Here is a 56596-nt window from a genome sequence, read left to right on the forward strand (position 1 = left end):
CGGCCTGAACATCATGCTGGTGACCGAGTTCGCGCGAACCACCCAGGCCTTCGCCGTCGAGAGCGTGGAAGAGATCGTGCGCCTGGACTGGAGCCAGGTGATGACCGCCGAGCACAGCGCCGGCAGCGGCATGGTGACCAGCATCGCGCGCCTGCCCGAGCAGGACGGCCAGCCGGCGCGCCTGGCCCAGGTGCTGGACGTCGAAACCATCCTGCGCAACCTGAACCCGACCCATGAGCGCGAAAACATGGTGCAGGCAGTGGGCGCCAAGATCGCGATCAAGCCGGGCGCCGTGATCCTGGCGGCGGACGACTCGGTGGTGGCGCGCTCGCTGATCGAGCAGGGCCTGGACGCGATGGGCCTGCCTTACATCATGACCAAAAGCGGCAAGGAAGCCTGGGACCAGCTGGGCACGATCGCCGCCGCGGCCGAAGCCGAAGGCCGCACCGTCTACGACCGCGTGGCCATGGTGCTGACCGACCTCGAGATGCCCGAGATGGACGGCTTTACGCTCACCCGCAACATCAAGTCGAGCAATCGCTTCGGCAACCTGCCGGTCGTGATCCACTCTTCGCTGTCCGGCAGCACCAACGAAGAACACGTCAAGAACGTGCGCGCCGACGCCTACGTCGCCAAGTTCTCGGCCGAGGACCTGTCGCGCACCCTGCGCAAGGTGCTGGGCGGCTGACCACCCCCGGGGGGATCACACGCTAGTTGCCGCAATGTTATGATGCGGCGGTGATCCCCGACCTCTCTCAATTACTGATCCTCGATAGCCTCCTGCGCGAGGGCAGCCTTACCCGCACCGCCGAACTGCTCGGCATGACCCAGCCCACCGTCAGCCGCGCGCTGGCGAAACTGCGGCGTCACTTCGGCGACCCACTGTTCGTGCGCTCGGGCCAGCGCATGCAGCCCACCGCGCGCGCCCTCGAGCTGGCCGGCCCGGTGGCGGCGGTGCTGGACGCCGCGCGCCAGCTCGAAGGCGGCCCGGCTGCGTTCGATCCGCTCAGCGCCACCCGTTCCTTCGGCCTCTACATGGTCGACGGCGCGGTGGTGAACATCCTGCCGCAGCTGCTGGACGGACTGGCGAAGCTGGAAAACGGCGCCGCCGGGCTGCAGCTGCGCAGCGTGCACATCGATCCCGGCTCGCTCGAGGCCCAGCTCGAGCGCGGCCACATCGACCTGGCCATCGGGCGCTTTCCGCACCTGCTCAACAATATCCGCCAGCGCAAGCTGTGGGACGACGAATACGCCTGCCTGATGCGGCGCGGCCATCCCTGGGCCGGGCAGCTGGACCGCGAGGCATGGCTGACCCACCGCCATGTGCTGATCGAGATGGAACACACCAGCCATCACAACGTGGCCGTGACCCGCAAGCTCGAGACGCTGCTGGAACCCACGCGCATCCTGTGCCATGTGCCGAGTTTTACCTCGGCCGCCCACATCGCGCTGCATACCGACGCCATCGCCACCATCCCGCTGCGCCTGGCGCGGCCGCTGGCGCGCGACCTCGGCCTGGCGCTGGCGCCCATGCCGGTCGAACTGCCGCCGCTGCAGCTGGCGCTGTACTGGCACGAGCGCAGCCATCGCGACCCTGCCAACCGCTGGCTGCGCGAATTCGTGCTGACGACCTTGACCAATACGCTGGGCGCGGAGACCGGTTATGCCGAATCTGCATAGTTCCCATGCCGCTTCTGGCATGGCCTAAATAACTCACAGCAACTATGCTTCGGCTATTCCTGTATTTTTGCCGAGGCGCTTCATGCTTCCATCTCTTCCCGCGCCAGGCCGGTTATCGACCCGCCTGGCGCTTGTTTCTGCGATGCTCCTTCTTGGTGGCTGCGTGTCGATGGGCGCGCAGCCGCAATTGGCCCGCCTGAACGGGGACGCGGCCCAGAATTCATCGCGCGCTATTGGGTCGTTGGCGACCGAGAGCGCCGCCTGGCCGGCGCAGGATTGGTGGCGCGTCTATGGCGATCCCCAGCTCGACCGGCTGGTGGACGGGGCACGCGACGCCAGCCCGACGATCGCCGGCGCGCTCGCGCGGGTGCGCCAGGCGGCGGCCCTCGAAGGCATGGCCGCAGCCAGCCTGGCGCCTCAGGCCAATGCGTCGGTGCGCTCCGCGCGCCAGCGCTACAGCGAGAACGGCAGCGTGCCCAAGCCGCTGGCCGGGAGCTGGCAATGGGTCAACGACGCCAGCGTCAACCTGGGCTATGAACTCGATTTCTGGGGCAAGAACGCAGCGAGCGTGACCGCCGCCGCCGGCCGCGTCAATGCGCGCGAGGCCGAAGCCCAGGCCGCGCGCCTGGCCGTGTCGACCACCGTCGTGCAGGCCTACCTGCGCCTGGATCACCTGTACGCCCAGCGCGACCTGGCCGAGCGCGAGCTGCGCCAGAGAAGCCGCATCCTCGAGCTGGTGCAGCAGCGCGTCTCCGCCCAGCTCGACAGCCAGGCGGAGCTGAAGCAGGCCGAGATCGGCGTGCCGGCCGCGCGCGGCCAGATCGCGGCGCTGGACGAGGCGATCGCGCTGACGCGCGGCCAGATCGCGGCCCTGGGCGGCCAGGGCCAGGACGCGGCCGAGGCGATCGCCCGTCCGCAGCTGCGCCTGGAGCATCCGGCGGCTGCGCCGGCCGACGTGCCGGCCGCGCTGCTGGGCCGGCGGCCGGAACTGGTGGCGCTGCGCTGGCAGGTCGAAGCGGCCAGTGGAGAGATCGACGTCGCGAAGGCGCAGTTCTATCCAACCGTGAACCTGAGCGTGTCCGGCGGCCTGGCCAGCCTGGGCTTCGACCGCCTGCTACAGGGCGGCAGCCGCAGCTTTGCCGCCGGCCCGCTGGTGACGCTGCCGCTGCTCGACGGCGGACGCCTGCGCAGCAACCTCGCGGCGCGCAATGCCGAGTTCGACGTCGCGGTCGAGAACTACAACGCCGCCGTGATCGAGGCGCTGCGCGACGTGACGGCGCAACTGACGTCGCTGCGCTGGCTGGGCGAGCGGGTGCGCGAGCAGGACCAGGCCCTGGCGGCCGCCGAGCAAGCCTATGACCTGGCCGAGCAGCGCTACCGCGCGGGCCTCGGCAACTTCGTGCAGGTGCTGATCGCCGAGACCCAGGTCGTGGCCCAGCGCCGCGCCCAGGCCGACCTGGATGCCCGAGCCTATGAACTGGACGTGAACCTGGTGCGCGCGCTGGGTGGCGGCTACCAGGCCGCAGCCGCGCATTGAACAATCGAGAGAACCCTATGGACACCAAGAATACGAACAACGCTCCCCAGGGCCGCCGCAAGATTGCGATCGGCCTGACCGCCGCCGTGCTGGCCGCCGCCGGCGGCATCGCCTGGTCTTCGCCCGAGGTGCTGGGCATCGGCTGGAACAGCCAGCACACCGAAGACGCCTACGTCGAGGGCAACCTGGTGCAGGTGACGCCGCAGGTGGGCGGCACCGTGACCCGCATCGCGGCCGACAACACCGATTTCGTGCGGCCCGGCGAGGTGCTGGTGCAACTGAACGAAGTCGACGCGCGCCTGGCCCAGGACCGCGCCGAGGCGGCGCTGGCCAAGTCGGCGCGCCAGGTGCGGGCCCAGTTCGCCGGCGTCGAGCAGCTGCGCGCCACGGTCGCCCAGCGCGAGGCGGATCTGGGCAAGGCCAACAGCGACCTGGAACGCCGGCGCAAGCTGGCCGACACCGGCGCCGTCTCGGGCGAGGACATCCGCCACGCCGAGGATGCGGTGGCCGCCGCCCGCGCGGCGCTCACGGCCGCGCGCCAGCAGGTCGGCTCGGCGCTGGCGATGGTCGACGGCACCACGGTCGAAAGCCACCCCGACGTGCTGGCCGCGATCGCCCAGCTGCGCGACGCCTCGCTGGGCCTGGCGCGCACCACGCTGGCCGCGCCTGTGGGCGGCATCGTGGCCCGCCGCAACGTCCAGATCGGCCAGCGCGTGGCGCAGGGCACGCCCCTGATGGCGATCGTGCCGCTGGACCAGATGTGGGTTACCGCCAACCTGAAGGAAACCCAGCTCAGGGACGTGCGCATCGGCCAGCCGGTGGCGGTGACGGCCGACGTGTACGGCAAGGACGTCGTCTTCCATGGCCGCGTGGTCGGCCAGGAAGCCGGCACCGGCAGCGCCTTCGCCGCCGTCCCGGCCCAGAACGCGACCGGCAACTGGATCAAGGTGGTGCAGCGGGTGCCGGTGCGCATCGCGCTCGACCCGGCGGACCTGGCGCGCCATCCGCTGCGCCTGGGCCTGTCGATGAAGGTGGCGATCGACACCAGCAGCAAGCAGGGCCTGAGCCTGATGCAGGCCGGCGCCGTGCGCCAGCAATACAAGACCGTCGTGTTCGAGACCGAGTCGCATGGCGCCGAGGAGGCGATCCGGCGCGCGCTCGGCCACCCGGGCGCGGTGGCGTCGCGTTGATGGAAAGGGCAGGCGATGAACGCCCCCACTAGTGTGACCATTCCGCGTCCGGCCCTGCTGGCCGCGATCTTCGTCTTCAACTTCATCGAGTTCCTCTCGACCGGGATGACGGTGTTCGCGGCGCCGGCGATCATGGGCCACGTCGGCGCTTCGCCCGAGGAATACGCGACCGTGTCGGCGCTGTACGCGGCGGTGGCGGTGCTGTCGATCTCGCAGCTGACGGTGCTGGTGCAGCGCCTCGGCTGGCGCAACTACCTGCTCGGAGGCGTGGTGTTCTACATGATCGGCGCCTGGATCTGCGCGGGCAGCGGCAGCGTCGCGGCCTTCGCCGGTGGACGCCTGTTGATGGCGATGGGCGGCGGCGTGTTCATGACGGCCTCGCGCATGATGGTGAACCTGATCCCGCCGTCACCCCAGCGCCTGCAGGGCATCGCGGCATTCGGCAGCGCGCTGTCGCTCGGCCTGGCGCTCGGCCCCCTGGCCGCGGCCAAGTTCGTCGGGCACGAAGCGTGGGGCGGCATGTTCCTGCTGCTGGCGGCGCTGGCCGCGATCGGCGCCGGGATCGCGGCGCGCTGGCTGCCTCTCGGCGCCGACACGCTGGACGGCACCCCGACGCGTCTCCATGTGCCGGATGCGATCCTGCTCGGCGGCGGCGCCGCGATCACGCTGTACGCCCTGCAGCACCTGACTTACGACTGGCACGGCGGCGAGCGCGCCGCGCTGCTCGGCCACCTGGCGCTGGGCCTCGCCTTGCTGCTGGCCTTCGGCCTGCTCAAGGGGCGCCGGCGCGAACCCTTCCTGCACCTGAACATCCTGGCCAGTGCGCGCTACCGCCTGGGCCTGCTCATCTTCGCGGTCTGCTACGCGTTGCTCGGCATGGTCAATACCCTGTTGCCGCAAGCGGTACAGAAGGGCCTGGGCATGGGACTGGAACAGGCGGGCGTGCTGCAGGGCGTGGGCCTGCTGTCGACCTTCGTCGTGTTCACCGTGATGCTGCAGATGGTCAAGCGCAATCCGCATCCGACGAAGTTCTTCGTGACCGGCTTCCTGATGCTGGCGGCGCTGGGCTGGCGCTTCGCGACCCTCGATCCGCGCGCCGATGCCTGGGACACGGTGATGCTGTGGCTTGGCCTGTTCGGCGGCTTCCTGACGCTCGGCATGGCGACCGCCGCGATCCATTCGTTCAAGGACCTGCAGGCCGACAACGTGGTCTTCGCGCACGCCCAGCAACTCAAGAACATGCTCGGCCAGGTCGGCCTGGCGCTGGGCGTCGGCGTGACCAATATCGCGCTGCAGGAGCGCACGGCGCTGCATGTCTCGCGCCTGGGCGAGCACGCGCAGCCAATGGCCGATCACCGGGGCGAGCTCTTGCGCCAGGCGGGATTCCTGGCCGGCCAGGATCTGTTCTGGATCGTGATGTGGGTCGGCCTGGTGGGCGCCGTGCTGCTTGGCTTGCAAAAGCGACTGCAGTAGAGGGCGCTAACGTGCGCTGCGGTAAGCTGGCGATCCGTGATCAGGCGCGCCGGCGGCGCATCGCCAGTGCGCCCAACCCGGCCAGCATCAACAGGCCGGTCGCCGGCTCCGGCACTGCGGCGCCAGCGCTGCCCAGCGTCACCTGCAACGGCGCACTGACGTAGTCGAACATCGCCTCGTCGTAGTGGTAAAGGTAGAGACTGAGCGTGGCATCGACGAAACGGTTGTAACCATCCGGCACGCGGCCATCCTTGAAGGCGCCGCTGTCTGCCGGCGTCATGCGCAAAATGAGCGACAGGGTGTGCTCGCCGTCGAGGTACATGCCGCTCATGGCAATCAGCTCATCGAAATTCCCTTGCATATCGGCGCTGGTGGAGTGGAAGACCTGGACCTCTCCGGCACTCCAGGACGTGGCCGCGGCGTCGAACGCGGAGCCCGCCTGGAGCTGGAAGGATTGCGCCTGGTACTGCGCAAAACCCGGATTGCCGGTTTCCTGGTAGAGCGGAACGGCACGATTGTCGAAGCTGAAGCTGCCCGAGAACAGGCCGCCAGCCTGGATCAGGTCGCGGAAAATCGGTTCGGCCGATGGCGTGCTGCCGAACGAAAAGCGCGACGGCTCACTGAAGTTGCCGGTAAACGAATAGGTGAGCTGCGAGGCATTGGCCAGCGTGGCGGCGAAGGTCAGGACCAGTGCGAGGACGATGTTCATTGTTATAGTGTTTTAAAAGAAAGACAACACTATAGGCGGCGTATTTATCCTTGGTCAACTTTATTTTGATGATCATCCTCGGCGCATAGAACACCCGGAAAAGAAGCCGCCCGGGACCGGTCTGCAGAGCAGCGCCGGGCGGCGTCATGTTACCGAACTGGTCTGGTAGCTGATCAGTCTTCCAGAAACGCCTCGTCGCGCTTCTTGCGCAGCGACGGCAGCAGCACGGCGATCCAGGGCTTTGCCGGCCTGGCCGTTGCGGGCCATCTGGTAGCCATCCAACGCAGTCACGTCCGACGGCGATTCACCCGCTTGCTGGCGGCCTTCGGCTGGCCAACGTCGACCTGCTGCGGGCCAGGACCTGTTCTGGATCGTCATGTGAGCGGGCCTGCCCGGAGCCGCGCCGCTGGCGATGCAGCGCAGGTTCGAACAAGGCTCAGCCGTGCGCCCCAGTGCAAAACGATCGTTTTACACTGCGGTCATGAACCGGACCCTCACGCTCGGCGTCACCGGCTTCGGCCTGATCGCGGTCTGCTACGGCTTCGCGCGCTTCGCCTTCGGCCTGTTCCTGCCGGCGATCGCAGACGATTTCGAACTCTCGTCAACCCTGGCCGGAATCATCTCGGCCGGCTCCTTCCTCGGCTTCTGCCTGGCGATCGTGCTGGCGGCATGGCTGACCGAGCGGGTCGGCCCGCGCCGCGTGGCCGTCGCCGCGGGAGCGGCTGGCGCCGCCGGCATGGTCGGGATCGCCGCCAGCGCGTCGCCAGCCTGGCTCGCCGCCTTCGTGATCCTGGCCGGGTCTAGCACCGGGCTCGCCTCGCCGGCGCTGGCGGCGGCCGTGACCTCGATGGTGCCTGCGGCGCGCCAGGATGCGACCAATACCTTCATCAATGCTGGCACCAGCGCCGGCGTCGCGCTGTCCGGCGCCGTCGCGGCGCTGATGGGCGCGGAGTGGCGGCTGGCCTTCGCCGGCTTTGCCGGCGCGGCCATCCTGATGGCCCTGGCCACGCTGAAGGTGCTGGCCGGCGCGGCGGCGCAGCCGGCCGTACGCGCGGCAGCGCTACTCCCACTGTCGCCCGACCTCGTGCGACTGGCCGCGGCCGCGGGCTTGAGCGGGGCGGCGAGCACGGTGGTCTGGAGTTTCGGCGCCGACCTGCTGGCCGCCAATCTCGACTGGCGCGGCGGCCAGGTCGGCATGCTGTGGACCGTCATGGGGTGTGCGGGTGTGGTAGGCGCCACGGCGGGTTCCCTGATTGCCCGCTTCGGCATGCGCGTCGTGCATCTGGTCTTCCACATCGCGTTGGCATTGGCGATCGCCGCCGTCGGGCTGGGCGGTGCGCCGCCGTGGCTGGTGTTCACGGGCGGCGGCCTGTTCGGCGCCGCCTACCTGATGCTGACAGGCGTCTATCTGGTGTGGGGCATTGTGGCGCTGCCCGACCGCCCGGCGACCGGGGTAACCGTGGGCTTCCTGGCGCTCGCGGTGGGTCAGACCCTGGGAGCGATGGCGTTCGGATTCGTGATGGACCGCGTTTCGGCGAACGCTGCGGTGGCATCGTTCGCGACCCTGGCCCTCGTCGCCGGCTCGATGCGCCGCCGCGCCGACTGAGCAAAAAAAACGCCGGCCTGTGAGGGCCGGCGCCGGGCAGTGCTTGCGCACCCGTCCGATCAGTCTTCCTGGAACGCCTCGTCGCGCTTCTTGCGCAGCGACGGCAGCAGCACGACGATCATCGCCGCCGCGGCCAGGCCCAGCATCACGCCCGAGATCGGACGCTCGATGAACACCATCGGGTCGCTGCGCGACAGCAGCAGGGCGCGGCGCAGGTACTCCTCCATCATCGGGCCGATGATGAAGCCGAGCAGCATCGGCGCCGGCTCAAGTTCCAGCTTGGCGCACAGGTAGCCGAGCAGGCCGAACAGCGCCATCAGGTAGACGTCGAACTGGCTGTTGTTCAGGCTGAACACGCCGATCGCGCAGAACAACAGGATTGCCGGATACAGCATCTGGTACGGGACCATGATCATGCGCACCCAGATGCCGATCATCGGCAGGTTCAGCACGACCAGGAACAGGTTACCGATCCACATCGAGACGATCAGGCCCCAGAACAGGCCTGGCTGCTCGGTCATCACGGCCGGACCCGGCTGGATGCCCTGGATGATCATCGCGCCGATCATCAGCGCCATCACCGGGTTCGACGGAATGCCGAGGGTCAGCATCGGGATGAAGGAGGTCTGGGCGCCGGCGTTGTTGGCCGATTCCGGCGCTGCCACGCCTTCGATCGCGCCCTTGCCGAACTGGGCTGCATTCTTGGAGACTTTCTTCTCCAGCGAGTACGAGGCGAACGATGCCAGCATGGCGCCGCCGCCCGGCAGGATGCCGAGGATCGAGCCGAGGCCGGTGCCGCGGATGACGGGCCAGAAGATGCGCTTGAAGTCGTCCTTGTTGAGCATCAGGCCTTTCACCTTCTTCATCACCAGGTCGCGCGACTCGTCGTGCTCCAGGTTGCGGATGATTTCGCCGATGCCGAACATGCCCATCGCGACGATCACGAAGTTGATGCCGTCGGCGAGTTCAGGCAGGTCGAAGGTATAGCGCGCCGAGCCCGAATTGACGTCGGTGCCGACCACGCCCAGCAGCAGGCCGAGCAGCACCATGCCGATCGCCTTGAGCAGCGAGCCGCTGGCCAGGACCACCGAGGCGACCAGGCCGAGCACCATCAGCGAGAAGTATTCGGCCGGGCCGAATTCGAGCGCCATGTCGGCCAGCGGCGGCGCGGCCACGGCCAGCAGGATGGTGGCGATGCTGCCGGCGATGAAGGAACCTATGGCGGCGGTCGCCAGCGCCTTGCCGGCCTGGCCGTTGCGGGCCATCTGGTAGCCGTCGAGGGCGGTCACCACCGAGGAAGACTCACCGGGCAGATTGACCAGGATCGCGGTGGTCGAGCCGCCGTATTGGGCGCCGTAGTAGATACCGGCCAGCATGATCAGGGCCGATTCCGGCGGCAGGCCGAAGGTGGCCGGCAGCAGCATGGCGATGGTGGCGATCGGACCGAGGCCCGGCAGCACGCCGACCGCGGTGCCGACGAAGACGCCGACCAGGCAGTAGAACAGGTTCTGGAGGGTGAAGGCCGTTTCGAGGCCGAGTGCGAGATTGCTGAAGAGTTCCATATTTTTTTAATTCCCACCGAACCAGGGGCCGAAGATAGGCATCGGCAAGCCGAGCAGCTTGACGAACAGGCCGACCGCGAACAGCGTTGCGCCGATCGCCAGCGCGATCGACTTGGCCAGGTTGAATTTCTGGCCGGCGTAGCTGCTGATCAGGATCAGCAGGATAGTGGCCGGGACCAGGCCCGCGTCGCGCATCAGGAAGCCGAACAGCAGCACGGCGACCAGCACCAGCGCCAGCTCCTTCCAGTACAGGCGGCCGATCGGCTCGCCCTGGCGAAAGAAGGAGCGCACCAGCGAGGCGGCCCCGACCAGCGACAGCAGTCCGCCGAGCACGGAGGGGAAGTAGGCCGGGCCCATGCGTCCGGCCGTGCCCATTTCATAGTCCTGGCCGATGACGATGGCGCTCAGGCCGAAGAAGAGAAAGACGATGCCACTCCAAAAATCCTTTGGGTGGCGTATGAATGCTGGCACGTGATGGTCCCCTTTTTTTGATGCAAACGCGGTGTTACGGATGCAGTGGTTCGAAGTTTCAGCTACGGTACGACAGGTACAACGGGTACGACAGATACGACGACACGTACCGTCCCGGCGAGGCCGGGACGGTACGCGATCTCAATTACTCATGCTCAGTCGGCGAAAGCGCCGGCCTTCTTGATGATCGGACCCCACAGGTCGATCTGCTGCTTGAGGTGGGTGCGCAGGGCTTCCGGCGTGGCCTGGTTGGTCGGCACCGGCTCGGTGCCCAGGTCGTTGAAGCGCTTGATCACGTTCGGATCGCGCAGCGAGGCGCGCAGGGCGTTGGCCAGCGCGTCCACGACCGGCTTCGGCGTGCCCTTCGGCGCGTACAGGCCGTGCCAGACGCCGACTTCGAAGCCCGGCAGGGCGCCCGACGCCAGGGTCGGCAGGTTCGGCAGCGACGGCACGACGGTCTTGGTGGTCACGCCATAGGCCTTGATCTTGCCGCTCTTGATCTGGCTGGTGGTGTTGGTGGTCTGGTCGCACATGAAGTCCACCTGGCCGCCCAGCAGGTCGTTCATCGCCGGGCCGGTGCCTTTGTAGGGCACGGTGGTCAGCTCGACGCCCATCGCGGTCTGCAGCAGCATGCCGCACAGGTGCGAGGCCGAACCCAGGCCGGCGTGGGCGTAGGTGACCTTGTCCTTGTTGGCCTTGACGTAGGTGATCAGCTCTTTCATGTCCTTGGCCGGGAAGTTGCCGCGGGCGACGACGGTCATCGGCACGTCGGTGATCAGGCCGATCGGCTCGAAGCTGTCGATCGCGTTGTACGGCAGCTTGCGGTACAGGGCGGGAGCGGTCGACTGGCCGATGTGGTGCAGGAACAGGGTGTAGCCGTCGGGAGCGGCCTTGGCCGCGCGCGCCGCACCGATCGTGCCGCCGGCGCCGCCGACGTTCTCGATGATGATCTGCTGCTTGAGGGTGTTGCCCATCGACTGCGCCACCAGGCGCGCGACCGTATCGGTCGGGCCGCCGGCCGCGAACGGCACGATCATGGTGATGGTCTTGGTGGGGTAGTTCTGGGCCTGGGCCAGGCCGCTGCCGAAAGCGGTCAGGCACGCGACAGCGCACAGCATCTTGAGCTTCATGTTTGTCGTCCTCGTCTATCTCGTTCTTGGTATGGGGTCGGCGGCCCGCACCTTTGTGGTGCGTTGCTGCGCTCTAGCGTTGTCTTACGCAGCTAGGGTTGTACCAGTAAACATATTGATATGCAACTACGTGGAAATACGTATGTCGCACGGGTGGGACGAAGGTCGGAAAAAGCTGTACGGCAGAAGGTGAAAATTCGAAAATGACAACGCCGACGGCGGTGGCCGTCGGCGCTCTGATCGTGTCGATATTAAGGATTTATACCGGGGCCTGCACCGGCAGTTCGCGATCGCCCATCAGCAGCTTGGCCGGGGTCATCGGCGTGGTCCGCAGGCGCTTGCCGGTCGCGTGGAAGATGGCGTTCGACACCGCCGCCGCCACGCCCACGATCCCGATCTCGCCGACGCCCTTGGCGCCGAGCTGCTTGCTCACGATGCGGTCGTCCTCTTCCACGAAGATCACGTCGATGTCGTGGATGTCGGCGTTCGCCGCCACGTGGTATTCGGCATAGTTGTGGTTCATGAAGCGCCCGTACCTCTCATCGGTATGGGTTTCTTCGTACAGGGCCTGGCTGATGCCCCACACCACCGCGCCGCTGATCTGGCTGGCCGCGGTCTTGGCGCTGATGATGCGCCCGGCCGCGACCGCGCTCACCACGCGGGTCACGCGCACCATGCCCAGCTTCTCGTTGACGCGCACTTCGCAGAACACGGCCGAGTGCACCGCACGCGTGTATTTGCGCTGCTTGAGCATCTGTGGCGTCATGAAGAATTTCTCCTCCAGGCGGTCCAGGTTGGCGTCACGCAGCACGGCGGAGAGTTCGACCCGCTGCGCCGGATCCTTCTTCAGGAATACCGCGCCGTCGCCGAACTCCACGTCACGCATGCGCGCCTTCGCCAGCGGCGAATCCTGCATCGCCGCCGCCATCTTGAGCAGCTGCTTCTTGAGCTTCTCGCAGGCGCCATGCACACCCGAGCCAACCGTGGCCATGTGCGACGAACCGCCTTCGATCGGCGCCATCGGCAGGGTCGAGTCGCCCAGCTGGAAGGTCACCTGCTCGAGCGGCAGGCCAAGCTGTTCGGCGGCGACGATCGACATCGCGGTATAGGTCCCGGTGCCGATGTCGGTCGCCGCGCTGCTCACCACCAGGCGGCCGTCCACGTGCAGCACGGCCGAGACGCGCGCCACCATCACCAGCGAATCCCAGATCCCGGTCGCCATGCCCCAGCCCACCAGTTCATCGCCGTCTACCATCGTGCGCGGCTCGATCGGACGCTTGTCCCAGCCGAAGCGCTCGGCGCCCTGGCGGTAGCATTCGCGCAGCTCCTTGGTCGAGAAGGGCTTGTCTTCGATCGGGGCGACGTCGGTGTAATTCTTCAGGCGCAGCGCCAGCGGATCCATCTTGAGCTCATACGCCAGCTCGTCCATCGCCACTTCGAGCGCATGCACGCCGTGGGCGGCGCCGGGCGCGCGCATGTCCAATGGGGTGAACCGGTCGTGCGCCACCACCTGGTAGCCCAGCTTGATGTCCGGGCAGGCGTACAGCTGGCCGGACCAGTTGACGATCACTTCCACGTAGTCTTCGAGCCGCGAGGTTTCCTGGATCGCTTCGTGCCAGATCGCCTTCAGCGTGCCGTCACGGTCGGCGCCGAGGCGGATGCGGTGCCAGGTCTCGGGGCGGTGGCCGAAGCTGAACATCTGCTGGCGCGTGAGCACCACGCGCACCGAGCGTTTCAGCTGCAGCGCGCCCATCACGGCCAGCGGCAGCTGGTACTGCGGACGCAGGCCGGAACCGAAGGCGCCGCCCACGTAGGGATTGCGCACCGTGACCTTGTCCTTCGAGATGCCGAAGCCGTGCGAGACGTACCAGCGGCTGTTCTGCGAGCTTTGCGTCTTGTCGTAGATGGTCAGGTGACCATCTTCTCCATAGATCACGGTGGAGGCGAACATCTCCATCGGATTGTGGTGCTCGACCCCGTTGTAGTACTGCGAGTCGATCTTGACCGGTGCATTGGCGAACGCCTTTTCGCCGTCGCCGGTGGAGCTGGGCGGGGTGAAGCCGGCCTTCATCTTCTTTGGCTCATAGGCTTCGTCGAGACGCTCCAGGTGGTTGGTCTCGTGTTCCTCGACGTCGTAGTGCACCCGCACCAGCTGGGCCGCATGGCGCGCCGCCTCGAAGGTGTCGGCGATCACCAGCGCGACCGGCTGGCCGCTGTAGAAGATCTGGTCCGAGAACAGGGGACGGAAAGGCGAGCCGGCCGGCGCCGTCATGTCCTTCCAGGCGATGTCGAACGAGCGCATCTTGGGGCGGTTCTCGTGGGTCATCACGGAGATCACGCCATGCGCGGTAAGGGCGTCGACGGTGTCGATGCGGGTGATGCGGCCCTTGGCCACGGTGCTGCTGACGACCACGCCGTAGCACAGGTCGGGGGCGAAGACTTCGGCCGCGTACTGGGCCTGGCCGGTGACCTTGGCGCGGCCGTCGACGCGCGAGACGGCCATGCCGCTCTTGACGCGGCCGGTGCCGGCCGGCGCGCTCGGCGCGCGCAGTTCTGGAATCAGGTCGGTCATGCGTGGTCTCCCTCTGGATCTCGTTTGCTTCCGCTGGCGATCTCGGTGCCGCGGGCGGCGCTGTTCAAGGCCTGGACGATGGCGTTCTTCGCCAGGACCAGCTTGAAGTCGTTCTGCCCATAGCCGCGCGCGCCCTGCAGGATGGCGTCGGCCGCGGCGGCGAAGGCTTCCTCGCCGACCGCCTTGCCCACCAGCTCCGCTTCGGCCGCTTCGACGCGCCAAGGCTTGTGGGCGACGCCGCCGAGCGCGATGCGCGCGGCCTTGATCGTGCCGCCGGCCTCGAGGTCCAGGGCCGCCGCCACCGACACCAGCGCGAACGCATAGGACAGGCGGTCGCGCACCTTGATGTAGGCGCTGTGGGCGATGAAGCGGTCGGCCTGCGGAACGGTGATGTGGGTGATCAGTTCGCCGGGTTGCAGGGTATTGTCGATCTCGGGATGGTCTTCCGGCAGGCGGTGGAAGTCGGCGAAGGGGATTTGCCGCTTGCCGCCGCTGGACTGGACGTGCACGGTCGCGTCAAGCGCGCGCAGCGCCACGCACATATCGGACGGATGGGTCGCGATGCAGGCCTCGCTCGTGCCCAGGATCGCGTGCTGGCGGTTGACGCCATCCCTGGCCGGGCAACCGGTGCCGGGCTCGCGCTTGTTGCAGGCGGTGCCGACGTCGTAGAAATAGACGCAGCGGGTGCGCTGCATCAGGTTGCCGCCATTGCTCGCCATATTGCGCAGCTGGGGCGAGGCGCCGGCCAGGATCGCGCTCGACAGCAGCGGATAGCGCTCGCGCACCAGCGGATCGTAGGCCGTGTCGGCGTTGCGGGCGAGGGCGCCGAGCAGCAGGCCGCCGTCGTCGTCAAGTGCGACCTGGTCCAGGTCGAGGCCATTGATGTCGACCAGCTGCGAAGGGCGCATCACGCCTTCCTTCATCAGGTCGAGCAGGTTGGTGCCGCCAGCGATCGGGCGCGCTTCGCCGGCGCTCAATGCCGCCAGCACGCCATCGAGGTCCTTCGATTGGGTAAAGGTGAATGGATTCATGCGAGCACCGCCCCGGTCGTGAAGGCGGGCTTGTCGCCACTTTGGTTCTTGCGCAGGTCCATCACCTGGACCACGGCGTCCGCGATCTGCGGATAGGCGCCGCAGCGGCAGATATTGCCGCTCATGAGTTCGCGCACGTCGTCGCGCGATGTGGCCTGGCCCTCGTTCATCAGGCCCACGGCCGAACACAGCTGTCCGGGGGTACAGTAACCGCACTGGAAGGCATCGCAGTCGATGAAGGCTTGCTGGATCGGATGCAGGTCTTCACCGTTGGCGAGGCCCTCGACCGTGGTGATCTCCTTCCCATCCTGCATCACCGCAAGGGTCAGGCAGGAATTGATGCGCTTGCCATCGACCAGCACCGTGCATGCGCCGCATTGCCCCTGGTCGCAACCCTTCTTGGTGCCGGTCATGCCTGCGCGCTCGCGCAACAGGTCAAGCAAGGTCACCCAGGACTCGACGTTGAATTCGCGGTCTTGCCCGTTGATACGCAGGCGGACCGGATACTGCTGGTGAAGTTCCATGGTCATTTCCCCTCTATGAGAAGCCATGACCTTACCTGTGGAGCATGGGCGTCACGGTTAGGTGACGCACCTACTCTCGAGGTTACTTGTAATTCTGCTCAGGGACCGCGGAATACCACCGTTTTGTTGCCGTCGACAAAGACACGGCGCTCGATGTGGAACTTGACCGCCGCCGCCAGCGCCAGACACTCGTTGTCGCGGCCGACGCGGGTCAGCTGGTCGACCCGGTAGTTGTGGTCGACCCGGGTCAACACCTGCTCGATGATCGGGCCCTCGTCGAGGTCGGGCGTGGCGTAGTGGGCGGTCGCGCCGATCAGCTTGACCCCGCGGTCGAAGGCTTGCTGGTAGGGCTTGGCGCCCTTGAAGCCGGGCAGGAAGGAGTGGTGGATATTGATGCACTTGCCGGCCAGGCGCCGCGCCAGCTCGTCCGACAGGATCTGCATATAGCGCGCCAGGATCACCAGCTCGGAACCGGTCTCCTCGAAAATCTCGAACAGGCGCGCCTCTTGCTGGGCCTTGTTGTCCCTGGTGACCGGCAGGAACACGAAGCGGATGCCTTCGCGCTCGACCATCGGGCGCAGGTCGAGGTGGTTCGACACCACCGCCGTGATCTGCATGTTCAGCTCGCCATTGCGGCGACGGTACAGCAGGTCGTCCAGGCAATGGTCGGTCTTCGAGACCATGATCACGGTGCGCACCGGATCGAGCGGGTCGAACATTTTCCACTGCATGTCGAGGCGGCCGGCCACCAGCTCGGCGAATTCGCTGCGGACGCGCTCGATCGGCGGCGAGTGTTCTTGTTGGCGAAACACGGCGCGCATGAAGAAGCGCGCGGTCGAATCGTCGTCGAACTGTTCCAGCGCGCAGATATAGCAGTCGCGCTCGGCGAGGAAGGTCGCCACGGCGGCGACGATGCCGGTGCCGGCCGGGCAGCTGGCGTTGAGGATGTATTCGATGCGGCCGGCGGGCGCCGGGGCGATGCTGCTCATGAGTGATTCCTGTCGGTTAGGGGCTGGATGCAATGTGCTCGTCCGTCACGCGACACCGGCCAGGTGGGCCGGCGGCAGCTCTGGTTTCCGGCGCCGCCCGGTCGGTGGCGCTGGCAAGGCGATGTTGTCAGAATATATAGAATGAGGGATGCGGCCGGCGCCGTCAAGCGTGTGCATCAGACGTGCTACCATGCGCGCTTTTTCCAGAGCCGCCATGCCGTCGCCAGTGACCATTCGTCCAATGCTGCCCGCCGATCTCGATGCCGTCCTGCGCGTGCAGGCGGCCTGCTATCCGCCGGCGATGCAGGAAGCGGCGGCGGTGGTGAAGGCGCGGCTGGATGCGGCAGCCGCCACCTGCCTGGCCGCCTGCGATGCCGACGGTGTCTGCGGCTACCTGTTCGCCTACCCGTCGCGCCTGGAGCGGGTGACCGACCTGGGCGCGCCGTTCGACATCGCGCCGGATGCCGACACCCTGTACCTGCACGACCTGGCGGTCGACCCGCGCGCACTCGGACGGGGCCTTGCGCGCGCGCTGGTGGAACATTTGCTGGACCTGGGCCGCGGCCTGGATCTGCGCCATGCCGCACTGGTCTCGGTGCAGGACAGCACGCGCTTCTGGACCGGCTTCGGCTTCGAGGCCCGGGCGACGAGCGATGCGGGCGTGTTCACCTATCCGCCGGGCGCGGTCTATATGGCGCGCCCACTGGATTGAATTCACTCGACGCGGCGCACCTTGGCCGATGAGTTGGTGCCGTCGACACGCATGAAGATGGTGCCGAACATATTGCGTTCGATGCTGACCTTGGTGTCGGTGCGCGGCGCCAGGATCGCCTCGCTGCCGTCGACGACGCGCCACACCTGGCCGTTGGCCAGCCGGATGCGCGAATTCGGCCCCCAGCCCTCGAAGCTGCCCACGATGGTGCTCTGCACCGACTTGGGCTGCGACTCGCGCTGCTTCACGGCTTCCATGCCGAAATTTTCCTCGGCGGTGGCCGCTGCGACCGCCGGCGCGGCTTGCGCTGCCGCGGCTGGACCGGCCACGCCGACGGGGATCGCGTCATAGCAGGCAACGCGCGCCGCGACGTCGCTCACGGCGCGGCATTTCAGGATGGCAGCGTCATTGGCGAGCGCGGAACCGGAGGCGAGGAGCAGTACGGCAAGAGGCAGGGCTTTCATCGGAATCCTAGGTAGTGGTGGAAGCTCGCCCGCGGGCGGGGCCGGGGCGGCTACGATTATAGGGGATGCCGATGATGGAGTGGAAATCGTGGGACTGCTGGCAGGAGTCCGCGGGACGTCCTATACTGCTGGGCGGCGCCAGGCAGTTTCGGACCGTGGCGCCTCCAATACGAAGGAAGACCATGAAGCCACAAGTGACCATCATCGCCACCCTGTACGCCAGGGCAGGCCAGGAAGCCGCGCTCGCGGCGCGCATGCACGAGATGTCGATTGAAACCCGCAAGGAAGCCGGCTGCATCCTGTACGAGCTGCAGCGCTCGAACGAAGACCCGCGCGAGTTCATCATGGTGGAATACTGGCGCGATGCCGAGGCAGTGGCCTTGCACGACGCCAGCGCGCACATGGCGGCGCTGGTGGCCGACCTTCCGGCGCTGGTCGACCGTCCGGTGGCGGTGCGCAAGTACACGCCCGCCGGCTGAGGGCGCAACGGGCCTCAGGCGACCCGGCCGAACAGCCCGATCTGCAGGCCGCGCGCCATGCCGCGCGCCGTGTCGACCAGGGCGGCGGCGTCGGCGGGCGCGAACAACCTGCCGGCCGTCTCCTCGAACAGGGCCAGCCAGCGCGCGAAGTGCGCCGGCGTGAGCTGGGGCATGGCCTGGTGCTTGCCGAAGACGTTGCCGCGAAACTCGCGCGTCTTCAACATCGCGGTGCTCCAGAACGACACCATGCGCTCCTTGTGGCGAACCCACTCGCCGTCGGCGATCACGCCGGCGAATACGGGACCGAGCAGCGGATCGCGCCTGACCTGGTCGTAGAAGACGTCGACCAGCACGGCCAGGGCCGGGCGATCCAGGGGAAGGGCATCGCGTGCGCTCATCGCCGTCATCCCGGTTTGCCGTCGAGGCGCGGACTGGCCAGCCAGGGCCCGTAGCGCAGCAGGTAGATGACCAAGGCCAGCGACCACAGTGCGGCCGACAGGGCCAGCGTGTGGCCGCGTGCCGGGCCGTCGAACAGGTTGGCGGCCAGGCGCGCCGCGACCGCCAGCGGCAGCAGCGCGAACATCGCCACCTCGGGTCGCTCCGCCTGCAGGGTGCGGCCCGTATGTCCGCGCGCGGTGCGGGTGATCATGGCCCCGATCATGCCCGTCATGGCGCCGGCCGCCAGCAGGTGCAGGGCGGCGCTGCCCGAGACCACGCCGATGCCGGCCAGGCCAAGTGCCAGCAGGCCGGCCACCAGCATCGCATACGACAGGTGGAACGACCACAGGAGCGGCGTGCGCAGCGTCGACAGCGGATCCCACAGGATCAGGCGCGCGCCGTTGAGTAGCGCTGCCATGACACCCACCACCAGCAGCGCCCACCCGGGCGCCCCGGCCAGCCAGCACAGGGCCAGCGCGGCGATCGAGACGATGCTGGCCAGGTCGAGCCGCGGCAGGCTGCGCGCGCGGCTGCCCGGCGCGCCATTGCGGGTGAACATGGGGCCGACCCGGCCGCCGATGACCGCCACCAGCAGCACCAACAGCAGGATCGCGCCATGCACGGGTGTCAGCGGCGAGACCGCCGCCACGCCCTGCATCGCCAGGTGGAAGACCAGGTTGCACACACCAAGCAGGGCGATCACGAGGCAGATCGGCAGGTTGCGGCGGTTGTCGGCGCGCAGCAGCAGGCGCAGGATCACGCCCGCCAGCGCGAACAGGAAGGCGACGTCGACCACGGCATACAGCAGCGGCGGGGCGCCGAGGGCGGCGCAGCGCCCGGCGATCCACAGCAGCACCAGGGCCTGCAGGCTGCGGCCGCGCGGCGTCGGCAGGCCGGTCCAGTTCTGCACCGCCGTCAACATGAAGCCGGCGACGACCGCAACTGCGAATCCGAACACCATCTCGTGGACATGCCACAGCAGGTTCACCGGCCCCGGGGGCAGCAGGCCCAGATAGGCCAGCAGCCAGGCCGGCACCGCCGCCGCGGCGAAGGCGGCGGCCAGCAGGTAGAAGGGGCGAAAGCCCAGGCGCCACAGCGGGGCGTCGCCGGATGCCAGGCCGGGCTGGCCGTCGCGAGGCAGATCGGTAGCGGGGTTGGCGCGCATGCGGACCTCCTGTCTAAGATGTATTCACGATACATCAAAACCAGCCCGACGGGGACCGTCTTCCGGCCTAGTCCGAAAGGATGAGTTGTCGAGAAATTTAACACTCGGCACCAGCGTATTTACAATCCTCGGAAAATCTTTCATAAAATCAAGGAGTTGCCGCCGCGGACGCCACAGGCCCGGTTCTTGCTCATCCATGGTGAGTAACCATGAGGAGCAAGTCGATGTTGCGTATTACCCCGTTGTTGTTCGCGGCCGCGCTGCTGGCCCAACCGGCGCAGGCCGCCGTGACGTATTCCTGGCAGCAGGTCGAGGCCGGTGATTCGATGCCGCCCGGACTGAACCTGGAGCTGGTGTTTTCCGATGCGGCGGTTGCGCAGGGCAGCCTCTACCTCGATTTCACGAATATGTGCGACCTGGACGGGCCGTGCCTGAATCCCCAGGACAGCCTGCTGTCGCTGCGCTACTGGTACGAAGAGCCGTTCTCGGGAGACTACCGGCACAACTACATCGACTACGGCTACCGCCAGCTGCCGCAGCACTACTATGACAAGATCAAGCTGGACGTGACCTTCCTGCCGGGCGGCCTGCTCAGCGGCGATATCTTCGCCACCGACGGCAATTCGCACTTCACGCTGGGGAGCAGCGGCAGCCTGTTCACGGTCCTGAACGCCCACAGCGACGAGCCGTTCGGCTGCGCCTACGACGGGCCGGCCTGCTCGGGCTCCACCGGCCTGCTGGTCGGCGAGCCGCTCAAGGGCGAAGTGCCCGAGCCGTCCAGCGTGCTGCTCGCCGGCCTCGGCCTGGCCGCGGCCTGGCTCACCTCGCGCCGGCGCCCAGGGCGCTGACTCAGGCGGTCGGCGCCAGCAGCGCCGCGGTATCGGCCGCGCCCATGCGCTGCGCCGCGTCGAAGGCGCTGACGCCGTCGGCATCGCGCCGTGACGGATCGGCGCCGCGTTCGATCAAGAGGCGGGCGATCTCGACCCGGTTGAACATGGCGGCGAACATCAGTGCGGTCTTGCCCGCAGGTCCCGCATGGTCGGCGATGGCGCCGTGGTCCAGCAGCAGCCTGGTCACCGCCAGGTCGCCCTTGAAGGCGGCGCCGTGCAGCGGCGTCTGGGATGCATCGTTCATCAGTTGCGGATCGGCGCCGTGCTCCAGCAGCACGCGCGCGGCGTCGTGGTGGCCGTGGTAGCAGGCCAGCATCAGGAGACTGTCGCCGCGCTCGTTGCGCAGATTGGGCGGCAAGCCCTGGGTCAGCAGCGCGCCGAGCGGTTCGGCCTCGCCGGCGCGGGCATGCTGGAATACCTTGCGCACCCATTCGAGGGTGGCTTCGTCGAGTTCCGCCGGCGCGGCCGGCGGGGTGGTTTCATTGGCTTGCATGCGGGTTCCCTGATGTCGTTGCGATGATCGATTAGATCACATCCGGCACCGCCACGCAGGCGCGCTTCAGGCTTGCTGGCGGCTGGCCGTGTGCTCGGCCGCTTCCCACAACCAGGCCGGCAGGGCCAGCGCCGGCAGCAGCATCCCGGTCACCAGCGCCGCATGCCAGCCATACTGGGCATAGATCCAGCCGCCGAGGGCCGAGCCGAGCGCGCCGCCGGCGAAGAACAGGGCGAAGTACAGGCCGTTCAGGCGGCTGCGGATCTCGGCGCCGAGGGCGAACAGCGCGCGCTGGCCCAGCACCAGGTTGGCGGCGACGGCGGCGTCGAGCACGATGGCGGCCAGGGCCAGCAGGCCGAGCGCCATGGGCTTCGAGTGCGGTGCGAACAGCGGCAGCATGAAGCTCAGCGCGCCGACCGCCAGCGCGATCGCGGTGGCGCCCAGCGTATGGCCGGCATCGGCCAGGCGGCCGGCGATCGGCGAGGCCACCGCGCCGGCCATGCCCACCAGGGCGAACAGCGCGATCCCGTTCTGGCTCAGGCCGAAGTCCGGGCCGGCCAGGGCTTGCGGCACGACGGTCCAGAACAGGCTGAAGGCGCCGAACAGGCCGGCGTGGTACAGCGCGCGACGGCGCAGCACGACGGTATTGGCCAGCACCGGCCACAACGAAGCGATCAGCGCGCGGTAGCGCTGGGTAGCGGCCGGCCGGCGCTGCGGCAGCTTGAAGTGCAGCACCACGGCCAGCAACAGCACCAGCGCGGCGGCGATCCCGAACACGGCCTGCCAGCCACCGAAGCCGGCCAGCACGCTGGCCACCGGCCGCGCCACCATGATCCCCAGCAGCAGGCCGCTGACCACCTTGCCCACGGTCTGGCCGCGCGTCGCTTCCGGCGCCAGGTGGGCCGCGAACGGCACCAGCACCTGGGCCACCACGGCGCCCAGGCCGATGGCCAGGGCGGCCAGCAGGAACTGCCAGGCCGCGCTCGCATTCGCGGCCAACGCCAGCGCGGCGCCGGTGGCGACCAGGCCGCTCACGATCAGGCGCCGGTTCTCGACCAGGTCGCCCAGCGGGACGATGAACAGCAGGCCGAGGCAATAGCCGATCTGGGTGAGGGTGACGACCAGGCCGGTGGCGCTCGCGGGCATGCCGAGGGCGGCGCCGATCGGGCCGACCAGCGGCTGGGCGTAATACAGGTTGGCGACGATGATGCCGGCCGCGGCGGCCAGCAGCATGGTCATGCCGCCCGATATCTGTGTTTGTGTGTTTGTTTTCATGGCGTGTTCCTCGATGGGGTAGGTGAACGGTTCCATTCTAGGCAAGGATGAGGCAAAGATAATTAGGGCATAATGCCCACATACAATTCATTTAATGTGAACAATCATGGACAAGGTGAAGGCGATGCAGACCTTCGTGCGGATCGTCGAGGCGGGCAGCTTCACGAAGGCCGCCGAATCGCTCAACCTGCCGCGCGCCTCGCTGACGGCGACGATGCAGAACCTCGAGCGTCACCTGGGCGCCCAGCTCCTGCAGCGCACCACGCGCCGGCTGTCCCTCACGCGGGACGGTGAGCGCTACTATGAACAATGCGCCGCGATCCTGGCCGCGATCGAGGTGGCCGAAGCCGACTTCCTCGGCGCCGACGGGCGCCGCATGCAGGGACGGCTGCGGATCGACCTGCCTGGCGCCCTGGGCCGCGCCATCGTGCTGCCGCGACTCGCCGAATTCCGTCACGCCTGGCCCGGCATCGACCTCTCCATCGGCATGGGCGACCGCCTGGTGGACCTGACCGGCGAGGGCATCGACTGCGCGCTGCGGGTGGGCGAGCTGCAGGATTCCAGCCTGGTGGCGCGCCCCATCGGCCTGATGCAATTCACGATCGCGGCCACGCCGGATTACCTGGCGCGGCGCGGCGTGCCGGCTTCGCTGGACGAGCTGGCAGGGCACGACGGCATCGTCCATTTCTCGGGCCGCACCGGGCGCGCCTTCGATTGGGAATTGCAGGAGGCGGATGGGGTGCGCAAGGTCGCCGTGAAAGGCGGTATCTCCGTCAACGACGCCGACGCCAACCTGATTCTCGCGCTGCAGGGCCTGGGACTGACCCAGTTGGCGCGCTACCAGCTGCGCGGCCAGGAGGACCGGCTGGTCGAGGTGTTGCCGGGCGTGCGCCCGACGCCGATGCCGGTGTCGCTGCTGTATCCGCAGGGACGCATCGCCAATCCGCGCCTGCGCGCCTTCGCCGACTGGCTGGCGGGGGTGTTCGAGGCCGACCCGGACCTGCGGCTGGCGCACGATTGAGGGTCCGCAAGCGGCGGCGATGGACGCCACCGCAACATGGGGCGCCGAATGTCATGACAGGAGATCCCCATGAAAGCCGGCGCCTGGATAGCGCTCGCGGCCTGCATGCCTGCCTGCGCGCTGGCGGCGATTCCCTATGTGTATCCGTTCAATGCGATGACCGGCCAGGAGGTAGTCGAGCATCGGCTCAAGGAGCGGAACTCCAGTCACAATTCTAGTGTCTGAACCTACGTAAGTGTACATGAGAGAACACTATGGAAATGATGCTGAAGACCGGAGCGGCAGCGCGCAGGCTTGGTGTGACATCCAAGACGTTGCAACGCTGGGATCGCTGTGGCACGTTTTCTCCACTAGCGCGTAGCCCAACCGGTCTGCGCCTCTATAGTGAAACGCAGATCGCTGAGCGGATCGGATTGCAGTCACGCCCGGCTCCATACCGGATCATCGCTTACTGCAGGGTGTCCAGCGCTGCGCAAAAGCCTGATTTGCGCAATCAACGCCGGGTTCTCGAAGAATTTTGCACAGCGCGTGGACTGGCGGATGTCGAGTTCATCGAAGAGATCGGCGGCGGGCTCAATTTCAGGCGTCCGCGCTTGCTGGAGCTGACCGACGCGATCGGGCGAGGCGAGGTGCGCACCCTGGTACTGGCGCACCGGGATCGCCTGACGCGCTTCGGGTACGAATGGTTCGAACACATAGCGCACGAACATGGCTGCGAGCTGCTCGTACTGAACCAGGAGCGCTTGTCCCCTGAACAGGAAATGGTGCAAGACATGATGACCATCGTGGATTGTTTCTCAAGTCGTTTATATGGGCTGCGCAACTATCGCCGCCAGTTGGATGCTGCATTGAACAAGGACGCGCGCAATGCTGCTGTCACATCGCATCCGGATTGAAGCCACGCCTGAGCAGCGCGACTATTTCGCGCGAGCGGCGGGGACGGCGCGCAAAGTCTGGAACTGGGCGCTGGCCGAATGGCAGCGGCAAACCACGCTGGGGCAGCGCCCAGACGCCATGAAATTGAAAAACAGTTCAATGGGATCAAGTATGCTCACCCGGACTGGCTCGATGCCGAAGGCAGACCTTGGTTGCGAACGATTCACCGCGATGCGCATGCGCAGCCTTTCGCGCACCTAGAGCGGGCGTGGCGCCGCTACTACGAGCAACGGCAAGCCGGCAAGAAAGCCTATTCACCGACATTTAAAAGGAAAGGCCGCTGCCGCGACTCGTTCTATATTGCCAACGACAAGATTCGTTTTGAGGGCAAGTGCGCCGTGCTGCCAAGGATCGGGAAGGTCGTGCTGGCCGAGCTCCTGCGGTTTCCCGGAAAGATCATGGGCGCATGCGTATCGCGCGAAGCCGACCACTGGTATGTGGCCGTGCAGGTCAAGCTACCTGAACAGCTGGCCCGCCTGCAGCGCCAGGGTGATGGCGTGGTTGGGGTCGATCTCGGCATAAGCGCTGCGGCCGTCCTGCCCACGCCGAGAAGATACCGGCCCCACGGCCGCTACGTGCTAGCCAGCGGCGCCTGCGCATCCGCTCGCGCCGCCATGCACGCAAGCTGAAAGCCGCGAAGGCCACTGTCGGGATCACGGGCACGATCCCGAAAGGTGTGCGCCTGCCGGTGTCGCGCAACCGGAAAAAGGATGCGCGTGCGCTGGCGCGCCTGCATGCGCACATCACCCATGTACGCAACGATTTCGTCCATAAGCTCACGACTCGACTGTGCCGCGAAAACCAAGCGATAGCGATCGAGGACCTGAACGTGAGCGGCATGCTGGCCAACCATCGACTGGCGCGTGCGATCGCTGACGTTGGATTCTACGAGATCCGGCGTCAGCTCCAGTACAAGGCGCAACGTTACGACACCATCTTGGTGCTGGCGGATCGCTGGTATCCGTCCAGCAAACTGTGTTCGGCATGCGGCGCGCATTACACCGCATTGAAACTCAGTGAGCGTCATTGGACTTGCGCTTGCGGTATCTCTCACGACCGGGATGTGAACGCCGCGATCAATCTGCAACGGCTCGCCACCGACGCCCTCGTGGCGAGAACGGCGCTACCCGAGGCGAGTCATGCGGCAACGTATGGCACTGCCGCTGGAGAGGTTCCGGCGGCAGGCGGGAAAGTCACGCCTGTCAGGTACGAGTACGGTCAACAGGACGGCTCGGGGCAGGAAGAGAGCGGTGTGCACGTGTGTGCACCTTTTCGATAGCAGCCGAAGACCCAGCTCGACTACATCAACCGCGAGAAGGTCGAGGCCTACCTGAATGGCATCAAGGACGGCGCCCACGGCCGCGAGTGGTGCCTGGCGCGGCCGGTGCTGCCCGACGAACTCAACCTGGCCGTGGTGCGCCGCCTGAAGGCGACGCGCAAGCCGGCCGAACTCAAAAAAAACGCGGCGCCGCTGGTGCTGGCCGAGCTGCGCCGGCGCTTTCCCTGCTTGACGCCAGGCAAGAAAAAGCGCTGACCCGACTACGCCTGGATCAGAAGTCGACGTTCATCGACAGCCACAGGCGGCGGCCGTCCATATTGTTGACGTACACGCTGGTGTAGACCGGCGTCGCCGTCGGCGTTTCGCGGTAAGGACGGTAGTCGATGAAGTCCTTGTTCAGCAGGTTGTAGACCGCGGCATTGAGCGTGACCGCCGGCGTGATCTGGTAGCTAGTGCCCAGGTGCAGCATGGTGTAGGCCTTGTAGTCGCCCAGCTGCGCCTTGGTCGCGCGCGAAGACGCCGAGGTGCCCGGATCGCGGAAGCGCTCGCTGCGGTACTCGGCGCGCAGCCACGAATTCCATTGCGCCGAGATGTCCCAGGTGAGGCGCGCATTGACCGCATGTTCCGGCGTGTCGGACAGCGGCTTGCCCTCGTTAGGGCCGCTCTTCTGTTCGCTGTCGGTATACGTGTAGTTCGCGCTCGCGGCCCAGCCGGCGGCGATCGGGAAGCGCGTCGCCAGTTCCAGGCCGCGGGTCACCGCCTCGTCGACGTTGGTCGACTGGCCGAAGGCGTCGACGTTCGGCCAGTTGCCGAAGCTGACGCAACCCGGACGGTTCGGCGCATTGCGAAAGTCGCAGTTGAGCAGGCCCGTGCCGCTGGTGATCTTGTCCTTGAAGTCGTTATTGAATACGGTGGCGTTGGCGGTCCAGCCGGCCCCATTGTCGAAGTAGGCGCCCAGCTCGGTCGTCACGCTGGTCTCGGGTTTCAGGCCCGGACTGCCGACCAGGGGAATCGTGCCCTGGCCGCCGAAGCCGTTGATGCCCGGCGAGAGTTGCTCGACGCGCGGGGTTTTATAGCCCTTGCTGACGCCGCCCTTGACGGTCCAGCGCGGCGAGGCCGTCCACACCAGGTAGCCGCGCGGGCTGGTCTGGCCGCCGAAGATGCTGTGGTCGTCGTAGCGCGCTCCCAGGGTCAGGGCCAGCCCTTCATGGAAGCGCCATTCGTCTTCCAGGAACAGGGCCTTCTGGGTGAAGGCGAAGGTTTCCGGCGCCACGCCGTCGACCATCTCGGCGTCCCAGTGCTGGGCGCCGATCGTGGTCAGGTGGTTGCCCCATGGGACCAGCAGCTTGGTATCGAACACCTTGCTCTCGACTTCCAGCGTGCGCGGCGAGCCGACCACCGCGCCCGGCGTGCCCGGCGGGATGGTGCGGCCATTGGTCTCGGTCTTGTTGACCATATAGCTGCTGTCCCAGGTGCCGAATGGCAGGCGCGCTTTATAGGCGGCGGTGTACTGGTCGCGGTTGTATTTCTGTTCCGGACCGTAGCCGCCCTGCACGCCGAGGGTGCCGAGCAGGCCGGCCGAATTGTCGTACTTCTGGCGCGTGGCCTCGGCGTCGAGCGTGACCTCGTGGTAGCGGTTGGGCGTGAAGGCCACGCGCGCGCCGAGGTTGCGCACGGTCGATTCGACCGGGTTGGCGCCCATGTTCAGGCCCCGGGTCTGGCCTTCGTAGGTGATGTCGGCGGCGTCGCGGCGCTGGGCGCTGCCGCGCAGGGCCAGGCCCAGCACCTCGCTGGCGATCGGGCCGCTCAGGTAGAACTTGCCCGCCTTGACGTCGCCGAAGGCCGATTCTTCCTGCACCGTGTAATCGGCCGAGACCGAACCGTTCCACTGCTTGCCAACCTTGCGCGTGATGATGTTGATCACGCCGCCCATCGCGTCCGAACCGTACAGGGTCGACATCGGGCCGCGGATGATCTCAATGCGCTCGATGGCGCCGACCGGCGGCATGAAGCTGGTCGAGGTGCCGCCGAAGCCGTTCGGGGTCACGTTGCCGGCCGCGTTCTGGCGCCGGCCGTCGATCAGGATCAGGGTGTAGTCGCTCGGCATGCCGCGCACGCTGATGTTCATGCCGCCGGTCTTGTCGCCGGCGGCGGCGACGTCGATGCCTTCCACGCTTTCCAGCGCCTGGGCCAGGTTGCCGAAGCGTTCCTTCTCGAGCTGTTCGCGGGTCAGCACGGTGATCGAGGCCGGCGCTTCGCGGATGGTCTGCTCGAAGCCCGAGGCCGAGATGACGACGGTCGCCATGTCGGCCGGTGCGGCATCGGCGCCGACGTTGGCGTGAGCAGCGAAGGGCAGGGCGCCGATGGCGAGGCTGAGCAGGGAGCGGCGCAGCAGCGTCGCTTGGGGAATAGGTGTGGGCATCTCGGTTCCGTTGTTCTAGTTAAGGACGTGTAATTACAGCTGTAAAGTTATGTAAAGAGGTCGAACCGGCAACATTCTAAACACAAATACGAATCATTCCCATTCTTATTTATTAACCGGTGTCAAGAATGAGACGAAACGGCCCCGGCGCAGCGGCTGGGGAGCGGAGCGAGGAAGGGATCTGGCCGCGCGAACGGCGGCCTCGAAGTGGTAGCGCTGCATCAGTTTGGCCGATCTGGCCGGCGGTCTGCTTGTTCATCAGGCCGCTCGCGGCCAGGCCCATGATCTCGCAGTCGAGCGCGCCAGCCTTGATCGCGCGCACCGTCATCGGTATGTCGCCGTGGCCGGTCATGAACGCGATCGGCAGCAGGATCCGGCGCCGGCCCAGCTCGGCCTGGGAATCTAGCCCGCTGACGCCCTTCAGGCGCACGTCGAGCAGCACGCAGCATGGGCCGTCGGGCGGCATGCGGGCGAGGAATTCGGCGCCCGTTGGGCATGCCACGGCCTGGAAACCGCAGGAGCCGGGGAGGCTCGCAAGCGCGGCGTACAGCGAGGCGTCGTCGTCGATGAAGACCACCGGCGCGCTCATGTCTGCACTCATGCCGGCGCTCCCGTCACGGCGCTCGACGCATCCTCCACTTTCGGCGCGGCGCTTGGCAGCGTGAACGCCAGGGTCGCCCCCGGGCCGGTATGCGCCACGGCGCGGATGTTCCCGCCGTGGGCCTCGGCGATCATGCGCAGGTTGGCTGCGCCTCAACCGGCGTGACGTCGCCGCACCCACCTTGGCTGGAGGTGGCCATGCGTCTGAATGGATACCTGCGCATCGCGCTGATGGCCACCGCGGTCACCCTGCTAGCGGTCGGCACGGCCGCGATCATCGTCCATACGCCCTTGCCGCAACTGGCGATCCTCGCTTGATGGGGTCGCAATCGCCCGGCATTGTCGGCTATCATGCCGGGAGCGTCAGGGACGAGGCTGTCGGTCCCTGGGCACAGCGCCCCATTGTCATTACAGCCCATACAGGAGCACCTATGAAGAACACCATGATCCTGGCCGCGACCTTCGCCGCCGCAGCCGCGATGCCCGCAGCCCACGCCAGCGCCGACCTGGCCAAGGCCAAGGCCTGCATGGCCTGCCACACCGTCGCTTCCAAGCTGGTTGGTCCGTCGTACAAGGACGTCGCCGCCAAGTACGCGAAGGACGCCGGCGCCGAGGCGCGCCTGGCGCTGAAGATCCAGAAGGGCAGCAGCGGCACCTGGGGCCCAATCCCGATGCCGGCCAATCCGCAGGTCAGCGATGCCGAGGCGCAGACACTGGCCAAGTGGATCCTGGCGCAGAAATGATTCATCGGCGGCGCCGTCCAGCGCCGCCACCGCAAGGACCGCGCCACTGGCGCGGTCCTTGCATACGGGCCGGGCACCTGAACGACAGGACCCGCCCATGTTCCTCCCGAACGACGTCATCGAATATCTGGACGCTCCCGGCCGTCCGCTCCGCATCCTGTGGATCGACCCGGCCGGCGCCCAGGCCTATGTCTATGCGCTGGGCATTCCAGGGGCCGTGCCCCGGCCCGCATCCCTGCGCGCGCTGTACGCCGCAGTGCGGGAGCGGCGCGCGCGCCTGCTGCGGCCCGATCCCTGGCGCGCCGTCAGCCCCGCGGCAACGCCATCCGACAGCCAGCGCCGCCGTCAGCTGAAGGCCTGGAACGTGGTGAGCGCGCTGCACCATCATCTACCGGCGCTGTACCTGCCGCGCGAGCGCGCCGCCATGGTGGCGGCATGCAGCGAAGTGCACGGCATCGCGCCCGCCAGCATCATGCGCTGCCTGCGCCGCTACTGGGAACGGGGCCAGACCCTCGATGCGCTGCTGCCGGATTACGCCAACTCCGGTGCTCGAGGCGCGTCCCTTCGCCGGCGGGCGCTGCCAGACGGCGCGCCGCGGTTTCACCTTGCGCGAGCTCGGCGGCGAGGAACAATTGTGCCGCTTCGACCGCGGCCATTACATCAACCACGGACCGTGGCGCATCCCGCTCGACCACCAGTCCACCCTGCACTACGCCCGTGAATTCGCGGTGCCGCTCGAGGTGATGGTGAACGAGAACGACCACGCCTGGGTCTACCTGGAAGACGGCGGGCCGTTGTCGAAGCGGCGCCTGCGCGGGGCGCAGATCAAGGCCGATATGCGTGGCCATGTCGCCGAATTGCTGGCCAAGTCGGTCCAGTCGCGCCAGCTCGACGTCCGCCTGAGCAGCGAGGACCAGATTCTGCTACTCGACTACCTGGCGCGCGAGGGCGCCCTCGGTGCGGGCGACCTGGCCTACAAGGGCCGCAGCGGGCGCGGCTTCGCGACCAATCCGGGCGCGGGCCTGGTGCCGGGCGCCGGCACGCCATCCGACCCGCTGGCCTTCGGCGACCTGCTGGCGGCCAGGGTGGGCAAGGTGTACAGCGCCGTGCAGGAGTTTCCGATGCACGCGACCATGTTCCAGCCGGTGGGCGGCATGGACCGCATTCCGCAGGCCTTCGCCAAACGCCTGGGCGACGCGATCCGCTACGGAGCCGAAGTGCGGCGCATCCGCCAGGACGCCGCCGGCGTCACCATCGACCTGCACGATACCGCCAGCGGCCAGGCCTCGAGCGTGAAGGCCGATTACTGCCTGTGCACCTTGCCGCTGTCGGTGCTGCGCATGATCGACACCGATTTCTCGGACGGCTTCAAGGCGGCGCTCAAGGCCGTGCCCTATGCGCCGGTCGGCAAGATCGGTCTGCAGATGGGACGCCGCTTCTGGGAAGAGGACGATCACATCTACGGCGGCCACGTTCTCACCGATCTCAAGGGCATCAACACGATCTCGCTGCCGTCGAGCGGCTGGCAGCAGCGCAAGGGCGTAGTGCTCGGCTATTACAACTATGCGCTCGACGCCATCGAGGTCAGTGCGCTGTCGCCGGCGCAGCGGGCCGAGTTCGCGCTGGCCGCCGGCGAGAAAATCTTTCCGGCCTATCGCAGCGCCTACGAGAACGCGTTCTCGGTGGCCTGGCACCGCGTTCAGTACAGCCTGGGCGGCTGGGCCGAGTGGAACGAGGGGGCGCGGCGGAGCGCCTATCCGCTGCTGCTCGAGGGAGAGGGCAGGGTGCAGCTCGCCGGCGAGCACCTGAGCTACCTGACCGGCTGGCAGGCCGGGGCCATCGAATCGGCCTGGCAGCAGATCGAACGGCTGCACCGGAGGGCGAGCGCATGAAAGCCATTCTAAAAGGCTGGGCGCTTGCTGCCTGGCTGTGCACGGGCGCTGCCCTCGCCCAGACCGCGCCAGCTTCCGCCGACGGCGAGACCCTGTTCGCGAAGAACTGCGCGGCCTGCCACCAGGCCGACGGGCGCGGCATCCCCGGCGCCTTCCCCGCGCTGGCGGGCAGCGCGCTGGCGCTGGGCGCACCGGCCGAGGGGGCCGAGGTGCTGCTCAAGGGCCGCGGGGGCATGCCCGACTTCAGCGGCAGCCTCGACGACGCCGACATCGCGGCGGTGCTGAGCTATGTCCGCGCCAGCTGGGGCAACCGCGCCGCGCCGGTCGCGGACGCCGAGGTCGGCGCGCTGCGCATGGCCCTGCAATTGCCGCCGGCCAGCCGCAACCGTTTCGGCAACAAGCATTGAACCGTTTTCTTCCAACCACCATGAAAGGCCTGCTGATGAAGAATGTCGACCGCCGTCCCGCCTCACGACTCGCCGCCTCGCTACTCCTCCTGCCCCTGCTGCTGCCGGTCGGCGCCGGCGCCCAGGACATCGTGCGCCACAAGATCCCGAATTCCGATTTCCCGATTGCCCAGGCAGTGAGCGTGCCGCCCAACGCCACCATCCACTTCATCAGCGGCCAGGTGCCGCCGGTCGTGCACAAGGAGCGCGACCCGAACACCATCGCGGCCTTCGGCGACACCCGGACCCAGACCGTCGGGGTCCTGCAGCGCATCCGCGACATCCTGCAGGGGATGGGCCTGGGCATCGGCGACGTGGTCAAGATGCAGGTGTTCCTGGTGGGCGATCCGGAGCACGGCGGCCGCGCCGACGTCGCCGGCTTCATGGCCGGCTATACCCAGTTCTTCGGCGGCGCCCAGCCCAATCTGCCGGCGCGCGCGGTGATGCAGGTGGCGGCCCTGAGCAACCCGGGGTGGCTGGTGGAGATCGAAGTCGTCGCCGCGAAGAAGTAGGCAAGCAGGTACGCAAGAAGCAAGCAAGGCTGTTCTCGTCCAACAATTCCAACTAGGGGGAACACATGGTCAAAGGCTTTCTTCATACCGGCATCGCCGGCCTGCTCACCTGCGGCATCTGCGCCCACGCCGCCGCCGAACCCGGCCCGGATGCCGGGCGCGACGAGGACAATGCGCCCGCCAGTGCGGCCGCGCCTGATGCCGCCGCGCAGGGCGTCTCGAACAGCGGCGTGGTGATCGTCACCGGCACCCGCGCCGCCGGCCTCACGGTCGAGACCAGCGCCTCGCCGATCCAGGTGCTGGACGCGGCCTCGCTGGGACGCACCGGCCAGCCCGACCTGATCCAGGCGCTGTCGCAGAACCTGCCTTCGCTCAACGCCCAGGCCTTCGGCAGCGATATGGCGAACATGACGCTGTCGGCGCGCCTGCGCGGCCTGAGCCCGAACAATACGCTGGTCCTCGTCAACGGCAAGCGGCGCCACGGCACCGCCAACCTGGCGGTGCTGGGCGGCCCTTACCAGGGTGGCGCGGCGGCCGACCTGAACTACATTCCGGTGGCGGCGATCGACCGCATCGAGGTGCTGCAGGACGGCGCCGCCGCGCAATACGGCACCGACGCCATCGCCGGCGTGATCAACATCATCCTCAAGTCGAACAACCGCGGCGGCAGCGCCAACGTCAACGGCGGCGGCTATATGGACGGGGGCGGCCATACCGGCGACGGCATGGCCAATATCGGCCTGACCCCGTTCGCCGACGCCTTCCTGAGCCTGACCGCCGAGACCAAGTACCACGGCTTCTCGGACCGCGGCGGCATCGATCCGCGCGTGGTGGACCCGGCCACCGTGGCCGAGATGCCGTCCCTGGTCGACGCGCCAGGCTACCCCTACCTGAACAAGATCCAGGGCGACGCCCAGTATCGCCAGCACATTGCCGCCGCCAATTTCGGGGTCGACTTCGGCGCCGACACCTCGCTGTACAGCTTCGCGACCTATGGCAAGAAGGAAGCGCGCGCCTGGGAGAACTACCGCATGCCGAACCGGCTGCCGCAGATCTATCCCTTCGGCTTCAGCCCGCAAGAGACCTTCGACGAGGAAGACTATGCCTTCACCCTCGGCATCAAGGGCCGGATGTTCGGGGCCTGGAACTGGGACCTGTCGAGCACCTACGGCAAGGACGTGGCCAAGCTCGGGGTGGCCAATTCGGCCAACATCTCGCTGTACACGGGTACCGGCGCCACGCCGCTCGAGTTCGATGCCGGCGAGTTCCGCGCCAGCCAGTGGGCCAATAACTTCGACCTGAGCCGCGAGTTCGACGTCGGCTGGGCCACGCCGCTGACGCTGGCCCTGGGCCTCGAGCACCGCCGCGACACCTACGAGATCGTGGCCGGCGACGCGGCCTCGCGTTACAAGGAAGGCTCGCAGTCGTATCCGGGCTTTTCGCTTACCGACGCCGGCAGCCATAGCCGCAACAACAAGGCCGCCTACGTCAACCTGGCGGTCCAGCCGCTGCCCGGCTGGACGGTCGACATCGCCGGCCGCTACGAGCGCTTCAGCGACTTCGGCAACGCCAAGGTCGGCAAGCTGACCAGCCGCTACGACTTCTCGCCGGCGGTGGCGCTGCGCGCGACCTACAGCAACGGCTTCCGCGCGCCGACGCTGGCCGAATCGTATTATTCGGCCACCAACGTTTCGCCGCGCAGCGCCTTCGTGCAGCTGGCGCCGAATTCGCCGGGCGCGCGGCTGGTGGGCATCAATGGCCTCAAGCCCGAAGCCTCGACCAATATCAGCGCCGGCCTGGTGCTAAACCCGCGGGCCGGCCTGGCGATCACGCTCGACGCCTACCAGATCACGATCCGCGACCGCATCGTCGGCAGCGGCGCGCTGTACGGCTCCGGCGGCGCGGTCAATGCCCCGGCGGTGACGGCGGCGATCCTCGCCAACGGCAACGTGCTCGACCCGACCGTGGTCCAGACCGGGATCAACATCTTCTCCAACGCAGTCAACACGCGCAGCCGCGGCATGGAGGCAGTGGCCACCATGAGCAGCAACTACGGCAGCTACGGGCGGGTCGACTGGTCGGCGGCGGCCAACTACAACCATGTAGAGGTCATCAAGATCAACCAGGCGCCGCCCGAGTTGCAACCGCAGACCCTGCTCGACGAGACCGCGATCTCGCACCTGGAGACCGCCTCGCCGCGCATGCGGGTCAACCTGGGCGCGCTGTGGAAGGTGGGCGCCTGGACCGTCAACCTGCGCGAGAACTACATCGGCAAATCGTCGGAGCAGGTCTCGTCGGACGGTGCGGTCTACTATGAAAACAGGATCAAGCCCAAGCTGCTGACCGACCTCGAGGTGAGCTACCAGTTCAGCAAGGCCTGGACGCTGTCGCTGGGGGCCAATAACCTGTTCGACGAGTACCCCGACATGGTCAACCCTTTAGTGCTGGCGGAGCAGCGCGCCAATCTGGACAATGGCGCGGTGACGATCTATCCGGCGTTCTCTCCCTTCGGCATCAACGGCGGCTATTACTATGCACGCGCCAGCCTGAAGTTCTGATGAGGAAGAGGCCCTGCGGGTGGCAGTATCGCGGCCGCCCGCAGGGCTTCGAGGCTATGTTCGAAAGTTTCGATGATAGGCCGCTAAATTACCCGTTTTTCAAGTCCTCGTGGCGCGAGCATAATGACTCCATCGCATCGAACACGCGACGGATCGACCGGCGGATTCCCCGCCCTGGCGATCGACCGCTTCGATGATCACAACCACGAAAGGATGACACCATGTTGAACGTACGTAAAAGCAATGAACGCGGCGGCGCAAGCTTTGGCTGGCTGGACTCGAAGCACACCTTCTCCTTCGGCCACTACCACGATCCGAAGCACATGGGCTTCGGTCCGCTGCGCGTCATCAACGAGGACAAGGTGCAACCCGGCCGCGGTTTCGATTCGCACGGCCACCGCGACATGGAGATCATCTCGTATGTGCTCGACGGCGCGCTGGAGCACAAGGACAGCATGGGCAACGGTTCGGTGCTGCGCTACGGCGACGTGCAGATCATGAGCGCGGGCACGGGCGTGGTGCACAGCGAGTACAACCACTCGAAAACCGAGGGCGTGCACTTCCTGCAGATCTGGATCATGCCGAACGTGGGCGGCGCCGAGCCGCGCTACGAAGAGAAGCATTTCGACACCGCCGACAAGACCGGCAAGCTGCGCCTGATCGGATCGCCCGACGGCCGCGATGGTTCGGTCTCGATCCGCCAGGATGCCGCGTTGTATGCGACCATCCTCGACGGTGACGATGAGGTGAAGCATGCCTTGGGCGCCGGCCGCCAGGCCTATGTCCACGTGGTGCGCGGCCAGGTGACGGTCAATGGCCTCGCGCTGGACGGCGGCGACGCGCTGAAGGTCACCGGCGAAGAAGCCGTGACCCTGGCCCAGGCCGCCAGCGCCGAGGTGTTATTGTTCGACCTGCCACAGTAAGCAGCCATCAGCAGCCAGGTAGAACGCCGTCCCGCCAGCGGGACGGCGCCTCGATCACCACGATAACAGGAGACGACCATGCAAGTGACGACCACCCGCGGCAACGATAAACTGCAATACAAGATCAGGATCGGCAAGCACGAGTTGATCGCCGACGCTCCCGAAGATTTCGGCGGCGACGACAGCGGCCCCGAACCGCACGATCTGCTGGCCGCATCCCTGGCCGCCTGCACCGCACTGACCGTGACGATGTATGCCAAGCGCAAAGGCATGCAACTCGACGACGTACGGGTCGCCATCGACCACGGCCAGCAGGACGGCGCCTACGAACTGCGCCGCCACATCGAATTCGTCGGCCAATTGAGCGCGGACGAACGCGCCCGCCTGCTCGACATCGCCAACAAGTGCCCGGTCCACAAGACCCTGTCCGGCACGATTCATATCCATACCGAGGCGGCTCAAGCCACGGATTAAGCCTCTGCGGGCCCCGCGCAAGGGTCGGGCAGCATGCGGGCGAATGTAGCGCCGGTCCGCATGCGCTCGATCCACCACTTGAGCGCGGCGCCATCCTCGCCGCTGCGCCAGGCGAGATAGAAAGTCTCGTCGGCCTTCGGTTCCACCACCTGTTTTTCGACCAGCAAACCCTGGTCGATGGCCGGTCGCGCCCATGCCTCCGGCAGGAAGCCGAAGCCGAGGCCCTGGACCTGGAACTCGTATTTGGTGCGCATATCGGGCACCGCCAGCGTCTCCTGCCCGAACAGCAGGCCGACGGTGCGCGCGCCGAGCACCCGCGCCGAGTCCGAGACCGAGATCGCCCGGTAGGGCAGCAGGTCGGTCTTGTCGAGGGGATGTTCCAGCCGTGCCAGCGGATGGTGCGGGGCGACCGTAAACACGAAGGCGCTGGTGCCGAGCGGCTCGGCGGTATAGCCGCCGCCCGACGGGCCCTCGCCGGCAGCGCCCACCAGCAGGTCGACGCGGCGGTCGAGCAGGGCGTCCCAGGTGCCCGACAGCGATTCACGGACGATGCGCAGCCGGGTCTGGTCGGCCACGCCATAGAAGGCTTCGATGTCCGGCTGCAGCGCGCCGGCCGACAGGACGGAATCCATGCCCAGGGCGATCTCGGTTTCCCAGCCCGAGGCCACGCGCCGCACCCGCGATTCGAGGTCGCCCGCGGCGCGCAGCAGGTAGCGGCCTTCCTTGAGCAGCTCCTGGCCGGCGGCGGTGAGGGTCACCTTGGGGCCGAAGCGGTCGAACAGGCGCACGCCCAGGTCGTCCTCGAGCTTGGAGACCGTGTAGGAGATGGTCGATGGCACGCGAAACAGTTCTTTCGCGGCCCCGGCGAAGGAGCCGCGGCGGGCAATGGTTTCGATGATCTGGAGGGCGTCGAGGCTGAGCTTGAGCAATTGTAGGTCCCATGGTGCGTGATGGCGCCATGGTAGCGCCAAGGCCCGGGACAAACCAAGCCCCCGGGCTTTGAAAATAGCAATCTGATTCTATCGCCGCGGCGATGGTCTAACGATACTGGAACGAACGGGCGCCGCGTTGGCGCCTCCCGCAAGGAGGAGCTGGACATGTATCTGATTTCACTGGGCGCCGGCATCCTGGCCGGCCTGTTGTACGGCCTGATCAACGTGCGCTCGCCGGCGCCGCCCGCCATCGCGCTGGTCGGCCTGCTGGGCATGCTGATCGGCGAGCAGATCGTCCCGGTGGCCAAGCGCCTGATCGAGGGCGCGCCGGTCACCGCCAGCTGGTTCGCCAGCGAATGCAAGCCCAAGATCACTGGCGTTGCCGCCAAGGCGCCGGAGCCTGGCGCCAAGGACGGCCCGCGCCAGGGCTGACCGTCAATTTTCATCACCAAAAGGAGAACATCATGAGCAATCCAAAACTCGAAGTCCTGACCCCGCAGAATTCGCAGCTGATCGTCATCGACCACCAGCCGCAGATGGCCTTCGGCGTGCAGTCGATCGACCGCCAGACCCTGAAGAACAATGTCGTCGGCCTGGCCAAGGCGGCCAAGGTGTTCAACATCCCGACCACGATCACGACCGTCGAAACCGAATCGTTCTCGGGAAACACCTACCCCGAGCTGCTGGACGTGTTCCCGGGCCACCAGATCCTGGAGCGCACCTCGATGAACTCGTGGGACGACCAGAAGGTGCGCGATGCGCTCAAGGCCAATGGCCGCAAGAAGGTCATCGTGGCCGGCCTGTGGACCGAAGTGTGCAACACCACCTTCGCCCTGTGCGCGATGCTCGAAGGCGACTACGAAATCTATATGGTGTCTGACGCCTCGGGCGGCACCAGCAAGGAAGCGCACGACATGGCGATGCTGCGCATGGTGCAGGCCGGCGTGGTGCCGGTGACCTGGCAGCAGGTGCTGCTCGAGTGGCAGCGCGACTGGGCCCACCGCGACACCTATAACGACGTGATGAAGATTGTCACCGAGCACTCGGGCGCCTATGGCATGGGCGTGGACTACGCCTACACCATGGTGCACAAGGCACCGGCGCGCGCCCAGGGCACGCACGAGGTGCTGGCGCCGGTTCCAGCGCGCTGATCGGTGCGCTGATCAGCCGCCAAGATCCACAGAAGTTCTCGCCGCCGCACGCCCTCCAAAGCGCGCGGCGGTTGCCGCAAACCCGCCGGGCAAGCCGCGCCCGGCGACATTTGGAGTACAAGCATGAACCAAGCACAGTCCACCCCGCCGCTCATCCTGATCAACGGTTGCTTCGCTACGCTCGACCGCGAACAGCCCCAGGCCAGCGCCGTCGCCATCCAGGACGGACGTTTCCTGGCCGTGGGCGACACCGACTACGTGATGCGCCACCGCCGCGACGGCAGCCAGGTGATCGACCTGAACGGCCGCACCGTGGTGCCGGGCCTGAACGACTCGCACCTGCACCTGATCCGCGGGGGCCTCAACTACAACCTCGAGCTGCGCTGGGAAGGCGTGCCGTCGCTGGCCGACGCCCTGCGCATGCTGAAGGAACAGGCCGATCGCACGCCGAATCCGCAGTGGGTGAGGGTGGTGGGCGGCTGGAACGAATTCCAGTTCGCCGAGCGCCGCATGCCGACCCTGGACGAAATCAATGCCGCCGCGCCGGATACGCCGGTGTTCATCCTGCACCTGTACGACCGCGCCCTGCTCAATCGCGCGGCCCTGCGCGCGGTAGGCTACACCAAGGACACGCCGAATCCTCCGGGCGGCGAGATCGTGCGCGACGGCGCCGGCAACCCGACCGGCATGCTGATCGCGCGTCCGAACGCGATGATCCTGTACGCGACCCTGGCCAAGGGCCCCAAGCTGCCCTACGACCTGCAGGTGAACTCGACCCGCCAATTCATGCGCGAACTGAACCGCCTGGGCCTGACCAGCGCAATCGACGCCGGCGGCGGCTTCCAGAACTACCCCGAAGACTACGCCGTCATCGAGGAACTCGACAAGGCAAACCAGCTGACCATCCGCATCGCCTACAACCTGTTCACCCAGAACAAGGGCAAGGAGCTGGAAGACTTCCAGCGCTGGACCGGCATGGTGACGCCGGGGCAGGGCAGCGACTACTACCGCGCCAACGGCGCCGGCGAGATGCTGGTGTTCTCGGCGGCCGACTTCGAGGATTTCCTGGAGCCGCGCCCCGACCTCGATCCCGGCATGGAAGACGAGCTGGAACGCGTGGTGCGCCACCTGGTGGCCCAGCGCTGGCCGTTCCGCCTGCACGCCACCTATGACGAATCGATCTCGCGCATGCTCGACGTGTTCGAGAAGGTCAACCGCGACATCCCGTTCGACGGCCTGCACTGGATGTTCGACCACTGCGAGACCATCACCCAGCGCAATATCGACCGCGTCGCCGCGCTCGGCGGCGGCATCGCGATCCAGCACCGCATGGCCTTCCAGGGCGAGTACTTCGTCGACCGCTACGGCGCTGACGCTGCGAAGACGACGCCGCCGGTGAAGCGGATGCTGGAAACCGGCGTGCCGGTCGGCGCCGGCACCGACGCCACCCGCGTGGCCAGCTACAACCCGTGGACCTCGCTGTACTGGCTGGTAACGGGCCGCACCGTGGGTGGCCTGCCGCTGTACGGGACCGCTGGCCACCTGCCGCGCCAGGTCGCGCTGGAACTGTGGACCGCGGGCAGCGCCTGGTTCTCCAACGAGCAGGAACGCAAGGGCCGCATCCGCGAGGGCATGCTGGCCGACCTCGCGGTGCTGTCGCAGGACTTCTTCAGCATCGACGCCGAAGAGATCAAGGCGATCGAATCGGTGCTGACCGTGGTCGGTGGCCGCATCGTCTACGGCGCCGCCGAATTCACCAGTCTCGGACCGCCGCCGATCCCCGTATTGCCCGAATGGTCGCCGGTGAGCAAGGTGCCGGGCCATTGGAGGAAGGTCGAGCCGCAAGCGCAGCAGAATATGCGGAACAGCGCCTTGCCGCACCAGTGCAGCGGCCCATGCGGCGTGCATGCCCACAGCCATGATACCGCGCGCCGTTCGAACATGCCGGTATCGGATTTCAGCAGCTTCTGGGGCGCGCTGGGTTGCAGCTGCTTTGCTTTCTGATGATGGCAGCTGCTCCTACTCCATCGCGCCTGCAGGGTTTTAACATGGGCTTCCTCGGCGGCTATGTCGATACCCTGGGCTTCATCGGCCTGTTCGGCCTGTTCACGGCCCACGTCACCGGCAACTTCGTGCTGCTCGGCGCGTCGCTGGCCGATCCGGCGAATATCCCATCGTTGCTGAAGATCCTGGCCTTCCCGGCCTTCATCCTCGGCATCGCCGCGGCGCGCCTGCTGGTGGCGTCGTGCGAGCGGCAAGGCAGGGATGCGCACCGGCCTTCGTACCTGCTGCAGCTGGTCCTGCTGATCGGCTTCATGGCCTGCGGCATGCTGTCCGAGCCGGTGGCGCGCGACATGTCGGCGCTGGCCATGGCGGCCGGCCTGCTCGGCACCGCGGCCATGGGCGCCCACAGCGCGGCCAGCAAGCTGCTGCTGGCCCACCTGGCGCCGACCTCGATGATGACCGGGAACGTGACCCAGCTGGTGATCGATACCGTCGACCAGCTGCGCGGCGCCGGCGACGCGGCCACTACGGCGCGCTGCAGCAAGTTCTTCTGGCCGCTGTTCGGCTTCGCGATCGGCTGCGCGGCGGGCGCCTTCCTGTTCCTGGCGGCCGGCTTCGTGGCGCTGATCGTGCCGGTGGCGATCCTGTGCCTGCACCTGGTCAAACCCAGCCTGGACCAGGCCTAGGAAGGCAATATGACCAAGACCCGCCTGGAGGCGTTCAGCGACGGCGTGATCGCCGTCATCCTCACCATCATGGTGCTGGAGCTGACGCCTCCGCACGGCACGGCCATCGGCGACGTGCTGGCGGTCGTGCCGGGCTGGTTGCGCTACGCCCTCAGTTTCGTCTACGTCGGCATCTACTGGGTCAATCACCACGCGCTGTTCGAGCGCGTGGAACGGGTCGACTGGGCGACGCTGTGGGCCAACCTGCACCTGCTGTTCTGGATGTCGCTGATCCCGTTCGTGACCGCCTGGGCGGCCGAACACCCGACGGCGCCGGCGCCGGTGGCCCTGTATGGCGTCGTGCTGTTCCTGTGCTCGGTGTCCTTCATGCTGCTGTCGTGGCGCCTGGGAACGCTTGCCGGCCTGGATCATGCCCATACCTGGCAGAACGCCAAGAACCGGTTGTCGCTGGCCATGTACGCGCTGGCGGTGGGAGTATCGCTGTGGCAGCCGCCGCTGGCGGCGCTGATCCACGTGCTGCTGGCGGCGCTGTGGCTGGTGCCGAACCGGATCGAACGCGGCGTGTCGTGACTGGACGCCGCGTGGTGGCGCTGGCATGATGCCCGTCGCCAGCCAAAAATAAGAAGAGGAGCACCGTGAACAGTCAACAGCGCACCATCGACGTCCTGATCGCGGACGACCATCCCCTGATGCGCGAGGGGATCGCGGCCGTGATCGGCAGCCAGCCCGATATGCGGGTGGTCGGGGAGGCCGCCGACGGCCTGGAGGCGGTCGAGCTGTTCCGCCAGCTGCGGCCGCACGTCACCCTGATCGACCTGCAGATGCCGCACCTGAACGGCATGGACGCGATCGCCGCGATCCGCGCCGAGTTCCCCCACGCCTGCCTGGCCATCCTGACCACCTTCCGCGGCGACGCCCGCGCCATGCAGGCGATCAAGAGCGGCGCCCAGGGCTACCTGCTCAAGAGCTCCCTGCGCAAGGAACTGACCGACGCCATCCGCGTGCTGGCCGCCGGCCACCGCTACATCCCGTCCGAGATCGCCGGCGAGCTGGCACGCCACCTGGGCCAGGAGAGCCTGACCGTGCGCGAGCTGCAGGTGCTGGAGCTGATCGCGCGCGGTAACGGCAACAAGCAGATCGGCGCCGCCCTGAGCCTGTCCGAAGACACGGTCAAGGGCCACCTGCGCAGCATCATGGACAAGCTGGGCGCCAATAACCGTACCCATGCGGTCACCATCGGCATCGAGCGTGGCTTCCTCGAAATCTGACCGGAACTGATCCCGACAGCAGATTTCTGCAATACCGCCGCCACCGCGTTTGCCAGAATGGATGACGGTTGTGGCGCCGGGTATGCCCGGCGTGCGCACCGACTTCGACAACGAACCCGGAGCACGCAGAATGAGCAAGATCGCTACGCTTAGCAAGAAAACCGCCAACCATGGCGTCCCATGGGAATCCATCTACGGCTACAGCCAGGCAGTGCAGGTCAAGGACGTGGTCTACCTGTCCGGCCAGCTCGGCCACGACAAGGAGGGGCAACTGGTCGCACCCGCGCCGCTCGACGAGCACGGCCGTCCCCTGGACTTCGGCGGCATGGAAGAACAGATGCGCCAGACCTACCGCAATGCAGTCGACCTGTTGGCTCGTTTTGGCGCGACCCTGGACGACGTCGTCGAAGAGACCCTGTACGTGCTGGACGTCGACGCTGCCTTTGCGGTCGCAGGCAAAGTCAGGAAGGAATTCTACGGCATGGACCAGCCGCAATGTGCGAGCAATCTCATCGGCGTCACCCGCCTTGCATTGCCGCCGCAACTGATCGAGGTAACTTTCCGCGCGGTGCTCCCGGACGCCGACGCCTGACGTCGCCCCCACTTTAGTGGGGGGAGGCGGGGCCCCTATCTTGTCTGGGCAACATCTCCAGAGGGCGGCAACATGCTGCCCAGATCGTCTCAATACGACACCCTGGAGAGCACCATGCAGACCGCGCCATCAATCCCCATCGTCCATCCCTGCCGGGCCCTCGCCGCCCGCCAAGCCGCCCAGCCCTGCCACGGCGGCCTGCCGCGCTGGCAGGTCAGGCGGGTCACCGACTACATCGACGCCAACCTGGGCGCCACCCTGCGTACGGCCAGCCTGGCGGCGACGCTGGGCCTGAGCGTCAGCCATTTCACGCGCGCCTTCAAGCACAGCGTCGGCGTGCCGCCACGCATGTACGTGATCCGGCGCCGGCTGGCGGCCGCCTGCGAGGCGATGGTCAGCTCGGACGCGCCGCTCACGACCATCGCCCACGCCCACGGCTTCTGCGACCAGTCGCATTTCACCCGTACCTTCCACGAGGTGATCGGCCTGTCGCCCCACGTCTGGCGCTGCCTGAACCGGCCAGGCATGGCCGCCGATCCGTACGAAAGCGAACAGAAGCGCACTATCGAACTGGATATGGTGGAGACTGCCTAACCAGTGGGAGTGTCCCGTGTTCGACTTCATCACCGAGTTCATGCAGAGCGGCGGCTACCTGGCCGTATTCGCCCTGATGGCGTTAGAAAATATTTTCCCGCCAATCCCATCCGAGCTGATCATGCCGTTCGCCGGCTTCGTCGCGGCGCGCGGCGACCTGAACGTGGTTGGCGTGTTGATTGCCGGCACTGCCGGCTCGGTGGCCGGCGCCTTGCCCTGGTATTACGCCGGCAAAGTCTACGGCAAGGAGCGCCTGGAGAAATTCGCCGACAAGCATGCGCGCTGGATGACCGTGACCCACGGCGACATCGAGCATGCGATGGAGTCATTCGAGAAACATGGACGCAAGGTCGTGCTGTTCGGCCGCCTGATTCCGGCCATCCGCACCCTGATCTCGGTCCCGGCCGGTCTCGCCAAAATGCCGATGGGCCAGTTCTTGCTGTACTCGACCGTGGGCTCGCTGGTCTGGACCGGCATCCTGACCGGCGCCGGTTACATGCTCGAGAGCCAGTACGAACGGGTGGCGCAATACGTCGATCCGGTGTCGAAGGCGATCCTGATCGGCCTGCTCGGCTGGTACCTGTACCGGGTGGCGACCTTCAAGAAGCGCGCCAAGGCCCAGTAATCAGACGGCAGCGCCGTCGCGCCACCACACCTGGTTGCGACCGTTCTGCTTGGCGCGATACAGCTGGGCATCGGCCGCCTCGAACAGCTCGGCTTGTGCCTCATCGCCGCCAGGATCGAGCGTGGCGCCGCCGATACTAACCGTGACCAGCGGCGCCACGCCCGACGCCTCGTGCGCGATGTTCAGGGCGGCCACCGCCTCGCGGACCGCTTCGGCCATCCCGCGCGCGTCGTGCGCGTCGGTCTCGGGCATCAGCAGCAGCAATTCCTCGCCACCATAGCGCGCCGCCAGGTCGCCCGGGCGACGCATGGCGGCGCCGGCCACCCGCGCCACCGAGCGCAGCGCGCGGTCGCCGGCCGGGTGGCCATAGCGGTCGTTGTACTGCTTGAAGGCGTCGATGTCGAGCAGGGCCAGCGACAGCGGCCGTCCCGAGCGCCGCGCGCGCTGCCATTCGAGGCTGTACATCTCGTCGAAGCGGCGGCGGTTGGCCAGTTCGGTCAGGCCGTCGATGTTCGCCAGCCGCTCCAGCATGCGGCGCTGGCGCACCACCTGCAGGTGCAGCGCCACGCGCGCCATCACGACGGTCTGGTTGAAAGGCTTGACGATGTAGTCCGAGGCGCCCATCTTGAGGCCGCTGGCCTCGTCTTCCGGGCGGTCCAGGCCCGAGATAAAGATCACCGAAATGTGGGCGGTCTGCGGATCGGCGCGCAGGCGGCGCAGCACCTCGTAGCCGTCCATGTCGGGCATCATCACGTCGAGCAGGATCAGGTCGGGGAGGTGGCGCGCCGCGCGCTCCAGGGTCTGGTCGCCGTTACGGGCCAGCAGCACCGTGTATTCGGGCTTGAGCAATTCGCCCAGCACCTCGCGATTGATGGCGTCGTCGTCCGCCACCAGGACTTTCTGGTTCTCCACTACGTTCATCGGCTACTTTCGAGTCTGAGGCTGTGACTGAGATCGAGCTGCGCGGCCAGCGCGGACAGCGGCGCCAGCGCGGCAGCATACTCGATTTCGGCGACCGCGCGCCGCACGCCATCGAGCGCGGCGTCGTACAGGTTCGGGTCGACACTGGCCGCGAGCAGGGCCTCGAGCTGGGCCAGCGCGTCTTCGGCCCGCGCATCGTCGTTGCGCAGGTGGCCCTCGAGACGCGCGATGACCGCCGCCAGCGCTTCGGGGGCGCTCGGCTTGGGCAGGGTGGCGACGGCCAGCTGGGCCAGGCCCGCCAGCACCGATTCGGCGGCCGCCACCAGGGCCGGCACCTGGATGCCGACCCGATCGTGCTGGCCGGCGCGCAGATCCTGCTCGAGCCGGCTGGCGGCGCCGGCCAGCTCGAAGGCGCCGACATAGGCGGCGCTCGACTTCAGGTTGTGCGCCAGCGCCTGCAGGCGCGCATGGTCGCCTGCCGCCAGCGCTTCGCGCAGGATGCCCGGGGCGCCGGCGTATTCGCGCACGAAGCTGCCGGCGCGCTTTTCCAGGCGGCCCCGCTGGCCGTCGACCTTGTCCAGGGCCAGGCGCCAGTCGATGCCGGGCACCGCCGGCAGCGCGCCGGCCCGATCGACGTCCACACCGTCGCCCAGGTCGCGGGGCGCCGCGCGCTGCGCATCGGGACGAAGCGGTTGCGGCGCCGGACGTCCTTCCAGGCGCGCCGGATCGATCCACTTGAGCAGGGTGCAGAACAGCAGGTCGGGGTCGATCGGCTTGGTGACGTGGTCGTTCATGCCGGCCAGGCGGCTCAGCGCGCGGTCGCTGGCCAGCGCATGCGCGGTCATCGCCACGATCGGCAGCCCGCGCAGGCGCGCATCGAGGCGGATCTCGCGGGTGGCCGCGAGGCCGTCCATCTCGGGCATCTGGATGTCCATCAGCACCAGGTCGTAGTCGCCTTCGCGCGCCATGCGCACGGCTTCGACGCCGTTGAAGGCGACGTCGACCTGCATGCGGGCGGCGGCCATGAAGTCGAGCGCCACCTCGCGGTTGTTGGCATTGTCTTCCGCAAGCAGGATGCGCGCGCCATCCAGGCGCGGCAGATCCGCCATGGCGGGCAGGTATCTTTCCATCGAGTCGTCGGGGCCGAGCTGCGGGTGCAGCACCTGCAGCAGGCTATGGTAAAGGAGGGCCGGTCCGACCGGCTTGTGGAGGAAGGCGTCCACCGGCAGCTCGCCTTCTTCCTCGAGCACGGTCTCGCGGGTGCAGGCAGAGATCATCAGGATGGCGGGCGGCGGGCAGGCGCGTCCGTGCTCCTCGGCGCCGCGCCGGATACGGCGGATCGTCTCCACGCCGTCCAGTCCTGGCATCAGGTAGTCCATCAGCACGATCTGATAGGGTTTGCCGGCGTCCTCGGCGTGCGCCAGGCATTCCAGGCATTCTTCGCCTGACGCGGCGGTGTCGGCATACACGCCGAGCGTGCCGAGCATCTCGGACAGCGCGGCGCGGGCGGTGACGCTGTCGTCGACGACCAGCGCCCGCACGTCGAGCAGCATGGCGCGGCGCACGGCGCTGGCGACGGCCTGGCCGTCCCCGACGCCCAGCGGCACGGTGAAAGTGAAGCGGCTGCCTTCGCCCGGCGCGCTGCGCACCGAGATCGCGCCGCCCATGAGTTCGACCAGCTGGCGCGAGATCGACAGGCCCAGGCCGGTGCCGCCGTACTTGCGGGTGGTGGAGCTGTCGGCCTGGCTGAACGACTGGAACAGGCGTCCGACCTGTTCCTGATTCATGCCGATGCCGGTGTCGCTCACCGAAAACGCGAGCGTGATCCGGCCATCGTCGCCATTGCCGGCATGCGCGCCGTCGACGGTGTCGACCGCGACCACGATTTCGCCGCGCTCGGTGAACTTGACGGCATTGCCGGCCAGGTTGATCAGCACCTGTCCCAGGCGCAGCGGGTCGCCCACCAGCCGCTGCGGCACGCCGGGACCGACCCGGAAGATCAATTCGATGCCCTTGGCCTCGGCCTTCGCGCCCAGCAGGCTGGACAGATGCTCGAGCATCTCGTCGAGCTCGAACGCGACCGACTCGATGTGCAGCTTGCCGGCCTCGATGCGCGAAAAGTCGAGAATGTCGTTGATGATGCCCATCAGGTGCTCGCCCGACGCCAGGATCTTGGCCAGGTAGTTGCGCAGCGCCGGCGCCGGCTCGCTCATCAGGGCCAGCCGGCTCATGCCGATGATGGCGTTCATCGGGGTGCGGATTTCGTGGCTCATATTTGCCAGGAATTCGGACTTCAGGCGCGTGCTGGCCTCGGCGCGCAGCATCGCCGCCTGCATGGCCTTGGTGCGCAGGCCAAGGATGCGCATGAACACCAGCATATTGAAGGTGCTGCCGAATACCAGCGCGTGCATGGTCCAGAAATTGGCCGGCAGCTTGCCGTTGATGAGCTGGGCCGTGACCAGCGAAGTGGCGAAGGTGACCGCCCAGCCGATCAGGAAATAGGTGCCGACCGCGTCGCCGGCGCGGGCGCGCCTGAACGCGCCGGGCAGGCCGAACAGCATCGGCATGATACCCAGGGTGCCGACGATCGCGACCAGGTGGCGGTGCCCGATCAGGCCGGCGGCGAAGCCGATCGCCGTCACCAGGCACAGGGCGGCGAAGGTTTTCATCAGGCGGCTGAAGACGCGGTCCTGGCCGGGCCGCGCCAGCGCATGCTCGACGAACAGGTAGGCGCCGCACGAGGCCAGGGCCGAGGCCAGGCCGGCGCCATGCTCGAGCAGCCACAGGTTGCCCGGCCACAGGTACTGGCCGGCGAGGCCGAACCAGGCCACCGAATACACGGTCACGCCGGTCGCCAGCAGCGCGTACTTGCCGAACAGGTGTTCGCGCAGCGTGTACCACTGGCCGAGCGCGTACAGGATCAGCGTGATGCGCACCCCGAGGAGCAGGCCTTGCAACACCTGTTCGCCCAGCGCGTCGTCGAGCACGGCGCCGGGCTGCATGAAGGTGATCGGCAGGATCTTCGGGCCGACCGAGGCCACGCGCACCAGCACCGTGTACGCTTCGCCCGGGGTCAGGCGCAGCACGACGGCCGGCACCCGGCCCTTGAGGGCGTCGCCGGAAGGCTGCTGCATGCGGCCCAGGGTGGCGACCTTGCGCATCCCGTCGCGGCCGGCCAGGTGGACGTCGACCTCGTCCAGGAGCGCGTAGTCGATCTGCATCACCCAGCCGCCGGTGGCGTCGGCCGGCACCGTCAGCGGGATGCGCAGCCAGGTGGCGCCGGGCTGCATGCCGAGGCTCGCGTGCGCCGTTTGCGGCCGCTCGAAACGCTCGCCGGCGGCCAGGACGGCGGCCGCGCCGAGCTGGCCCTCGGCATCGCGCAGGATGGTCACGGCAGGCCAGGCTTCGACCACGTCGGCGCTGCGCCCGAGCACCAGCGGCGCGGCGTGGGCCGGCGCCAGCGCGGACGACAGGAGCAGGCAGGCCAGCAGCCAGGCGAAGAAGGGGACGACGGCTCTCATGCGGCTTCCCGGCGCCAGCGCGCCAGGCCGCAGGCTGCGCAGAACAGTGGAATCCCCATCACGAAGACTGCGATGGTGCGGGTTTCGACCGGCACTCCCTGGGTGGCCTCGTACAGCATCAGGATGCCGTACAGGCCGAGCGGCACCAGGACCGCGCGCAGGCTCGGCGCCGCTGCCGCGGACGGCCCGTCGCGGCGCAAGCCGAGGCGGAAGGCGAACACGATGGCGAAGGCCACCAGCATCCAGCCGGTGAATCCCTGCAGCGTCTCGCCGAACCACCAGCCGTCCTGCTTCACCATGATCCAGGCCTTGAGCTTGTAGACCATATAGGGATCGACGCCCAGGTCATAGGCGGTGACGATCAGCGCGGCGAGAAACGCCATGACGAGACTGCGGCGCACCGAGGTCCCGCCATCGGACGGCGTTTGCCAGACGATCAGGTTGGCCATCACGTAGCCGGTATACGAAAGGGCGAACCACATCATCGGGATCACCACCGGCACGCTGCCCAATTGCGGTCCCAGCACGTCGGTGTAGTCGTAGCTGCCGAAGAACCAGCCATACGACGCGCCCATCTGCTCGGCGAACCAGCCGACCGGCAGCGCGATCAGCGCCAGGCGCAGGGCGGGACGCGGTCCGAGCACGCGCATGGCGCTGGCCAGGCACAGCCCGGCCATCAGGACCGAGCTGGCCACCAGCAACCGGGTCTGGAGGCTCCAGGCGTGCAGCAGCACCGGCACCGCCAGCAGGGCGGCGCCCAGCAGCCAGGCAAGGCGGCCGAAAGGATTGATTGGGGTTGGCGTCATCTTGTGGGTTCTTGCGTGGTATCTGCGAAGTAAGCGGCCCGGCTGGCCCGGGCTGCCCGGCAGTCTAGCAGGAAGGCACGGCCAGGAACAGCATCGAATGCAACCTTCGGGCCACGAGCGGGCGCGGCGCGGTAGCGCGCCGCGCTACCTGGCCAGATCATGCCGCATCTCCCGCATGTATCCCGAGGCGCGCCACCAGTCCGGCCAGCGCGGTCAGCGCGGCGGCGTACTCGATCTCCCCGATCGCCTGGCGCAGCGCGGACAGCTGCGCGGCGTGGGCGGTGCCTTCGAGCTGCGCCTCCAGCTCGGCCAGCGCATCCTCGGCGCGCGCATCGTCCGTGCGCAGGTAGGCTTCGAGACGCGCACACACCTGGCCCAGCGCCTGCGGTGCGGCGCGCTGCGGCAGGCTTGCCGCCAGCTGGGCCAGGCCGGCCAGCACCGTTTCGGCGGCCGCCACCAGGGACGGCACCTGGACGCCGACCGCCTCGTATTTCGCGGCCCGCAGGTCATGCTCGAGGCGGCCGGCAGCGCTAGAGAGCTCGAAGGCGCCAATATAGGCCGCGCTCGACTTGAGGTTGTGCGCCATCGACTGCAGGCGCGCATGGTCGCCGCCGTTCAGGGCCTCGCGCAAGAGGCGCGGCGCGGCGCCGTATTCGCGCACGAAGCTGCCGGCGCGCTTTTCCAGGCGCGCGCGCTGGCCGCCGACGTTGTCCAGGGCCAGGCGCCAGTCGATCCCGGGCACGGCCGGCAGGGATTGCGGGCCCGGTGCGGCCGGCGCGGGCGGCGCCGGAGGAAGCGTCGCCGGCGGCAGCGGGCGGTCCTGCAGCCGGTCCGGGTCGATCCACTTGAGCAGGGTGCAAAACAGCAGGTCGGGGTCGATCGGCTTGGTGACGTGGTCGTTCATGCCGGCCAGGCGGCTCAGTTCGCGGTCGCTGGCCATCGCGTGCGCCGTCATGGCCACGATCGGCAAGGTCCGCAGGCGCGCGTCCTGGCGGATCGCACGCGCCGCGGCCAGGCCGTCCAGCTCCGGCATCTGGACGTCCATCAGCACCAGGTCGTAGTCCCCCTCTTGCGCCATGCGCACCGCGTCAAGGCCGTTGAAGGCGACGTCGACCCGCATGCGGGCGGCGGCCATGAAGTCGAGCGCCACCTCGCGGTTGTTGGCATTGTCCTCGGCCAGCAGGATGCGCGCGCCATCCAGGCGCGGCAGGTCGGCCATGACGCCGGGGCGCGGCAGGTCGACCGCTCCGGCGCCCGGTTCCGCCTGCGGCTGCAGCACTTGCAGCAGGCCATGGTGCAGCAGCGTCGGACCGATGGGCTTGTTCAGGAAGGCGTCGACCGGCAGCTCGCCGTCCTCTTCCAGCACCGCGTCGCGACTGGCGGCCGACAGCATCAGGATCGTCGCCGGCAGCGGGGCGGCGACGTGGTCGGGAATGCGGCGCAAGGTCGCGATGCCGTCCAGCCCCGGCATCAGGTAGTCGATCAGCACCGCCCGGTAGGGGCGCCTGTCGCGCTCGGCAGCCGTCAGCAAGGCCAGGCATTGGGCGCCGGAGGCCGCGGTGTCGGCCTGGACGCCGAGCGTGGACAGCATCCCGGCCAGGGCCGCGGCCGCGCTTGGGCTGTCGTCGACCACCAGCACGCGCACGCCGGACAGCGCCGGCGCGGCGGCGGCGGCCGCGCCCTGGCTGTCCCCGAGCGGCACGGTGAAACTGAAGCGGCTGCCCACGCCCGGCGTGCTCTCGACCGAGATGCTGCCACCCATCAGCTCCACCAGCTTGCGCGAGATCGACAGGCCAAGACCGGTGCCGCCATACCTGCGGGTGGTCGAGCTGTCGGCCTGGGTGAAGGACTGGAACAGACGCCCGACCTGTTCGGCGCTCATGCCGATACCGGTGTCGCTGACCGAGAACGCCAGGACGACGCGTCCCGCTTCGGCCGGCAGGGCGTCGACCGCGACCACGATTTCGCCGCGCTCGGTGAACTTGACGGCATTGCCGGCCAGGTTGATCAGGACCTGGCCCAGGCGCAGCGGATCGCCCACCAGGCGTTGCGGCACGCCGGGACCGACCCGGAAGACCAGCTCGATGCCCTTGGCGTCGGTCTTCAGCCCGGCCAGGCCGGAAATCTGCTCGAGCACGTCGTCGAGCTCGAACGGCACGGTCTCGATGGACAGCTTGCCGGCCTCGATCTTCGAGTGGTCAAGAATGTCGTTGATGATGCCCATCAGGTGTTCGCCGGCCCCGAGGATCTTGGACATGTAGTTGCGCAGCTTCGGGCCGGGATCGGCCATCAGGGCCAGCCGGCTCATGCCGATGATCGCGTTCATCGGGGTGCGGATCTCGTGGCTCATATTGGCGAGGAATTCCGATTTCATGCGCGCTTCCGCTTCGGCGCGCAGCATCGCGCTCTGCATCGCCTTGGTGCGCAGGCCGAGGATGCGCATGAAGGCCAGCAGGTCGAGCCCGACCCCGAACTGCAGCGAGTGCAGGGTCCAGAAGTTGACCGGCAGCTTGCCGGCGATGAGCAGGGTCTGGATCACGGCGCCGCCGAAGCTGGCCATCCAGCCGACCACGAAGTAGACGCCGATCGGGTCGCCCGCGCGCACCCGGCGCAGCGCTCCGGGCAGGCCGAACAGGAGCGGCGCGTTGCCGACCGTGGCGACGATCGCGATGAAGACGCCATGATCGAGCACGCCGATGGCCCAGGCGATCCCGCTGCCGAACGAGATCGCGGCGCCGGTTCGCATCAAGAGGCGGAACTTGCGGTCGCGGCCGGGCCGCGCCAGGGTCTGGGCGACGAACAGGTAGCAGCCGGTCGAGGCGATGGCCTGCCCGATGCCCATCATGTGGGTGGTCAGGTACAGGTTGCCGCTCCAGAAGAACTGCTCGGCCACGCCGAACCACACCCCCTGGTACAGCGTGATGCCCCCGACGAACATCGCATACTTGCCATACAGCGGCTCGCGCAGGGTCACGAACTGGGCCAGGCTGTAGACCAGCAGGCAGCACGACAGGCCGAACAGCAGGCCCTGCAGCATCTGCTCCGCGCCCGCGACGCGTTGATAGACGGCCGGTTGCATGAAGCTCATCGGCATGAGCTTCGGACCGCGCGCCGCTACCCGCACCAGCAGCGTGTATTCCTGGCCGGACGCCAGGGCCAGCTCCAGCGCCGGCACGCGCGCCCCCAGGTTGCCCTGCTTGTCCTGGCGCCTGCCGAGCGTGGCCAGCGGCCGTATCTCCGCGCCTTGCACCAGCCACACGTCCAGGTAGTCGAGCAGGGCGAAGTCGAACTGCAGTACCCAGTCGCCGGGGGCATCCGGCGCCACCCGGAACGGCACCCGCACCCAGACCGGGGCCGGATCGAGGCCGAGCGTGGCGTGCGCGAGTCCGGACGGCGCGAAGCGCGCGCCGGCCGCCAGCGCGGCCGCGGCGTCGAGTTCGGCGCCAGGGTCGCGCAGCACGGTCGCGCCGGTCCAGGCATCGACCTGCCTGCTTTCGCGCTCGAGCGCAAGGGGCCCGGCGCCGGCAGGAAGCAGAAACAGGAGCGCGAGCGCCAACGCGACGAACACGCGCATGAGTTGCATCGGGTGGGGCAGCATGGCGGATGCGCGGCGCTTCAGGCGCCAGCCTGCGGCGTCGTCTCGCCGGCAGGCCTGCCGGCGAGACGCGCTTCCAGCCGCGCGAGCCAGCGCGGCGCCTTCGGATCGTGGCGCCACTGTCCGGTTGCGGCATGGACCTCGTCCAGCAAGGCATCGGGCAGCCGCAGCGGGCGGGTCTGGTCGATCAGGAAGCGCGTGACGAGACGATAGCCGAACGCGCGCGTGAGCATGCGGCTGATCGAAAAGCCGGGCACGAACTGGCGCACCACGGCGTCGACGGCGCGTACCAGCGCCAGGCCAGCGGCGAACAGCAACCGCGACAGCAGCGCAAGCCGCGTGTTCAGGCCCAGGTCGCGGGTCGCATCCGATCCGCACAACAGGCGCGTGAGCAGGGTAGGGAAGGGTTTCAGCAGGCGCAAGGGGATCTCGTCCTCCATCGCCTTCATCAGCGCCGCGGCCAGGGCCGGACGCGGATCGGGATCGCGCGCCAGCTGCCGGCCGCGCGCCTGGATCTCCGTGAACATCCGGCTCGCCTGGTCCATCGTGTCGGCCATCAGCGTGCGCTCGATGCCGAGCACATGGCCCAGGACATTCCAGGCATGCAGATAGTCTTCCTCGTCCTGGTCCTGCAAGCCGAGTCCCAGCTTGCGCAGGCCGCGCAGGAACACGTAATTGAAGGTAAGCAGGGTGTAGGCCAGCTCCTCCTGGTTGCAGGGCATGCCGCTGCGCGCCGTGTCCCAGCCGTGGGCATACAGGGTGTGATAGATGCCGCCGCCGGCCGCTGCGATTGGCCGCACCGGCCCGGCGCCGAGCGAGTCCTCGGGCGAACCGCGCAGGATCAGGTGGCGGATCGTCGCATGGATCAGGCGCACCTTGAGCGCCTGGGCCACGCCGCCGCCTTCGGGCGCCGTGAGGCCGCCCTTGAGCATGACCGGGAAGATCATGGCGGCCGTCGAACGCACCCGGTAGTCGGTATGCGCCTCGAGCTGGCCGGCCGCATGCAGCACGGCCGACAGGTCGGGCAGCACATAGCATTCGGGAAGGCTGGCGCAGAACAGCAGGGTGCAGGAGAGCATGCTCATGTCCATGAACAGCGCCTCGGCGCGCGCGATCCGGCTGGCGTCGGCCCAGTCGGGCAAGGAGTGGCAGCTTGCCAGGTAGTCCTTCAGGGCCGTGGCCGCGCGCGGATCCAGGCCGGGATCCGGCTGCCACTGCGCCAGGCCGCCATTGGTGCCCCAGCGCGCCAGCTCGCGATTGATGGCGGCGATGCGTTCGGCCAGCGCATGCGGGCCGTCGGCGCCGGCCAGCATGCGGGCGACGGTGTCATCCGCCGGCGGATCGGCGCGCATCGAAGGCGACAGAAGATGGGCTGTGTCGTGGTGCATACGGTCTCCTGCGGTGGCGCCCCCGGGTGTCTCGACATCCGGTGACGCCGCCTGAAAAGCGGTTCTAGAAGCGGACGTCCAGGCGCAGGTCCGCCGTGCGTGGTGCGCTTGGCGTCGTCATGCCGAAACTGTCGATGATCAATGGCCGCACCGAGTTCTCGAGGTTGCGCACCCGGCCCAGGATGCTCCAGTTGCCGCTGGCAGGCTGATAGCGCAGGGTGGCGTCGGTGGTGGTGTGGGCCGGGATGCGGTACTCCAGCAACTGGCTCGGAATCGTGATCGCGTACTCGGCGCTACGGCGCGAGAACACACCGGCACGCAGCTGGCCATTCAAGACGGCGAAGCGGTGCTCGTAGCCGAGCGTGTAGACGTGGCTGGGCGCGCGATCGAGCTTGCGGCCGCTCCAGGAAACGGCGGCGGTCGGGTTGTAGCTGACATAGTGGGCGTCGAGCAGCGTGGCGCCGTAGCTCAGGCGGCCATTGCTGCCGACCTGCACCTCGCCATCGAGCTCCAGGCCGCGCGAGCGCGCCACGCCGGCATTGCTGGTCAGGATGCGCGGCGCGCCCGCGACGATCGCGGTGCCCGACAGCTGCAGGTTGGTGTAGTCGTACAGGAAAGCGCTGGCGTTGAACGACAGGCGTCCGCCCAGCAAGCGCGATTTCAGGCCGGCCTCCCAGGCGCGCAGCTCTTCCGGCTGATAGTACAAGGCGCTTTCCGAGACCGCGGCCGCGCCCGGGCAAGCGATGCCCAGCGCCGTGCTGCCCGCGATGCAGCCGTCGTTGAAGCCGCCGGCCTTGTAGCCGGTCGCCAGGCTGCCGTACAGCAGCGTTGCCGGCGCCAGGTCATACTCCACGCCCAGGCGCCAGGTGGTGCGCGCAGTCGACAGCTCGGCGGCATTGAGCAGGCGGCGGTCGGTGGCCGGATTGAACACCGGTCCCTGCTGGAAGTCGGTCGAGCCGACGCGGTCCTTGTCGTCCTCGGTGCGGCGCGCGCCGGCCGTCAGGCGCAGCGCGTCCAGCACGCGCCAGGTCAGCTGGCCGAAGACTGCGCGGCTTTGCGCCTGGGTGTGCAGCGGGAACGAGTAATAGGGTGGCAGGCCGACCGGCTGCAGGCCCTGGAAGGCATACGAGGTGTTCGAGTCCTCGCTGAAGTAGTACAGGCCGGCCTGGGCGCTGAGCGGGCCGCTGCCGTTGGTGGCGATGCGCAGCTCGTGCGAATCCTGCTCGTTGTGGCCGTCGTAATTGTTGATCACGCCGAGGGCGACCGTCGGGGCCACGCGATAATAATAGTTCTGGCGGATCGCCTGGTCCAGCTTGCGGTGCGAGCCCAGGTAATATACGGTCGCCGGGCCCAGGTCCCAGCTCAGGTCGGCCGACAGGCCGCGCGCGCGGCGGTCGTGCCAGCCCTGCACCGGGGTCATGTTCGGCGGGCGGAAGCTGTTGGTCAGGCGTTCGTCGGTGGTGCTGTCGCGCCACACCGGGCGGCCGCTGGCCACGCCGGTGAAGAAGTTGGTGTCGGGGACGATGCGGTCGTTATTGCCCTCGGTCTCGCCGTGGTCGTAGCGCACCACCAGGGTGGCGTCGCGGTTCAGCTTGAGCTTCGCACTCAGGCGCGCATCGCGTTCGTCGCGGTCCATGCCCGGACGGTGCGGCGTGCCCTGGCCGTTCTTCAGGAACGGGTCCTGGCGCAGCTGGCTGACGGCGGCGCGCAGCGATAGCGCCTGGTTGACGGGGACGTTGATCACGCCGTCGACCTTGCGCCGGCCATAGGTGCCCATCTCCAGTCCGAGCGCGCCTTCGAGCAGGTCGGTCGGGGCGTTAGAGATCACGTTGACCAGGCCGGCGGTGGTGTTGCGGCCGTACAGGGTCCCTTGCGGGCCGCGCAGCACTTCAATGCGGTCGACGTCGAGCAGGTTGGCGCTCTGGCCGGCCGGACGGGCGATGTAGACGCCGTCGAGCATGAAGGCGGCCGACGGATCGCCCTTGTCGGTGGTGTCGTTGTTGCTGATGCCGCGGATGGTCACGCGCAGGCCCGAGAAGGCCTGGTCGATATGCACATTGGGCAGGCGCGGGCCGATGTCGGCCGGACTGATGGCGCCGAGATCGCGCAGCTGCTCGCCGCTGACGACGCTGACCGCGACCGGGGTGCGCGAAGCCAGCGCGGCGGTGCGCTGGGCGGTGACGACGACTTCGGGCAGCGCCGTGCCGTCATCCTGGGTGGGGGGAAGCTGCTGGGCGTGGGCGATGCTGCAGACGATACCGGACACTGCCGCGACCAGCAGCTTTTGCGCTGGGCGGACCTGCTTTGCTTTCATGTA

54 protein-coding genes and 2 pseudogenes (1 of these 56 running past the window's edge) are annotated in these 56596 nt (G+C 67.7%); 33 read left to right on the forward strand and 23 right to left on the reverse strand.

All coding sequences use genetic code 11. The features are described 5' to 3' along the window. The 5 genes from J3U95_RS11435 to J3U95_RS11455 all read left to right on the forward strand — a co-directional run. Positions 1-688 carry the 3' portion of a chemotaxis protein gene (locus tag J3U95_RS11435; protein ID WP_208278721.1) on the forward strand. 272 nt of this gene lie to the left of the window's left edge, so 688 of the gene's 960 nt are visible here — the last part of the coding sequence; its start codon lies off the left edge, out of view; it ends in the stop codon at positions 686-688. Between the two features lie 50 nt (positions 689-738). Further along, positions 739-1680 (forward strand): LysR family transcriptional regulator, encoded by a 942-nt coding sequence (locus J3U95_RS11440; protein WP_208278722.1) that lies wholly within the window; start codon positions 739-741, stop codon positions 1678-1680. Positions 1681-1762: 82 nt separating this feature from the next. Further along, positions 1763-3217, forward strand: coding sequence for an efflux transporter outer membrane subunit (locus J3U95_RS11445; RefSeq protein WP_208278723.1), 1455 nt, complete (start codon positions 1763-1765; stop codon positions 3215-3217). Positions 3218-3234: 17 nt separating this feature from the next. After that, complete coding sequence (locus J3U95_RS11450; RefSeq protein ID WP_208278724.1) at positions 3235-4407, forward strand: HlyD family secretion protein; 1173 nt, start codon at positions 3235-3237, stop codon at positions 4405-4407. Positions 4408-4422: 15 nt separating this feature from the next. Then, positions 4423-5880 carry an MFS transporter gene (locus J3U95_RS11455; RefSeq protein WP_208278725.1) on the forward strand — a complete coding sequence of 486 codons (1458 nt, stop codon included), beginning with the start codon at positions 4423-4425 and terminating at the stop codon, positions 5878-5880. Positions 5881-5920: 40 nt separating this feature from the next. On the opposite strand, the gene J3U95_RS11460 is transcribed toward J3U95_RS11455, so the two are convergent. Beyond that, positions 5921-6589, reverse strand: a complete 669-nt coding sequence (locus tag J3U95_RS11460; protein WP_208278726.1) for a PEP-CTERM sorting domain-containing protein — start codon at positions 6587-6589, stop codon at positions 5921-5923. Positions 6590-7070: 481 nt separating this feature from the next. Between J3U95_RS11460 and J3U95_RS11465 the strand changes: the two genes are divergently transcribed. Next, the gene (locus J3U95_RS11465; RefSeq protein ID WP_208278727.1) at positions 7071-8195 is read left to right on the forward strand and encodes an MFS transporter; all 1125 of its coding nucleotides are present in this window, start codon (positions 7071-7073) and stop codon (positions 8193-8195) included. A 59-nt stretch (positions 8196-8254) separates the two neighbouring features. Here the strand turns inward: J3U95_RS11465 and J3U95_RS11470 are convergent, their stop codons facing one another. From J3U95_RS11470 to purU, 7 genes are all read right to left on the reverse strand, one after another. Then, positions 8255-9757, reverse strand: a complete 1503-nt coding sequence (locus tag J3U95_RS11470; RefSeq protein WP_208278728.1) for a tripartite tricarboxylate transporter permease — start codon at positions 9755-9757, stop codon at positions 8255-8257. A gap of 6 nt (positions 9758-9763) precedes the next feature. After that, positions 9764-10228 carry a tripartite tricarboxylate transporter TctB family protein gene (locus tag J3U95_RS11475; protein ID WP_208278729.1) on the reverse strand — a complete coding sequence of 155 codons (465 nt, stop codon included), beginning with the start codon at positions 10226-10228 and terminating at the stop codon, positions 9764-9766. Positions 10229-10383: 155 nt separating this feature from the next. Continuing rightward, entirely contained in the window at positions 10384-11358 is a 975-nt protein-coding gene (locus tag J3U95_RS11480) for a tripartite tricarboxylate transporter substrate binding protein BugD (RefSeq protein ID WP_208278730.1), read from the reverse strand. A 259-nt stretch (positions 11359-11617) separates the two neighbouring features. Continuing rightward, positions 11618-13930, reverse strand: coding sequence for a xanthine dehydrogenase family protein molybdopterin-binding subunit (locus J3U95_RS11485; RefSeq protein ID WP_208278731.1), 2313 nt, complete (start codon positions 13928-13930; stop codon positions 11618-11620). After that, the gene (locus J3U95_RS11490; protein WP_208278732.1) at positions 13927-14961 is read right to left on the reverse strand and encodes an FAD binding domain-containing protein; all 1035 of its coding nucleotides are present in this window, start codon (positions 14959-14961) and stop codon (positions 13927-13929) included. Before J3U95_RS11490 ends, J3U95_RS11485 begins: the two co-directional genes overlap by 4 nt. Then, entirely contained in the window at positions 14958-15485 is a 528-nt protein-coding gene (locus J3U95_RS11495) for a (2Fe-2S)-binding protein (protein ID WP_208278733.1), read from the reverse strand. The genes J3U95_RS11490 and J3U95_RS11495 overlap by 4 nt, the downstream gene beginning before the upstream one ends. Before the next feature lie 98 nt (positions 15486-15583). Further along, complete coding sequence (purU, locus tag J3U95_RS11500) at positions 15584-16474, reverse strand: formyltetrahydrofolate deformylase (RefSeq protein WP_208278734.1); 891 nt, start codon at positions 16472-16474, stop codon at positions 15584-15586. A 226-nt stretch (positions 16475-16700) separates the two neighbouring features. Between purU and J3U95_RS11505 the strand changes: the two genes are divergently transcribed. Next, the gene (locus J3U95_RS11505) at positions 16701-17186 is read left to right on the forward strand and encodes a GNAT family N-acetyltransferase (RefSeq protein ID WP_208278735.1); all 486 of its coding nucleotides are present in this window, start codon (positions 16701-16703) and stop codon (positions 17184-17186) included. Between the two features lie 2 nt (positions 17187-17188). On the opposite strand, the gene J3U95_RS11510 is transcribed toward J3U95_RS11505, so the two are convergent. Further along, positions 17189-17650 (reverse strand): hypothetical protein, encoded by a 462-nt coding sequence (locus J3U95_RS11510; protein WP_208278736.1) that lies wholly within the window; start codon positions 17648-17650, stop codon positions 17189-17191. Positions 17651-17832: 182 nt separating this feature from the next. Here J3U95_RS11510 and J3U95_RS11515 point away from each other — a divergent pair, with 182 nt between their 5' ends. Further along, the gene (locus tag J3U95_RS11515) at positions 17833-18129 is read left to right on the forward strand and encodes a putative quinol monooxygenase (RefSeq protein ID WP_208278737.1); all 297 of its coding nucleotides are present in this window, start codon (positions 17833-17835) and stop codon (positions 18127-18129) included. A gap of 14 nt (positions 18130-18143) precedes the next feature. Here the strand turns inward: J3U95_RS11515 and J3U95_RS11520 are convergent, their stop codons facing one another. Further along, positions 18144-18527, reverse strand: coding sequence for a group III truncated hemoglobin (locus J3U95_RS11520; RefSeq protein ID WP_208278738.1), 384 nt, complete (start codon positions 18525-18527; stop codon positions 18144-18146). Between the two features lie 5 nt (positions 18528-18532). Then, positions 18533-19732 carry an NnrS family protein gene (locus J3U95_RS11525; protein WP_208278739.1) on the reverse strand — a complete coding sequence of 400 codons (1200 nt, stop codon included), beginning with the start codon at positions 19730-19732 and terminating at the stop codon, positions 18533-18535. Between the two features lie 224 nt (positions 19733-19956). Between J3U95_RS11525 and J3U95_RS11530 the strand changes: the two genes are divergently transcribed. Further along, positions 19957-20580, forward strand: coding sequence for a PEP-CTERM sorting domain-containing protein (locus tag J3U95_RS11530; protein WP_208278740.1), 624 nt, complete (start codon positions 19957-19959; stop codon positions 20578-20580). 1 nt (position 20581) lies between these two features. On the opposite strand, the gene J3U95_RS11535 is transcribed toward J3U95_RS11530, so the two are convergent. Both J3U95_RS11535 and J3U95_RS11540 read right to left on the reverse strand, forming a co-directional pair. Continuing rightward, positions 20582-21115, reverse strand: coding sequence for an ankyrin repeat domain-containing protein (locus J3U95_RS11535; protein WP_208278741.1), 534 nt, complete (start codon positions 21113-21115; stop codon positions 20582-20584). A gap of 66 nt (positions 21116-21181) precedes the next feature. Further along, positions 21182-22390 (reverse strand): MFS transporter, encoded by a 1209-nt coding sequence (locus J3U95_RS11540; RefSeq protein WP_208278742.1) that lies wholly within the window; start codon positions 22388-22390, stop codon positions 21182-21184. A gap of 106 nt (positions 22391-22496) precedes the next feature. Here J3U95_RS11540 and J3U95_RS11545 point away from each other — a divergent pair, with 106 nt between their 5' ends. The 7 genes and pseudogenes from J3U95_RS11545 to J3U95_RS11565 all read left to right on the forward strand — a co-directional run. Then, positions 22497-23411: a LysR family transcriptional regulator gene (locus J3U95_RS11545; protein WP_208278743.1), complete on the forward strand. Its 915-nt coding sequence runs from the start codon at positions 22497-22499 to the stop codon at positions 23409-23411. 69 nt (positions 23412-23480) lie between these two features. Next, positions 23481-23636, forward strand: coding sequence for a hypothetical protein (locus tag J3U95_RS11550; RefSeq protein WP_208278744.1), 156 nt, complete (start codon positions 23481-23483; stop codon positions 23634-23636). Positions 23637-23665: 29 nt separating this feature from the next. After that, positions 23666-24307 (forward strand): IS607 family transposase, encoded by a 642-nt coding sequence (locus J3U95_RS11555; RefSeq protein WP_208278745.1) that lies wholly within the window; start codon positions 23666-23668, stop codon positions 24305-24307. Continuing rightward, positions 24279-24341, forward strand: a pseudogene (locus tag J3U95_RS28340) (hypothetical protein); the annotation flags it as partial. The gene J3U95_RS11555 and the pseudogene J3U95_RS28340, both read left to right, overlap by 29 nt. A gap of 44 nt (positions 24342-24385) precedes the next feature. After that, positions 24386-24976: a hypothetical protein gene (locus tag J3U95_RS28345; protein ID WP_229519807.1), complete on the forward strand. Its 591-nt coding sequence runs from the start codon at positions 24386-24388 to the stop codon at positions 24974-24976. Then, positions 24946-25626: an RNA-guided endonuclease InsQ/TnpB family protein gene (locus J3U95_RS28350; RefSeq protein WP_370662064.1), complete on the forward strand. Its 681-nt coding sequence runs from the start codon at positions 24946-24948 to the stop codon at positions 25624-25626. Before J3U95_RS28345 ends, J3U95_RS28350 begins: the two co-directional genes overlap by 31 nt. 18 nt (positions 25627-25644) lie before the next feature. Continuing rightward, positions 25645-25881, forward strand: a pseudogene (locus tag J3U95_RS11565) (Rap1a/Tai family immunity protein); the annotation flags it as partial. A gap of 16 nt (positions 25882-25897) precedes the next feature. Here the strand turns inward: J3U95_RS11565 and J3U95_RS11570 are convergent. From J3U95_RS11570 to J3U95_RS11580, 3 genes are all read right to left on the reverse strand, one after another. Then, positions 25898-28048 carry a TonB-dependent receptor domain-containing protein gene (locus J3U95_RS11570; protein ID WP_208278746.1) on the reverse strand — a complete coding sequence of 717 codons (2151 nt, stop codon included), beginning with the start codon at positions 28046-28048 and terminating at the stop codon, positions 25898-25900. A gap of 112 nt (positions 28049-28160) precedes the next feature. Beyond that, positions 28161-28649: a response regulator transcription factor gene (locus J3U95_RS11575; RefSeq protein WP_208278747.1), complete on the reverse strand. Its 489-nt coding sequence runs from the start codon at positions 28647-28649 to the stop codon at positions 28161-28163. Next, the gene (locus J3U95_RS11580; RefSeq protein WP_208278748.1) at positions 28646-28783 is read right to left on the reverse strand and encodes a hypothetical protein; all 138 of its coding nucleotides are present in this window, start codon (positions 28781-28783) and stop codon (positions 28646-28648) included. The genes J3U95_RS11575 and J3U95_RS11580 overlap by 4 nt, the downstream gene beginning before the upstream one ends. 296 nt (positions 28784-29079) lie before the next feature. On the opposite strand from J3U95_RS11580, the gene J3U95_RS11585 reads away from it, so the two are divergent. The 8 genes from J3U95_RS11585 (at position 29080) to J3U95_RS11615 (ending at position 36196) form a co-directional block, all read left to right on the forward strand. Further along, complete coding sequence (locus tag J3U95_RS11585; protein ID WP_208278749.1) at positions 29080-29391, forward strand: c-type cytochrome; 312 nt, start codon at positions 29080-29082, stop codon at positions 29389-29391. A gap of 97 nt (positions 29392-29488) precedes the next feature. Beyond that, entirely contained in the window at positions 29489-30112 is a 624-nt protein-coding gene (locus tag J3U95_RS28355) for a hypothetical protein (protein ID WP_229519780.1), read from the forward strand. Then, a complete protein-coding gene (locus tag J3U95_RS11590) occupies positions 29997-31283 on the forward strand; it encodes a flavin monoamine oxidase family protein (protein WP_229519781.1) in 1287 nt (428 codons plus the stop codon). The genes J3U95_RS28355 and J3U95_RS11590 overlap by 116 nt, the downstream gene beginning before the upstream one ends. Further along, a complete protein-coding gene (locus J3U95_RS11595) occupies positions 31280-31690 on the forward strand; it encodes a c-type cytochrome (RefSeq protein WP_208278751.1) in 411 nt (136 codons plus the stop codon). Before J3U95_RS11590 ends, J3U95_RS11595 begins: the two co-directional genes overlap by 4 nt. 35 nt (positions 31691-31725) lie before the next feature. Further along, complete coding sequence (locus tag J3U95_RS11600; protein ID WP_208278752.1) at positions 31726-32241, forward strand: RidA family protein; 516 nt, start codon at positions 31726-31728, stop codon at positions 32239-32241. Between the two features lie 65 nt (positions 32242-32306). Further along, a complete protein-coding gene (locus tag J3U95_RS11605) occupies positions 32307-34799 on the forward strand; it encodes a TonB-dependent receptor plug domain-containing protein (protein WP_208278753.1) in 2493 nt (830 codons plus the stop codon). 221 nt (positions 34800-35020) lie between these two features. Then, positions 35021-35722 carry a pirin family protein gene (locus tag J3U95_RS11610; protein WP_208278754.1) on the forward strand — a complete coding sequence of 234 codons (702 nt, stop codon included), beginning with the start codon at positions 35021-35023 and terminating at the stop codon, positions 35720-35722. A 78-nt stretch (positions 35723-35800) separates the two neighbouring features. Next, a complete protein-coding gene (locus J3U95_RS11615; protein ID WP_208278755.1) occupies positions 35801-36196 on the forward strand; it encodes an OsmC family protein in 396 nt (131 codons plus the stop codon). On the opposite strand, the gene J3U95_RS11620 is transcribed toward J3U95_RS11615, so the two are convergent. Continuing rightward, on the reverse strand, positions 36193-37125 hold the full coding sequence (locus J3U95_RS11620; RefSeq protein ID WP_208278756.1) for a LysR substrate-binding domain-containing protein: 933 nt from the start codon (positions 37123-37125) through the stop codon (positions 36193-36195). The two genes, J3U95_RS11615 and J3U95_RS11620, sit on opposite strands and share 4 nt — an antisense overlap. Positions 37126-37287: 162 nt before the next feature. Here J3U95_RS11620 and J3U95_RS11625 point away from each other — a divergent pair, with 162 nt between their 5' ends. The 9 genes from J3U95_RS11625 to J3U95_RS11665 all read left to right on the forward strand — a co-directional run bounded on the left by J3U95_RS11625 (position 37288) and on the right by J3U95_RS11665 (position 44048). Then, positions 37288-37560, forward strand: coding sequence for a XapX domain-containing protein (locus J3U95_RS11625; RefSeq protein ID WP_208278854.1), 273 nt, complete (start codon positions 37288-37290; stop codon positions 37558-37560). A gap of 32 nt (positions 37561-37592) precedes the next feature. Beyond that, the gene (locus J3U95_RS11630) at positions 37593-38279 is read left to right on the forward strand and encodes a hydrolase (protein ID WP_208278757.1); all 687 of its coding nucleotides are present in this window, start codon (positions 37593-37595) and stop codon (positions 38277-38279) included. Between the two features lie 123 nt (positions 38280-38402). After that, the gene (locus J3U95_RS11635) at positions 38403-40283 is read left to right on the forward strand and encodes an amidohydrolase (RefSeq protein ID WP_208278758.1); all 1881 of its coding nucleotides are present in this window, start codon (positions 38403-38405) and stop codon (positions 40281-40283) included. A gap of 44 nt (positions 40284-40327) precedes the next feature. Further along, on the forward strand, positions 40328-40969 hold the full coding sequence (locus tag J3U95_RS11640; protein WP_208278759.1) for a YoaK family protein: 642 nt from the start codon (positions 40328-40330) through the stop codon (positions 40967-40969). 9 nt (positions 40970-40978) lie between these two features. Further along, positions 40979-41539, forward strand: a complete 561-nt coding sequence (locus tag J3U95_RS11645; RefSeq protein WP_208278760.1) for a TMEM175 family protein — start codon at positions 40979-40981, stop codon at positions 41537-41539. A 65-nt stretch (positions 41540-41604) separates the two neighbouring features. Beyond that, the gene (locus J3U95_RS11650; RefSeq protein ID WP_208278761.1) at positions 41605-42237 is read left to right on the forward strand and encodes a response regulator transcription factor; all 633 of its coding nucleotides are present in this window, start codon (positions 41605-41607) and stop codon (positions 42235-42237) included. Between the two features lie 130 nt (positions 42238-42367). Beyond that, positions 42368-42829 (forward strand): RidA family protein, encoded by a 462-nt coding sequence (locus tag J3U95_RS11655; RefSeq protein WP_208278762.1) that lies wholly within the window; start codon positions 42368-42370, stop codon positions 42827-42829. 72 nt (positions 42830-42901) lie between these two features. Next, positions 42902-43423, forward strand: coding sequence for a helix-turn-helix domain-containing protein (locus tag J3U95_RS11660; protein ID WP_208278763.1), 522 nt, complete (start codon positions 42902-42904; stop codon positions 43421-43423). Between the two features lie 16 nt (positions 43424-43439). Further along, positions 43440-44048 (forward strand): DedA family protein, encoded by a 609-nt coding sequence (locus J3U95_RS11665; RefSeq protein WP_208278764.1) that lies wholly within the window; start codon positions 43440-43442, stop codon positions 44046-44048. Here the strand turns inward: J3U95_RS11665 and J3U95_RS11670 are convergent, their stop codons facing one another. From J3U95_RS11670 to J3U95_RS11695, 6 genes are all read right to left on the reverse strand, one after another. Next, positions 44049-44969, reverse strand: a complete 921-nt coding sequence (locus J3U95_RS11670) for a diguanylate cyclase domain-containing protein (RefSeq protein ID WP_208278765.1) — start codon at positions 44967-44969, stop codon at positions 44049-44051. Next, positions 44966-48490 (reverse strand): hybrid sensor histidine kinase/response regulator, encoded by a 3525-nt coding sequence (locus J3U95_RS11675; protein WP_208278766.1) that lies wholly within the window; start codon positions 48488-48490, stop codon positions 44966-44968. The genes J3U95_RS11670 and J3U95_RS11675 overlap by 4 nt, the downstream gene beginning before the upstream one ends. Next, positions 48487-49296, reverse strand: coding sequence for a carotenoid biosynthesis protein (locus J3U95_RS11680; protein WP_208278767.1), 810 nt, complete (start codon positions 49294-49296; stop codon positions 48487-48489). The genes J3U95_RS11675 and J3U95_RS11680 overlap by 4 nt, the downstream gene beginning before the upstream one ends. A 157-nt stretch (positions 49297-49453) precedes the next feature. Then, positions 49454-52894, reverse strand: a complete 3441-nt coding sequence (locus tag J3U95_RS11685; RefSeq protein WP_229519782.1) for a hybrid sensor histidine kinase/response regulator — start codon at positions 52892-52894, stop codon at positions 49454-49456. 17 nt (positions 52895-52911) lie between these two features. After that, a complete protein-coding gene (locus tag J3U95_RS11690; RefSeq protein WP_208278768.1) occupies positions 52912-54279 on the reverse strand; it encodes an oxygenase MpaB family protein in 1368 nt (455 codons plus the stop codon). 64 nt (positions 54280-54343) lie between these two features. Further along, the gene (locus J3U95_RS11695; RefSeq protein ID WP_229519783.1) at positions 54344-56593 is read right to left on the reverse strand and encodes a TonB-dependent receptor; all 2250 of its coding nucleotides are present in this window, start codon (positions 56591-56593) and stop codon (positions 54344-54346) included. Positions 56594-56596: the final 3 nt, after the last annotated feature.

This window comes from Massilia oculi (assembly GCF_017582745.1).
Lineage (GTDB): Bacteria > Pseudomonadota > Gammaproteobacteria > Burkholderiales > Burkholderiaceae_D > Telluria > Telluria oculi_A.

Bases quoted from the DNA above. Each gene is read 5' to 3' on its own strand.
- J3U95_RS11445 (WP_208278723.1), top strand. From the start codon at position 1,763: ATGCTTCCATCTCTTCCCGCGCCAGGCCGGTTATCGACCCGCCTGGCG.
- J3U95_RS11450 (WP_208278724.1), top strand. From the start codon at position 3,235: ATGGACACCAAGAATACGAACAACGCTCCCCAGGGCCGCCGCAAGATT.
- J3U95_RS11455 (WP_208278725.1), top strand. From the start codon at position 4,423: ATGAACGCCCCCACTAGTGTGACCATTCCGCGTCCGGCCCTGCTGGCC.
- J3U95_RS11460 (WP_208278726.1), bottom strand. From the start codon at position 6,589: ATGAACATCGTCCTCGCACTGGTCCTGACCTTCGCCGCCACGCTGGCC.
- J3U95_RS11465 (WP_208278727.1), top strand. From the start codon at position 7,071: ATGAACCGGACCCTCACGCTCGGCGTCACCGGCTTCGGCCTGATCGCG.
- J3U95_RS11470 (WP_208278728.1), bottom strand. From the start codon at position 9,757: ATGGAACTCTTCAGCAATCTCGCACTCGGCCTCGAAACGGCCTTCACC.
- J3U95_RS11480 (WP_208278730.1), bottom strand. From the start codon at position 11,358: ATGAAGCTCAAGATGCTGTGCGCTGTCGCGTGCCTGACCGCTTTCGGC.
- J3U95_RS11485 (WP_208278731.1), bottom strand. From the start codon at position 13,930: ATGACCGACCTGATTCCAGAACTGCGCGCGCCGAGCGCGCCGGCCGGC.
- J3U95_RS11490 (WP_208278732.1), bottom strand. From the start codon at position 14,961: ATGAATCCATTCACCTTTACCCAATCGAAGGACCTCGATGGCGTGCTG.
- J3U95_RS11495 (WP_208278733.1), bottom strand. From the start codon at position 15,485: ATGGAACTTCACCAGCAGTATCCGGTCCGCCTGCGTATCAACGGGCAA.
- purU (WP_208278734.1), bottom strand. From the start codon at position 16,474: ATGAGCAGCATCGCCCCGGCGCCCGCCGGCCGCATCGAATACATCCTC.
- J3U95_RS11510 (WP_208278736.1), bottom strand. From the start codon at position 17,650: ATGAAAGCCCTGCCTCTTGCCGTACTGCTCCTCGCCTCCGGTTCCGCG.
- J3U95_RS11515 (WP_208278737.1), top strand. From the start codon at position 17,833: ATGAAGCCACAAGTGACCATCATCGCCACCCTGTACGCCAGGGCAGGC.
- J3U95_RS11520 (WP_208278738.1), bottom strand. From the start codon at position 18,527: ATGAGCGCACGCGATGCCCTTCCCCTGGATCGCCCGGCCCTGGCCGTG.
- J3U95_RS11525 (WP_208278739.1), bottom strand. From the start codon at position 19,732: ATGCGCGCCAACCCCGCTACCGATCTGCCTCGCGACGGCCAGCCCGGC.
- J3U95_RS11530 (WP_208278740.1), top strand. From the start codon at position 19,957: ATGTTGCGTATTACCCCGTTGTTGTTCGCGGCCGCGCTGCTGGCCCAA.
- J3U95_RS11535 (WP_208278741.1), bottom strand. From the start codon at position 21,115: ATGCAAGCCAATGAAACCACCCCGCCGGCCGCGCCGGCGGAACTCGAC.
- J3U95_RS11540 (WP_208278742.1), bottom strand. From the start codon at position 22,390: ATGAAAACAAACACACAAACACAGATATCGGGCGGCATGACCATGCTG.
- J3U95_RS11545 (WP_208278743.1), top strand. From the start codon at position 22,497: ATGGACAAGGTGAAGGCGATGCAGACCTTCGTGCGGATCGTCGAGGCG.
- J3U95_RS11550 (WP_208278744.1), top strand. From the start codon at position 23,481: ATGAAAGCCGGCGCCTGGATAGCGCTCGCGGCCTGCATGCCTGCCTGC.
- J3U95_RS11555 (WP_208278745.1), top strand. From the start codon at position 23,666: ATGGAAATGATGCTGAAGACCGGAGCGGCAGCGCGCAGGCTTGGTGTG.
- J3U95_RS28345 (WP_229519807.1), top strand. From the start codon at position 24,386: ATGGCAGCGGCAAACCACGCTGGGGCAGCGCCCAGACGCCATGAAATT.
- J3U95_RS11570 (WP_208278746.1), bottom strand. From the start codon at position 28,048: ATGCCCACACCTATTCCCCAAGCGACGCTGCTGCGCCGCTCCCTGCTC.
- J3U95_RS11575 (WP_208278747.1), bottom strand. From the start codon at position 28,649: ATGAGTGCAGACATGAGCGCGCCGGTGGTCTTCATCGACGACGACGCC.
- J3U95_RS11580 (WP_208278748.1), bottom strand. From the start codon at position 28,783: ATGATCGCCGAGGCCCACGGCGGGAACATCCGCGCCGTGGCGCATACC.
- J3U95_RS11585 (WP_208278749.1), top strand. From the start codon at position 29,080: ATGAAGAACACCATGATCCTGGCCGCGACCTTCGCCGCCGCAGCCGCG.
- J3U95_RS28355 (WP_229519780.1), top strand. From the start codon at position 29,489: ATGTTCCTCCCGAACGACGTCATCGAATATCTGGACGCTCCCGGCCGT.
- J3U95_RS11595 (WP_208278751.1), top strand. From the start codon at position 31,280: ATGAAAGCCATTCTAAAAGGCTGGGCGCTTGCTGCCTGGCTGTGCACG.
- J3U95_RS11600 (WP_208278752.1), top strand. From the start codon at position 31,726: ATGAAGAATGTCGACCGCCGTCCCGCCTCACGACTCGCCGCCTCGCTA.
- J3U95_RS11605 (WP_208278753.1), top strand. From the start codon at position 32,307: ATGGTCAAAGGCTTTCTTCATACCGGCATCGCCGGCCTGCTCACCTGC.
- J3U95_RS11610 (WP_208278754.1), top strand. From the start codon at position 35,021: ATGTTGAACGTACGTAAAAGCAATGAACGCGGCGGCGCAAGCTTTGGC.
- J3U95_RS11615 (WP_208278755.1), top strand. From the start codon at position 35,801: ATGCAAGTGACGACCACCCGCGGCAACGATAAACTGCAATACAAGATC.
- J3U95_RS11630 (WP_208278757.1), top strand. From the start codon at position 37,593: ATGAGCAATCCAAAACTCGAAGTCCTGACCCCGCAGAATTCGCAGCTG.
- J3U95_RS11635 (WP_208278758.1), top strand. From the start codon at position 38,403: ATGAACCAAGCACAGTCCACCCCGCCGCTCATCCTGATCAACGGTTGC.
- J3U95_RS11640 (WP_208278759.1), top strand. From the start codon at position 40,328: ATGGGCTTCCTCGGCGGCTATGTCGATACCCTGGGCTTCATCGGCCTG.
- J3U95_RS11645 (WP_208278760.1), top strand. From the start codon at position 40,979: ATGACCAAGACCCGCCTGGAGGCGTTCAGCGACGGCGTGATCGCCGTC.
- J3U95_RS11655 (WP_208278762.1), top strand. From the start codon at position 42,368: ATGAGCAAGATCGCTACGCTTAGCAAGAAAACCGCCAACCATGGCGTC.
- J3U95_RS11660 (WP_208278763.1), top strand. From the start codon at position 42,902: ATGCTGCCCAGATCGTCTCAATACGACACCCTGGAGAGCACCATGCAG.
- J3U95_RS11670 (WP_208278765.1), bottom strand. From the start codon at position 44,969: ATGAACGTAGTGGAGAACCAGAAAGTCCTGGTGGCGGACGACGACGCC.
- J3U95_RS11675 (WP_208278766.1), bottom strand. From the start codon at position 48,490: ATGAGAGCCGTCGTCCCCTTCTTCGCCTGGCTGCTGGCCTGCCTGCTC.
- J3U95_RS11680 (WP_208278767.1), bottom strand. From the start codon at position 49,296: ATGACGCCAACCCCAATCAATCCTTTCGGCCGCCTTGCCTGGCTGCTG.
- J3U95_RS11685 (WP_229519782.1), bottom strand. From the start codon at position 52,894: ATGCTGCCCCACCCGATGCAACTCATGCGCGTGTTCGTCGCGTTGGCG.
- J3U95_RS11690 (WP_208278768.1), bottom strand. From the start codon at position 54,279: ATGCACCACGACACAGCCCATCTTCTGTCGCCTTCGATGCGCGCCGAT.
- J3U95_RS11695 (WP_229519783.1), bottom strand. From the start codon at position 56,593: ATGAAAGCAAAGCAGGTCCGCCCAGCGCAAAAGCTGCTGGTCGCGGCA.